We start from the raw sequence: 49,314 nt of genomic DNA on the forward strand, positions 1-49,314 counted from the left end.
GCCTTCGAGATGCTCAAATTGAACCCCTGGTTTCACCAATTAATCAAGATACGAAGCGACCTTGGTACACATCTGTAATTATTGCTAGCAAAACTAGTGGTATTAAAACTTTACAAGATTTACCAGGTAAACGCTTTGCTTTTGTCAGTAAGATATCTGCTTCTGGATATGTTGTCCCAATGGCTAAATTACAAGAATTGGGTATTAATCCTCAACGAGATTTTCACTCAGTTGTTTTCTTGGGTAGCCATCATAAATCTAAGCAAGCTTTAATCAAAGGTGAAGTAGATGCGATCGCAGATGACAAGCGATCGTATACGCAACAAATTAAAGAAGGGAAAATTGATCCCAAAAAATACGCGATTATTTGGGAATCTGTTCCACTGCCTAGCATACCTATTGTTGCTGCTAGTAAAGTCTCTGTTGAACTCAAAGATCATTTGAAAAAGGCTTTGATTGATGCACCTGCAGGTTTAATCGACCCTAGCGGTGCTGTGGGAGTTGGCTATACTCTGGTGCAAGATTCCGATTATGACATTATTAGAGACTTTCAAAAGCGGGTTCCCACTCAATAGAACGACAAAAAATTATGCGAATTACGACCAAGTGTATTGGCTCGTCTTTAATTGTCGGAGGACTGGTTGTTTCTACTCTAGTTGGTGGTGACATCTTCATTAGGGGAGCTGAAACTACAGCCCAAGACACCCAAACCAAAAATGCTCAGGCTTTAACTACTATTTTGCGAATTAATGTTGCCTTAAATAATCAGGTAGCAGCGCTTAAAGATATGATTCTGCTGAGGCGTGATGCGGTAAATCTGCTGAAATACCAAGATGCATTATCGGCATTTATTACTAATTTATCTGAACTAGAAAATTTAAATCCAGGTGTAGCTGCAGAGTTAAATAAAATTCGCGATCGCCATCATCTTTTAGCTGAGGTAGTTACAGAACTCACGAGTCAATCGCAAATCGATAAACCTTTAGAATTAGCTCAATCACAGCAAGATTTTCGCGTAATTAATGCTTTTTCTCGTGATATTGAACTGTATTTAAATGTCTTAACTCAGAAACTTCAACAACAATATGCGCTAGACAAGCAAGAATTTGAGCGTTTCAAACATAATACCCAACTAGCAAGACAAATCATTATCTTGTCTATTTTATTAATTTTTATCGGGCAGTTATTCCTAATTCTCTTACCAGTAATTCGCTCAATTCAACAGCTACAACAGGGAGCAGTAATTCTTGGAAATGGCAATCTAGAATATCGCCTAAAGATTAAGACTCAAGATGAAATTGAAGAATTAGCAGATGCATTTAACCAAATGTCTGCAACTTTAGCTGCATCTTATCGCTCACTGGAATTAAAGAAAGAACTTGCCGATCAAGCAAATCGTGCTAAGAGTGAGTTTTTAGCTAATATGAGCCACGAATTGCGAACTCCGTTGAACGGTATATTAGGTTATGCTCAAATTCTCCAACGAGATATTAGCATCACAACTAAACAACGGGATGGCTTAAGGATTATTCACCAATGTGGCTCACATCTTTTAACATTAATTAACGATATTTTAGATTTATCTAAAATCGAAGCTCAAAAAATGGAACTTTCTTGTCATGATTTCCATTTTCCAGCATTTCTTCAAAGTGTTGTAGAAATTTGCCGCATTCGTGCAGAACAAAAAAGTCTCTCATTTATTTATCAACCTTCTGCCGATTTACCAACAGGTATATCAGCAGATGAAAAAAGGTTACGACAAGTATTAATTAATTTATTGAGTAATGCTATTAAATTCACTGAAACAGGCGGTGTACAGTTCACTGTGACTGTATTAGAAAAATCAACATTAAGTACAAAAATTCGCTGCCAAATTAGTGACACAGGAATTGGCATGAGCCAATCACAAACAGAGAAAATATTTTTACCTTTTGAGCAGGCTGGAGATACTCACAAACAATCTGAAGGTACTGGTTTAGGTTTGGCTATTAGCCAAAAAATTGTCAAATTAATGGGTAGTAAAATTCATGTAAAAAGCGAATTAAATCAAGGTAGTATCTTTTGGATGGATTTGGATTTACAGGAATCATTAGACTGGATGCAATCAGCCAGAATGATAGCCGACGATAAAATTGTGGGCATTGCTAATGGTAAGCGGAAAGTTTTAATTGTCGATGATAAATGGGAAAACCGTTCTGTGATTGTCAATCTGCTCCAAGAAATTGGATTTGAAATTGCAGAAGCAACTAATGGTGAAGAAGCTTTAGAAAAAACTCTTCAATTTTTACCTGATTTAATCATTACAGACTTAGCAATGCCTGTAATGGATGGCTTTGAATTGACACGTCGTCTCCGGAAATTACCTGAGTTTGAAAACTTAACTATTATTGTTTCATCTGCTAGCGTATTTGAATCTGACGAACATAAAAGTATAGGAGTTGGTGCAGATGATTTCCTTCCTAAACCTGTGCAGATCGAAGATTTATTTTTGAAGTTACAGCAGTACTTACAAGTTGAATGGATTTATGAGTCGCTACAGTTAAAAGAAACTGTAGAAGTGATACCTGTGAATCCTCAAATTTCATTCAATGAATTAATTGCAATTCCATCTGAAGAACTTGAGCAGCTTTTTGAATTAGCGATGAGAGGAAATATTAAGGGTATTCGTGAGCAAGCAGAAAAGCTCAAACAATTAGATGAGAAATTTATACCTTTTGCTCAAGAGTTACTGCAACTGGCAAAAAGCTTTCAAATCGACAAAATCAAAGAGTTTATGCAGATATATCGAGGAACACAACAATGAGTTTAGAAATTGTAGAAATAGGGGTAATTTTGATTGTTGATGATAACCCCAATAATTTAGAAGTTTTATCAGAATCCTTGATGGATACAGGCTGGGAAATCTTAGTGGCTGTGAATGGTGAAGGCGCGATCGCTCAAGCTGAATATGCTCACCCTGATATTATTCTCTTAGATGTAATGATGCCAGGTATTGATGGATTTACTACCTGCGATCGCTTAAAATCAAATCCCATAACTGCTGATATTCCCATTATCTTTATGACGGCTCTTTCGGAAACTGTCGATAAAGTTAAAGGCTTAAATTTGGGAGCGGTAGACTATATTACCAAGCCATTCGAGCAACAAGAAGTATTAGCACGTGTGCAAACTCATTTAAAAATTCGTCATCTCACCAAGCAACTGCAAACTCAGAATCAGCAATTGCAACAAGAAGTAGCAGAACGTCTATTAGCAGAAGCGAAATTACAAAGCCTGACTAAAGATTTAGAACAACGGGTAGAAGAGAGAACATCTCAACTTTCTCATGCTTTATCTCATCTTCAGCAAACTCAGGTAAACCTGATACAACGAGAAAAAATGTCTGCTTTAGGTGAATTAGTCGCCGGAATTGCTCATGAAATTAATAATCCTGTCAACTTTATTTTAGGCAATCTTGGTCATGCTTCTGAATATACTCAAAGTTTTATTGAATTATTAAATCTCTATCAAAAATATTATCCCGAACCAGTAGATGAAATAGTCGATAAAATCGATGAAATCGATTTGAATTATTTGATATGCGACTTTCCAGAAATCATTTTATCCATGCATAAAGGCACAAAGCGCATGGCGCAAATGATTCGCGCACTCAGGCATTTTTCTCGCCGCGATGATGCAAGCGCTGAACCGACAAATATTCATGAAGGTATCGACAGTACATTATTAATTTTGCAATATCGTCTCAAAGCTAACCCAGAACGTCCAGCCATTCAAATAATTAAAGATTATGATACTTTACCGCTAGTAGAATGTTTTCCTGGCCCCTTAAACCAAGTTTTTATGAACCTTTTGGCTAATGCTATTGATGCCATTGAGGAATCATTTGTCAAAAGTGATTCTTCATTGGTAGAGTACACAGGAAAAATTACAATTCGTACTAGCGTACTAGAACAGCGCTCAGTAGTAGTGATTCAAATTGCTGACAATGGAATTGGCATGACAGAAGAGGTTAAACAACGTTTAGCTGAACCAATGTTTACCACTAAACCTGTAGGTAAAGGAACCGGATTAGGTTTGTCTATTAGTCGCCAAATTATTGAAGAACAACATCAAGGAGCAATTTCATTTGTGTCTGAACTAGGAAAAGGGACAGAATTTTCCATTGAAATTCCTGTGGTAAAAAATTAGGTATTTGTCATTTGGTAATGGGTAATGGGTAATGGGTAATGGGTAATGGGTAATTGGTAATTGGTAATTGGTAATTGGTAATTGGTAATTGGTAATTGGTAATTGGTAATTGGTAATTGGTAATTGGTGATTGCTGTTTGTGAGAGGGAACGGGAAACAGTGTATTCTTTTGAATTTTGAATTGTTTTGTCTCCCTCATCCCCCTCATCTTCCCCAGTCCCCAGTCCCTTATCCCCATTACCCCTTATCCCCAGAGGGGGCCCCAAGTTCCCCAATCCTGAGGAGTTCTTTAATTTTGAATTTTGAATTTTGAATTTTGAATTGATTTGTCCCCAATCCCTAATCCCCTCACGCTCCTTCAATGGCTGCTACAACACCAAAAATTAAAAATAAGCAGCCGCCAATTAAAGTTATTTGACGTTCTGAGATGCGTCCCGCAATTATTTTGCCACCGATGACTGCGATCGCAGCACAAATGGCGTGTCCTAATACTGCACCTACAGTCACCCCAATGGGATTATTACCTGCTGCTAGGGCAATGGTAGCAATTTGTGTGCGATCGCCCCACTCTGCCATGAATGTTAAGGTAAAGGCTTCGATTAAAATTGCCAGTGGGGTTTTGCGTTTGGGTAGTTGTGAATCTGCTTGCTTTACCGCAGCTTCCGCTTCTTCTACAACTTCCGTATCACAAGCCTTTGACATCTTACTACCTTGATACAGCAGCTTCAGACCAAAGGCAATAAACAAAGCAATTTCGGCATAATGAATATAAATTTTGGGCAACAAAGATATTGTTTGTCCCAGAACTACCGAAAGAATTGTCATTGCAGCTAAAGCAGCTGTCACCCCCAAGAAGACTAAGCGTCGGGGGTGACGCATTGACAAAATTACGGCGATAAAAAATGTTTTATCACCTAACTCGGAAATTGTAATTAGTAATAAACCTGCGGTAAAAGCTGTTAGCACTCTTTCAAGCTCCTGAAAAATCGTTGACTGCGATGGAGCTTGATGAGAACCAAAAGACCTCACCAAGCTCCACCCTTTTGGGTGTGAACTCGGTGAAGGTCTCGCTGCCAAATACTAAATACTTGTCATCTGAACCAGGCTCATCGCCAGTATGTTGACTCAGATGGGCTGGCTTTTCATGCCAGCAGCTACTCCCCTTCTATATCAATCTGAATTGTATATTTGTCTTCGTAAAGAGTCAAGGCAATGTGCGATCGCCTCTTAATGGGGACTAGGAAAAGGCAGGGGGGCAGGGGGCAGGGCATTGGTGTCAACTTAACGTGAAACCCTCTTGGTTGCAAGGTTTCGCCCTCACCCTGTGCCCCTCTCCCACAGGGAGAAGGGAGCAAGAGATTTAGTTCCCCTTCTCCTGCGGGAGAAGGGGTTAGGGGATGAGGGCGCGAGGTATTTGTACAACGCCCGCCCTATATAGCTTTTAGCTTAAGTTGACACAGGTGGGGGCAGGGAGACAAGGGGAGAAATTATTTTACCCATTACCAATGCCCAATGCCCAATGCCCAATGCCCTATTCCACTACTTCATTCACAGGGAATCTATCAATTAACTGCATAGCGCGGTAAGCATTGCGCTGCAATGACTCTGGCAAATTCGGTACATGGGGAATTTGAGATAATAAATCCAAAGTCCGGCGTAATATTCTGACCACATCACCTTCATCTAAGGTCGTATTTCCACATAGTTCTGTCCACTCAATTCCTAACGCCCATTGTTCTACGAGAGCAATTAACTCAAACTCTAACCATATAGGCAGCGCCACGTTATACCGCCGTTGGATTTGAAACATCTGGCGGCGAATTCCTCGCAGTTTTGCTAAAGCATCTACAACTTGATTGCTGATGTCAAACCGCACTTTGCTATCAGGGCGAGGAGTTTCTGTAACTAAAGCTGCAACTGCGGCTGCTAAATGGTGCGGATCTAAATTATTTAATTCACCACTAGCTAATACCAAACCTAGCCACAATTCATTCTCTCCCCGGATAGCAGCAGCAACTTGCCCTAATGCTGTGGGTACTAAGTTATCTAAACAGCCAAAATGCTGCAAAATTTCAATTAAATTGAGAAACTCTTCCCAATGATGTTGGGATTGTTGCTCAACTTGCTCTTGCAATAGTTGCAGTTCGGCTTCTAGTTCTACATAACGTGCCCGACGTTTAAAAATAGCGCCAGCATTACCCGATTGATACACAGGATGAGCTTCTAATTGCTCTTGTACAGCAGTTACACGGCTGAGTTGTTCTGCAACTTCCGGAGCCATATATAAAGATTCCTCTGGTTGCGGAATTCTTTGGGCAATAGCTGCTGTTTGTGCGTCACCACGGTATATCTGTCCTGGTTTAAATAATAGTTCCGGTGGTGGCAAAATCTCTGGTGGGATATCAATTCGTGGTAATTCGGCATACAAATCCACGATATCTTCGGTTGTGCCTACATACCATCGATTATCTCGTCCCAAGCAAACCAAGTAAGGTGTTTGCTCACCAGAAGTTTTACCAATTAACACTGCTGTAATTGGTGTAGGAACTGTAATGTTTTTGCCCTTGATACTCAGCATTGTCCCAGAGACAGCAAAGCCCAACATCATTGCTAATTGCTCTTGTCTGTCTTCCTGTGCTTGCTGTTGCAGAGTTTTTAATAATTGCCGTTCTACTTTCAGGCGTTGGCGCAATTTCTCATACACAGCCAGTTCATTTTCATCAACTGCGGCGATTTGCTCTTGCAGTTGATTTAATTGGGCTTGCAGTTCAGCAATCTCATCGTAATTTGGCTGTAAATGCAGAGTTGCCATGTACTGCCCAAAACTGCGTTCGATCAGTTCTCTAGTTTGGTCTAAGGTATGGGTTTGCAGGAGATTCAGTACCATCCCGTAGCTGGGGGTAAACTGGCTAACTAGAGGATCTGGTTTGGATGTTGCTAAATACGCTGCTTCTTTGGAACCTTCAAAGGGGGTTTGGACTGTAACTACATGACCTTGTAAATCCATGCCACGCCGACCAGCACGTCCTGCCATTTGCAAGAATTCGGAAGCGTTCAACAGGCGATGTCCGGTGTCGGTACGCTTGGAAAGAGTGGAAATTACAGTGGTACGGGCGGGCATATTAATTCCCGCAGCTAGTGTTTCGGTGGCAAATACAACCTTAATTAGCCCCTGCTGGAATAATTCTTCTACTAGCACTTTCCAAGCAGGTAAAATTCCCGCATGGTGAGCCGCAATGCCGCGATAGAGAGGCGCAATTTGTCCCGAACGCCCCGCTTCGGGGTTGCGGCTTAAAAAATCATCTATTTGGCGGCGCAAAATTTGGGATTCATCATTATTTACCAGCCATAAATCACCCACCTCTGCCACAGCTTTATCACATCCCCGCCGACTGAAGATAAAGTAAATGGCGGGTAGCATATCCCGTTGCTGTAGCTGATTCAAGGTATAAATTATGCTGGGCGCTTCTGGCCTACCACCTTTGCCCCTGTCTGCTGGTCGCCTTTTTCCCCTATTAGCTAGGCGGGGGTTAATTTTGTTTTTGCTGTCGTTGAGTAGGGGGAACAATCCTTTGGGATTGCAAAAATGAAATTCTAAAGGTACGGGGCGAAAATCGGAGTAAATCAGGTCAGTGGGCCCGTGAACGCGATTTAGCCAATCGGTGAGCTGATCGCTATTGGCAACCGTTGCCGACAGTGCCACCAATTGCACTTCCCGGGGACAATAGATAATAGATTCTTCCCAAACTGTTCCGCGTTGGCGATCGTTCATGTAGTGGCACTCATCTAGTACCACCGCTTCCACATCTACTAAAGAGATGCCAACTTGCCCTATGGGTGTGCCATAGAGCATATTGCGGAAGATTTCTGTCGTCATCACCAAAATCGGTGCTTCTCTGTTAATGGAAGCATCTCCAGTTAACAGACCGACCTGCTCAAACCCAAATTTTTCGCGGAAATCACGTAACTTTTGATTCGACAGCGCCTTTAAAGGAGTAGTGTAAAATACGCGTTTGCCTCGCGCCAGAGCACGATAAATAGCGTATTCACCCACCAACGTTTTGCCCGAACCTGTAGGCGCACAAACGACTACAGAACGACCAGCATTGAGGGACGCGATCGCATCTTTTTGGAATTGATCTAGATGAAAAGGAAATATTGACTCTAGGTCAACTTCTTGGGACGGTGCGGGATAGTTCACTCAATCAAATTTGCAACCAGACTGTCTACTATATTAACGGCTATTTTGTCAACTTTGGAATGGGGCATGGGGGATTGGGCATAGGGCATGGGGCATAGGGCATGGGGTAATGGGTAATTGGTAATGGGTAATTGCTTTTCTCCCCTGCTCCCTGCTCCCTGCCCCCTGCCCCCTGCTCCCTGCTCCCTGCTCCCTGCTCCCTGCCCCCTTGCCTCTTCCCCCTCACTTCCCCAATTCCTGCGATCGCTCTGTGGCTGCTTTGACTGCTTCAATTAAGGCGGAGCGGAATGCGCCTTTTTCTAGTTGGGCGATGCCGGCAATTGTGGTACCACCGGGGCTGGTAACTCTATCTTTGAGTTCTGCGGGGTGCATTTTGCTCTCGTGTAAGAGTGTGGCGGTTCCGAGGACTGTTTGTAGGGCTAGTTGATTGGCGATCGCTCTGGGTAAACCGGCGGCTACTCCGCCATCTGCGAGTGCTTCTACCATCAAGGCTACGTAAGCCGGGCCGCTTCCGGATAGTCCTGTGACTGCATCCATTAAGTATTCTGAAACCTCTACCACTTCTCCCACTGCGGCAAATATTTGCTGGGCTATTTGGTGATGTTTGGCGTTGGTGTAAGCACCTGAGCAAATTGCTGTCATTCCTGCTCCGACTGTGGCGGGTGTATTGGGCATGGCTCTAATGACTGGCAATCTGGCAAATGCAGCTTCTAGCTGGCTTAAAGGCACACCTGCCAAAATAGAAATTAATAGGGGTGAGTGTTCAGTAATTTTCAGATCGATCATCTCTGCTACTTCTTGAGCGATCGCACTGAACACTTGCGGTTTCACTGCTAATAATACAACTTCCTGAGTTTGCTCTAAAATCAGGCGATTATCGGTAGTTACAGCCACGTTATATTGCTGTTTTAAAAAATTATGGCGCGCAGGTTGAGGTTCGCTAACTATAACTTCTGATGGTTGATAAATTTCACGCGCAATAAGGCGGGATAATAGCGCTTCTCCCATTACCCCGCCACCAATTAAACCAAATTTAATAGTCATTAATTAGTTCAATAACCAATAGTCAATACTTTTATTAGTCCAGAGTCCAGAGTCAAAAGTCAAAAAATTAATTCTTGACCCTTGACCCTTGACCCTTGACCCTTGACTACTTTACCTTTATTGTGCTGCCATCCGGTTAACTTCATTGCCCCATGCTGGAGTAGGAGTTGTTGTCCGAGGACGTGCGGGTGGTTGTGGTACTTCGTGAATAACTCCGCCGTGAGTGCTAACTTGCACACAGCTGGGTGTAAACAAAAAGATACTTTCTCCAATACGTTCTTGATGTCCATCTAATGCGTATGTACCACCTGCTACAAAATCTACCGCCCGTTGTGCTTGGTCGGGGTCCATAATTGTTAAATTTAATACTACTGATTTGCGCTCACGCAAAGCTTGAATGGCTTGAGGCATTTCTTCAAATGTGCGTGGCTCAAGTACTAATACTTCCGAAATTCCGTTAATTGCTCCTGGCATACCTATCACATTCCCCATTGATTTTGACCCTGTCGCTACGTCATTACCCATTGTAGGCATGGGTTCCCGCCAACGTCGATTTGGTGTGGCAGGTTCTTGGGGTGCCGGTTGGGCATTCTCTTCTTGATAGAGATTTTGGTAGCTTTCGGTTTCTGGTTCTTCTTCGTAGTATTCGTATTCTACTTGTTCATTTAGTCCAACAAAGTCTCTAAGTTTAGAAAATATATTGTTCATTGTGTACGCTCCTGGTGCAATTTAGCTTTATTTTTACCTGACTATAAATCAATGTAGCTAGCTTTGATCGCTACATGGATGCCTTATTCAGCAATTTTAGTACTAGCGGTAGTTTCTACTACAGGCTTAGGTGCAGAGCAGATGTTGTTGGTTGCATCTGCATGATTACCTAAACGCGATAATGAGTCAAGATTATATACTAATGTTTCTCCGAATGAAAGTTAATTTCCACCCCATTTTTCGGAGATCAAGCTTGTGGCAAAACTATATCTTTTGTTACTTGTTGCAATATTCTCTTTGAGAAGCCTTCTCAAAAGCGGCTGAAAGCTTCTGATACCAATACCTACAGGTAATTGAATATTATTCTCACATTCTCTGGGTGCGATCGCCAAACAAGATGGTTCCTAACCTTACCATCGTTGCTCCTGCTTGTACGGCTAGGTGATAATCACCAGACATCCCCATCGACAAGTGCTGCATCTCAATGTGCGACCAGTTTTGATCCCTAATGGTTTTCGCTAGGTCGCGAGTAGTATTAAATACATTTAAAATTTCCGCTTCATTTAATCCTAAAGGCGGAATTGTCATTAAACCTTGAATATGTAAATTTTTATATTGATTAATTACGGATAAGTCATTTAAAAGTTGTGTTACATTCCAGCCGCCCTTGTTGGGATCGGGAAGAATTTTGACTTGCAGACAGACATTAGGAGTAACGGCCAATTGTTCTGCTATTTGATCCAAGCGCTGTGCTAACTGCAAATTATCGACAGAGTGAATCCAGGAAAATAGTTCTAGGGCTTTTTTGGCTTTGTTGCTTTGCAAATGCCCAATGAAGTGCCAGGTAATATCGCTTAAATCTTGTAATTCGGCTTGCTTTTTTGCGGCTTCTTGAATCCGGCTTTCGGCAAAATCGCGAATTCCGGCGGCGTATGCAGAGCGCATCATTGCCGCCGGCACTGTTTTGCTAACTGCAATCAAGCGTACTGAAGATGGTAGGGAGGAGCTAATTTTGGCAATGCGTTCGCCAATTGAACTAGTCATACAATTTTAGATTTTAGATCTGAGATTTTGGATTGGGAATTGCTGTCTGGTTGAGACTTGTGTGACTCCATCGCAATCATTTTTTAAATTGGATATCACTTCGCTGCGATCGCAATTCACAATTCACAATCCAAAATTCAAAATTAACGATCCCCTACATTACAGCAGTTTCTAGGTCTAGCAAAGTGCTGGGTTGCACAGACGCGATTCATCGCGAGTTGCAGAGACGCGATTAATCGCGTCTGTACAAGAATGAAGATTAGCTCCCCTGCTCCCTGCTCCTCTGCTTCTTATTGGAATGTGCGTTGAAAAACACCGTGAAGCAGATCGTACTCCTGAGAATGCCCGGTGCGACGCAGAGTACGCAAGCGATTTTCCAACATCATTCTGGCTTCGGTGCGGCCTATGGGCTGAAATTTTATACCTTTGATGTCATTTGTTACCAAAAAAAATAAACGTTGGGCATAAAGTGTAGTGAACAAATCCTGGGTCTCGTCAACCATACAGATTCTGTAAAGGAGACCCCAAGTTGGATGATTAATGTAAGTTTCTGAGTTTTCTGAATTCATTTAGTGGTCAAGGTAAGCGTCTATTTTTTATATCTTTCCGCAGTTTTAGTACAAACATTCAGACGATGATACACCGCTTTCGTGAGAATATTTGTGCAAATTGACGCGAAATACAACAATGTTTGCTGTAGAGTGGTGTTTGCCAAGCCCTTGATCTAGTGTTTTAAAGGCAGTATTGAAGCTAGTAGCGCTACGCGAAACTCAAAATTAAGGCACCAAAAAGTTGATTAAATAAGCTTTTCGCTAATTTTGAGTTGCTAGTTTGGTGTTTGCGCTTGCTGTACTAGTAGGGGACAACAACAAGAGTAATGGCAAGTTCGCCTGGGAAACCTACATTTAGGTGCTATGTAGGGTAAGGCTCAGAAAATATCAGCCATTTTATCTCCTGTGAAGAACGACCAAGGGATACATCATGCAAGGTTTCTCAAGATAAAATTCAGCCCTTAGACTTCTGTGTGCATCAACCTCTTTTAATGCTGCCACAATTTTCGCCTGTCGGCACACAATCGCCAAGGGTACACTATTGATGATTTAGCATATTCAGTGCTACCAATTGTGCCTGAGCTTTGTGCAGAGATTCATACCATTCTCGCTCAGGATCACTATCAGCGACAATACCTGCGCCAACTTGTCCCCAAACGATGTTGAGTTGTGAGTGCTGAGTGGGAGAGACGCGATCAATCGCCTCTGTACAAGAGTTGGGAGTGGGAGAGACGCGATGAATCGCGTCTGTACAAGAGTTGGAAGTGCTGATCCCCTGTTCCCCTGGAGCTGGAGCTAGTAACAGGGTGCGGATTAAAATATTTAAGTCTAAGTTGCCTCGCCAATCTAAATAACCGCAGGAACCGTAGAATAAACTGCGCCGGACTGGTTCTAGTTCTTCAATAATTTCCATGCAACGAACTTTGGGACACCCTGTAATTGTGCCACCAGGGAAGAGGGCGCGAATTAAATCGATGGCGGTGCGATCGCTTTTTAAGTGGCCTTTAACATTACTAACAAGATGCATCACGTGGCTATAGCGCTCAATTGTTAGCAATTCATCAACACACACAGTCCCCCATTCACAAACTCGCCCTAAATCGTTGCGTTCCAAATCCACCAGCATGATGTGTTCGGCGCGTTCTTTGGTGTTACTGAGCAATTCTTGTGCAAGCTGAATGTCTTGTTCTGGCGTGATCCCCCGCGATCGCGTCCCGGCGATTGGTCGAGTTTCGGCTTGGCCGTTTTGCAATAATACTAGCCTTTCTGGGGAACAGCTCATCACTTCTCCCCAAGGTGTTTGCCAATAGCTAGCGAAAGGAGAAGGATTAATTCGTTGCAATGTTTGGTAAATTGACCAACCAGAAGCGGTTGTAGTGGCTTCAAATCGCAATGACAGATTTGCTTGAAAAATGTCTCCCGCCTGAATATATTTTTTCGCCTGGTTAACTGCTGTCTCGTAATCTGATTGCGATGTGTGGAAGCGAGGAGAAATAGGGTAATTTGGAATTTTGCGATTGTTTTCTAAGACTTCCTGATGGAGAATTGCGGCTTTTTTAGCTAATTTTTCCTGTAAATCATCCAATTTACTCTCATCGCTAGCCGCTAGCCAAAGAGTTTGTTCGGCGTGATCCAAAATGGCAAAACAATCTGGTTCATACCAAAAAGCTACAGGAAACGGCAAGCGATCGCATTTATTTTGCGGTAGTTGTTCAATTTCCCAGGCTATGTCATAACCCAACCATCCCAGCCAGCCACCAGTGAAGGGGAGGTGAGGGGGGGATGAGGGGGAAATTATTTGTTGTCCGATTCCTCTGTTTTCTAGTAAATCGGATAAAAAGGGTAGAACTTTTCCTAGTGCGGGTGTCCACATTTGGGGGACACCATTGATAATGCGAGGTGCGCCTGCACAAATAGAATAGCGATTGAGTTGGGGATGGTTTTTTGGAGTGGGGTAGGTGCTTTCTAGTAGGGTGGCGATTTCAGATTGATGAGTGGGGCGAAATAGAGCCGCGAATACTTCGGAACCAGTACGATTTTCTAAAGGAAGCGATCGCCAATACCAAGGGTGGGTCATAATTACTAATTCGTAATTCGTAATTCGTAATTAACAAAGGGTTAGAGGTTGTCGGAGTTGAGATTCCGTCCATCATCGCGGCTGTTTCGCAATCGCTGTCTGAAACATTATCTTGAATTTTGCAAAATTCACAATCTTTAGGGAATTTCAGCAATTCAATTATCCAATTTTGAGAGCTAAGAGAATCTCATAATTTTCTTCCTCTGCTTCCTCTGCTTCCTCTGCTTCCTCTGCTTACACAGCGGAGTATTAAACTTGTATACCAAGTAATAGTCGCACGCCCCAAAATAAGCTTAAAATTGCGATCGCTAGCCAGTCCCACCTTTTTAAGCGTAGGTCATGCCACAATACGCGATGCTCGTTAGGGCTGGTAAAACCGCGCACCGTCATTGCGCTGGCCATTTGTTCGGCACGGAGTAGCAAATTTTCTAATAATCGCTCTGCTATAATCATCCAAACTTTGACTGCGCCTTTGATTCCTAGCTTTTTCCAATTAATCGCCCTAGTCATTACCGATCGCACTAAATTCTGCACTTCTTCTAAGACTAGAGGAATAAATCGCAAAGATAAAGTTAAAGTTAAAGCTACTTCTGTTACAGGTAACTTCAGCCGCCTTAGTGGTTGCATTAAGCTTTCTAAACCTGCTGTGATTTCTTCTGGTGCTGTGGTTAGCAGATACAAGTTAGTACTATAAATTACGGTAAATAAAATCGTACTTAGGCGCACCGCTAAATCTAAAGAACGGCGATTGACTTTGACTGGCCCTTGGTGAAATATCACATATTTATATTCTTTATTGCCAAATTCTGCTTTTTCATCAACATTTGGCGGTTTGGCAGTGGATGGCTGAGTTAAAATTTGCTCGTTGGCTGGGAGGCGGGGCTGATAATTTACGCCTAAACCATCGGGGCTGATCGCGGCAATTAATAACACCAGAACCGACAATAGTAATAACCAGCCCATTTGCTGCTGCCATACTCTTTTAGGAATTCTGGCAGTGAGAGTCACAAAAATCAATACTATGACCAGCAGTACCCGCCATTCGATCGGGGCAAATAAGTAACTGGTGAGTAAACTCATCAACCAAGCAAACTTGACGCGGGGATCAATTCTATGCAGCCAAGTTTGAGGTTCTTCTAAATAAAGTCCCAGAGGTAGCGATCGCAGTAAATCCATGTGGCAATTTTAGATTTTAGATTTGGATTTTGGATTATTAGGTCTGTCGTAGGTATAAGCTTCTGATTGTTAGTTAGTCCACTCCAGTCTAAAGTTCCAAATCCTAAATCTCAAATTTTTAGGGACTTCGAGAAAATAAATTATCCAATTTACTCAAATAATATTCTTCCCCCTGCCCCCTGCCCCTCTGCCAAGACAGCAATAGGCTATTTTTCTAGTTGGAAGCCCCTAAACGCGGGTAGCACGATTGATACTAGCAACTTCTGCATCACGGACTTTCTTACTGCGCCACAATAAACGAATGGGAGTGCCTTTAAATCCTAGTTGTTGGCGGAATTGTCTTTCGATGTAGCGGCGGTAGTTTTCGTTAAAGCGTTTTGCATCGTTAACGAACAGTGCGATCGTGGGTGGTTGGCTACTGACTTGAGTACCGTAATAAATTCTACCTTGTCGCCCACCGCGTGAGGTTGGTGGTGAATGCCAACTTACTGCATCTTCTAAAACTTCGTTAATTACAGATGTGCTGACACGGCGTTTGTGTGATTCCGCCGCTTGATTGACTAATTCTAAAATTTTCTCGACGCGCTGTCCTGTGACGGCACTGACAAATATTGTGTCTGCCCATTCAGTGAAATGCAACCGGGATTGCATAGTCTTTTCATAGTCATAAATGGTGTAGGAATCTTTTTCCACAGCATCCCATTTATTAACTACAACTACACAAGCTCTACCTTCATCAATAATTCGTCCTGCTAATTTTTGGTCTTGTTCGGTAACTCCGTCTAAAGCGTCGATTACCATTAACACTACATCGGCGCGACGAATTGCTTTAAAAGCACGGTTAATACTAAAGAATTCTGTGCCGTATTCGATGCTTTTCTTTTTGCGAATCCCAGCAGTATCAATCAAGCGATAGGTTTGTCCATCCCGCTCAAACATGGTATCAATCGCATCGCGGGTTGTACCAGAAATGGGACTGACGATCGCTCTTTCTTCTCCCACAAAAGCGTTTAATAAACTAGATTTACCAACGTTGGGGCGACCAATAATTGCTACTTTAATTTCATTAGTTTCCGGTACATCTGTCACCTGGGGAACGTGCTTAATTAACTCATCCAGCAATTCGCCTGTACCACTACCATGAATTGCCGAAATTGGGTAAGGTTCACCTAAGCCTAATTGCCAAAATTCTGCAGCTTGGATTAATCCTTGATCGGGGGATTCACATTTATTAACAGCCAACAGTACAGGTACAGGGTGTTGACGTAACCACTCTGCAATTTCTTCATCAGCGTGAGAAGGCCCAGTTTGCCCATCAACCACAAAGATAGCCGCACTCGCTTCGGCTAGAGCTGTCATTGCTTGTTGGCGAATCAGTGGTAAAAATTCCGTGTCATCATTAAAAACCAAGCCACCTGTATCGACAACCAAAAATTCGCGATCGTTCCAATAAGATGGCATATAAGTGCGATCGCGCGTTACTCCTGGTTCATCATGGACTATCGCCGTTTGTTCCCCGGCGAGACGATTAACCAGGGTAGATTTGCCCACATTGGGGCGACCGATAATTGCAACAATTGGCAGTGCCATAAAACCAGGATTAAGTAAGAGACGTAATATATCACGTTTTTACATTTTAGCTACTTTAAGTCTTGATTTAATTGCTTGTGTCAATGATTGCGTAATTTTCTTGTTAATCCACAATTCAGTCTGAAACTCATTAGCTAATAGCAAGGCTTTGATAGCTGGGGATAACTGCGATCGCCAAGAGACGTGAGAAAGAATTTAAATGTAGGGTGTGTTGTCGCGCAGCGCAACGCACCGACGCATTATCAACAACAAGGTGCGTTAGCCTACGGCATAACACACCCTACGAACTATGCTAAAACTATGCCACCGCAAAACCTGTATGTTGCCTGATTTTAGGATGGCGAAAACCCAGAACTATATCTTCTTTAGGAACTCCTGCTGCTAGCAAATCACTAGCTACGCCTTCTTCGGTGTCATCCCATTGAATCCAAATTTTTTCATCAATTAAACTTAAATGTATGGGTGTTGCATGAAGATATTTGTCACCACTCCAACCTATATCTAAAACTAAATATTGTCGCCGTTCATCATCAAATAAAACTTGAGAAGCATATCCATCGCCTAGCGCTGTTCGATAATCGGCATGATTCTGGAGTACGCTTTGAATAATGTTTTGGTATTTTAATTTGGTATCCATTGCACATAAAAGAGCGATCGCCCTGTTTCAATAGCCAGTTGTTGGCAATTGCTTGTCCAGATTATAGCGATCGCTCCCGAAGCCTGTCCACAGCCAAGAGAAACGACGTAGGCGGAGCCTTCCTGCAGGGTAGCAATCGCAAAAACCACGGGATTATGTGATTACCTCGCTGCGCTCGTAATGACAATTTCAGGGGTCTATAACGCCTGAAACCCTTACAGATAGTACTTGTGTGTACACCGTAGCCTTGGAAAGGGGAGGGAACTAGATTTTGGTATTCTACACAAGCAAAGAGGCAAATATTCTCAATTTACCTCTTCGCTGGCTAATGCAAGTAATTGCAAATTTTCAATTATTTTTCTGTAGAGAATGTTGTTTGAACAGCTGGACGTGCTTTCTTTCTATATATCCGGCGCGTTCCACCAGCCATGCCATACTCATCACTAGTTTTGCCATAGCGAGATGCAACACTCAGCAGCATTTGCTCAGAAATCATATTCAACTGACTTTCTGCTTCTATTAATGCAGAGTGTGTTGTCTCCACCATTGTTTTTGCTTGGTTATAGGCGGTTAATTTATCTCGAATTTCCAAAATTTTATTTTGATAACTGGCGATTGATAACCCATTACCAAAGTCTAAGTCAGAATTGATCATCTGCATCCCTTCAATCCGTCGTTCAGCTTTGGTGAGTGCGATGGAATTGCGTCTCTTTTGCGCCATAAAGTTTTCCTGTTGAAATTTTGATATGAAGAACCCTGATAATGCTTGATACTGAGTTCCTTAGATACCTTTAAGATACGCAATAAATAAATGTACTAGCCACAGTGAAGTTACAGAAGTTTGCTAGCAATAGTATGAGCAAAATTAATAAATAAGAGTATATTTCCGGAAATTAGCTGCAAAAGCAAGTTTGCGAGTTGCAAAAGCAAGTTTGCGAGTTGCAAGTGTTAGTTTGCGAGTTGCAAAAGCAAGTTTACGAGTTGCAAATGTTAGTTTACGAGTTGCAAAAGCAAGTTTACGAGTTGCAAGTGTTAGTTTGCGAGTTGCAAAAGCAAGTTTACGAGTTGCAAGTGTTAGTTTGTGAGTTACAAGTGCTAGTTTACAAAGCGATCGCTTATTTATGGGGGATGTGCGATCGCATTTATTTGGTTACCTTCAATATACAGTGTCGCGGGTAGGGGCAAGGCACAGTCCATACGTGTCAACTTAACGTGAAACCCGCTTAGTTCAAGGTTTCGCCCTCACCCCCAGCCCCTCTCCCTCAGGGAGAGGGGAGCAAGAGATTCAATTCCCCTTCTCCTTGAGGGAGAAGGGGTTAGGGGATGAGGGCGAGGGTTTTTTTACAACGCCCGCCCTATATAGCTTTTAGCTTAAGTTGACACCAATGGGCACTGCCTTGCCCTTACAATTATCTGTACCTCACCAACTTGCAATCTGTTGCATTCCAGGAGGAAATTATCCGATGGATTCACTAAAGGCTCAGTATAAGGACATCATTGAAAAAGTACTAAAAGAGTATGCTGATTTTTTAGGTAGCGACGAAGAAGTAGAAGTAGAATTAGTGTTTGATCAACAGCGCGTTGGCGCAGCCTCTCCGTAGGAGACTCGCTATCTTTTAGTAGAAGCTGGGTGGCAAAATGGCTACCGTATCTATGGCACTTTGCTACACATCGACATTATTGATCGTAAACTTTGGATTCAGCAGGATGGTACAGAAGAAGGTGTTGCTGTAGATTTAGTTGCTGCGGGAATTCCTAAAGAGCATATTGTTTTAGGTTTTAGAACTCCTGAACAACGCAAAATTACAGAGTTTGCGGTTTCGTGAGCAGGTTTGTGGTATTGGTATCTGAGTTAGAATGTGCGATCCAATACTTGTTGGTTAAGGAGAAAAAGGGCTGATCGCATCCCGGCGATTTATCTGGTTGCGGCTTGGCTATTCTGCAATCACACTTTATTCAGCCTGAGATTTATAAAAGCGCAGATGCACAATAGTGTTGTTGGTAAAAGAAAATTTCTGTCCTTTTTCATCTAAAAAATAGTAACGTCCACTTTTAATGCCTATAAATTTACTCTGTAAGTTGTAGCCGTTGAGGAACTCAATTTTATATATTTCATTAGTCTTAAGTTCACTAAATTGTACGGGTTCCATCTTTAATAAAAATGTTAACTCCTTTTGGATTGCTAAAATAACGTTAATTTTACGCAAAACAATTTAAAATTTTAAATTAAGTTAGCTCATTATCTAAAATGCCATATTTTGGTATGTTTTTGCTATATATAAATTGATTAAAATATTTAATAATATTTAGATAATTATATGCTTCAGGTAAATATATAGGGAAATAAAATTTAAATGTTTTTTTAAAATTCCATAAATGACAGTCGTTTTGGGCATTTATTAGCTAGCTAAAAGCAGACTGTTGTAATTTGATGTAACTTGATAAAAAACTGGCGCAATCTGCAATTTGTATAGCAACAATGTAGCGTTAATCACTAAAGAAATTAATATTAATTTTATGTAGCAGCTAGGGAAAAAACGATGATAATTATACTTTAATTTATGAAAAAATCTTAGGTTAGGAAACCTGCGTTACGAGTAGCGCTAACGCACCCTACTAAATGATCAGAAAAAATATAAAACGCCAACATTTTTTTACATTTTGTGGAGTTATTACTACCTAATACCAATTCAAATAATGTTTGCGACAGATAAATCCTTTGTCAGGGCACGGCATCCTCAATCTTTTGGCATATCAAATATCTTACTGGTGCCGTGCCCCTACTCATCTGTCGCGTTCTTTTTTCAAAATGGTATAACTATCGCGACTTCTTTTGTTTTGGGCGATCGCACAACCACGCAGCGAGGGTTATGAGGTGCTTATCAAAGTTCCCTGATTCCTGTAGGATTTGATTGCAGACTACCCTGACATAGGCTGACAATCTATCCCATGCAGAAAGTAACTCAATTGTCTATAGCCAGTTATTCCGGAGAAAATAGGCGAAAAATCAAATTTTTCCGCCTGTTTATTTACTTTATTATGGCTTTGCTATGCAGTTTGAGTTCACCAATGATAGCGGTGGTTCCGGGAATTGCTGCTTCATCGCCACCGATTGTCAAAGAAATTGCAAATCCGGCTTCCCTACTGCAACAGGGTAAATTGCTTTACGATGCAGGAAAGTTTAGTGAGGCGGTGCAGGTATTGCAGCAAGCGGTGAAGGAATATCAAACTCAAGGCGATCGCATCAAACAAGCCGCCACTTTGAGTAATCTTTCCCTAGCTTACCAGCAACTCGGCGCTTGGCAAGAAGCACAAAAGGCAATTACAGACAGTTTAAATTTGCTCAAGGTCGAACAAAACAGCCAAAATCTGCAAATATTCGCGCAATCTTTAGATATTCAAGGACGCTTGCAATTAGCCACGGGACAGGCGGAGGCGGCTTTAGCAACTTGGCAACAAGCAGCAAAAATTTATACGCAGCTAAAACAAGAAAATGGCGTAGTGCGGACGCTAATTAATCAAGCGCAGGCTTTAAGAAGCCAAGGCGCTTACTTGCGCTCTGTAGAAATACTAGAAGAAGCGCATCAAAAACTACAATCGCAACCAAATTCTCTAGAAAAAGCCGTAGGATTGCGATCGCTTGGAGATAGCCTGTTAGCCATAGGCGATGGGAAAAAGTCTGAAGCTGTCTTACAGCAAAGTCGAGAAATCGCCAAGAGTTTACCATCAAATGCAGAGCTTGGGGCAATTCTTGTTAGTTTAGGGAACAACGCCCGCACACAGCAGAACAAAGCAGGTGCGATCGCTTATTATCAGGAAGCTGTGCAATTATCCCCCTCGCCTTTAACCAAAGTCCAAGCACAGCTAAATCTTCTCAGCCTACTCATCGAAGATAAACAGCTTTCCACAGCCGAAACCCTATTACCCGCCATCCAATCCCAGCTTGCACAACTCCCCCCCAGCCGTGCAAGTATTTACGCAGCAATTAACTTCGCCCAAAGCCTCAACAAACTCACAACTCCCAACTCCCAACTCCCCACTCTTGTACAGACGCGATTAATCGCGTCTCTGCAACTCACCACCGCTATTCAACAATCTCGCAATTTGGGGGATCAAAAAACAGAAGCTTATGCTTTAGGCAGTTTAGCTAATTTGTACGAGCAAGCCCAAAATTGGCAAGAGGCGCAAAAGCTGACTAAACAAGCATTAGTTTTAGCGCAAACAAACAACGCTCCGGAAATAGCTTATCGCTTAGAGTGGCAATTAGGCAGAATTTTTTGGGCACAAAAAGATTTAAAAAAAGCGATCGCAGCTTATGATGGGGCGGTAGGAACTCTCAATTCTCTGCGCCGGGACTTGGTTGCAATTAATCAGGATGTGCAATTTAGCTTCCGCGATAGTGTGGAACCAGTGTATCGAGAGTCTGTAGAGTTATTGCTGCAATCCCAAGCGGGAAAAGCTGATCACAAAATTTTAGATAAAGCACGCCAGCGCATTGAGGCTTTACAGTTAGCAGAATTAGATAACTTCTTTCGCGAAGCTTGTCTTTTAGGACAGAGTGTAGCTTTAGATCAAGTCGTAGATAAAGATAATCCTAATGCAGCAATTCTTTATCCGATTATTCTCCCGCAAGAAATTCAGGTAATTGTCAAAATTCCTCAAAAACCTCTACAGCATTACAGTACCCAAATTCCCCAAGCGGAAGTTAACAAAGTCTTGGTAGAACTACGAAGAAATTTGGTGAGTCCGACTGCGCTTAACGCCGTTAAAACCCAAGGAAAACAGGTTTACGATTGGCTAATTAAACCTATTGAATCACAATTGCCAGAAAATAAAGTAAATACCCTCGTATTTGTACTCGATGGCGCATTACGCAACTTGCCAATGGCATCTCTCTACGATGGTAAACAATATTTAATCGAGAAATATGCGATCGCACTTAGTGTAGGATTGCAATTACTTAATCCCAAACCTTTAGAAAAACAGCAATTGCGAGCCTTAACTGCTGGGTTAACAGAACCCCCGCCAAGTTTCCCCAACTTCTCACCGTTACCTGCAATTAAATCGGAAGTGGGTTTAATAGCCAAAGCTGGAGTTTCTACAACTAATCTCTTAGATGCAGAATTTACCCAAAAGGCATTAGCAAAAGAAGTTAATCAAGTTCCCTTTAACATTCTACATTTGGCAACTCACGGTCAATTTAGCTCCCGCGCCGAAGACACATTTATCTTAGCTGCTGACGGTGCCATCAATGTCAAGCAATTTGATAACCTACTCCGCACGCGGGATGAAACCAAACCAGAACCAGTGGAACTATTAGTATTGAGTGCTTGTCAAACCGCCGCCGGCGATAACCGCGCCGCACTGGGTTTAGCTGGAGCCGCAATTAGAGCCGGAGCGCGCAGTACTGTAGCATCTTTGTGGCAAATTGACGATCAATCCACAGCCATATTTGTAGGTGATTTCTATCAACAACTGCAAAGCAAGAAAGTTACTAAAGCCCAAGCTCTCCGTCATGCCCAGTTACAATTATTGCAACACTCTAGCTACAAAGCGCCTTCTTATTGGTCGGCTTACGTATTAATTGGGAATTGGTTGTAAAGGGGGATAAGGGGTAATGGGGATTGGGGATTGGGGATTGGGGATTGGGGATTGGGTAATGGGTAATGGGGATTGGGATTGAGGATTTCTTCCCATTGGTGTCAACTTAAGCTAAAAGCGTATAGGGCGGGCGTTGTACAAATACCTCGCTCCCTCATCCCCTAACCCCTTCTCCCGCAGGAGAAGGGGAACTAAATCTCTTGCTCCCTTCTCCCTCTGGGAGAGGGGCTGGGGGTGAGGGCGAAACCTTGCAACCAAACGGGTTTCACGTTAAGTTGACACCAATGATTTCTTCCCCTACCGCTTCTGCTTCCTCTACTCCCTCATCTTTCTTTTTTCCTGTTTTATATCAATTTAGGGAAAAATACTTCTTTAGGAAGAAGACAGCCAAGAAAAAAATTATCGCCATACATGAAAGTGAGAATGGGATTTTGACTCAGCACTTTCAAATGCAGCAAGAAGTCATTAATGCCAATTTGGGATATGTAGTATTATTTGAAAATCCTGTAAAAGCATTGTTTTTAAGGTTTTCAATCTAAAATCCAAAATCTAAAATCCAAAATTTCTGTAAGCTATTCCTAGCTTTGCAGAAATCAAATATGATTCCTATATCATGCTCATGACTAAATAGAAATAGTCGCTTTTAAGGAGTGTTGTAATCGATAATAGATTCATAATTGATAGTTAATAATCAATAATTCACTCCTCATAATTCATTCATAATTGAGCGAAATTATGAAATTTTCATCTTGATCACAAAAATTTAATAATTCAAATTTTTTGGCATAAATTTAGTGAATGCAGTTGATATGTGTATAGCAGCATTGATCACTGGGGACTTAACTCTATGACTTACACCACCTATAACCTAGATAATTTCTCTGTACCCTTGCCGATCGCTCAAGCAGCACGCACAACTGCTCAAAAGTTTGCCAACCAACAACCAACTCCCGAAAAAGCAGCACAAGTGAGGCTAAATACCTTAGCTGTGTTGGTGGTAAATGACTATTTGCAAATGATGGATATTGAAACAAATCTCAGCGCTAGTGATAGTTGGAATCCTGTAATGCGCTTATTTGCAGATATTGCTGACTTAGCTATACCCGGATTCGGTAGTTTGGAATGTCGCCCTGTAGGTGTTTTAGAAAATACTTGTGCTGTTCCCCCAGAAACATGGGAAGAACGCATAGGTTACATAGTTGTGCAAATTGATGAATCCTTACTAGAAGCAAAATTGCTGGGTTTTGTGGACAGTGTGGATACTGAAGAACTGTCTTTGAGTAAATTAAAATCTCCTGAAGCCTTCATTGAGCATTTAGCAAAATTAAAACTATCTTCAGCCAGCAAGCCAGTAAATTTAAGTCAGTGGTTTGCTGGTATATTTGAATCCAGTTGGCAAACTGTCGAAGCTTTGTGGAATTCTCAAGAACCTGAATTAGCTTATGGGTTTCGCGGCCCGGAAACTTTTGAACAAGAAACTTCGCATCGGACAGAAACAATTACTAGGCGGGCAAAATTGATGGATTTTGGCATTCAAATTGCCGATAAACCCCTAATGTTGATTGTGGAACTTTGCCCCCAAGCTAATGAAAAAACCCATATTCGCTTGCAGTTACATCCTACAGGAAAGTTAAATTTTTTACCACCAGGAGTGCAACTTACAGTTTTAGATGATTCAGGCGCAGTATTTTTAGAAGCGCAAGCCAGAAGCGCCGACAATTACATTCAGTTACAGTTTCGCGGTGTGACCAAAGAAATATTTAGCGTCAGAGTAGCATTTAATGATATCAGTATTACAGAACAGTTTGTGATCTAAAGGTGCAGCTACTTTCCCGATTGTCAATAACTGGTAATAGGGATGTAATATTTGAAACACACAGGGCGATTCAAAATTCCAGGCTGACGATTGTGAATTTTGAATTTTCAATGGGAGCGCAGCGACTGTCATGAGTAAGTTAGTGGTTCTGAAGTTTGCATACGGTAGTTTCGAGCAAGGATTTGCTGTTACTCTCCAAATTGGTGAAGAATGCGATCGCCCCACCACAGAAATCATGGGTAAGCTGCCGCCATGTCCGGAAATTCCCCTATATTATAGTCACTGGCAAACTATTTATCGTCGCTTAGGTAATGTTTATCGCCTAGATGCAGATCAAGTACAGATAACGAATGTGTCAATGACACAAGACTGCCTGAATACATCTCATATATTACGGGCACGCTTTAATACTTGGCTGCGATCGGAAGAATTTCGCCCCATCCGGGAAAAATGGCTAGAAAGCCTCTTGCCTACAGACCAAGTGCGGGTAATTTTACAAGCAGAAAATAGCCACTTACAGCGATTACCTTGGCATCTTTGGGACTTACTAGAACGCTACCCCAAAGCCGAAATTGCTTTATCATCTCCAACTTATGAACGCATCCCAAAGTCACGCACCCCCAATAAAGTGGTGAATATTTTGGCGATCGTGGGTAATAGCGAAGGAATTGATACTCATGCTGATTTAGAACTACTACAACAATGTCGCAATGCAGATGTTTGTTTATTAGTAGAACCAGAACGCAAAGAATTAACCGATCATCTTTGGGAAAAAAACTGGGATATTCTATTTTTCGCCGGACATAGTTCTAGTCAAGGTAAAGATGGGACTGGGCGAATATATTTAAATAAAACTGATAGCCTGACAATCGGTGAATTAAAGTATGCGTTGAAAACAGCCATTGAACGCGGCTTACAATTAGCAATTTTCAACTCCTGTGATGGATTGGGATTAGCGCAAGAACTCGCAGATTTGCAAATACCGCAAATGATCGTCATGCGAGAACCTGTCCCCGATCGCGTAGCACAAGAGTTTTTAAAGTATTTAATCGGTAGCTTTGCAGGTGGAGATTTATTATATCAAGCAGTTAGGCAAGCAAGAGAACGCCTACAAGGGCTAGAAGATAGATTTCCTTGTGCAACTTGGTTACCAGTGATTTTTCAAAATCCCTCACAACCGCCCATGACTTGGGATTGTTTGACACGCACCTACAAAAAAGTCAACCCCAGTTTACCTTTAGTAACTAAACCCGGATTTCAAGTAGCATTCTTCTCCAGCGTGGTAATGACTGCGATTGTTTGCGGATTGAGATTTTTGGGAACATTACAAGGTTTAGAATTTCAAGCCTTCGATCAAATGATGCGATCGCGTCCTGATGAAGGGCCAGATTCGCGGTTGCTATTAGTCACCATTGACGATAACGACCTAGCATTTCAACGCCAAAATCGCGAAGAGTTAAAAGGAACTTCGCTCTCAGATAAATCACTCAACCAACTTTTGCTGACACTGCAAAAGTATCAACCCCGGGCCATTGGTTTAGATATTTACCGTGATTTTGCTGCCGAACCCAAAGATTTAATCTCCAGGCTGCAACAAACCAATAACTTAATAGGAGTTTGTAAAGGAAGTGATACCACAGAAAAAACTAAAGGCATTGCCCCACCCCCAGAAATTCCAGTAGAACGCCTAGGATTCAGCGATTTTTTACATGATACAGATGGGGTAGTACGCCGCCAGCTGTTATTCATGACACCAGAAGCAGCATCATTATGTACTACGCACTATGCACTCAGTACCCAACTCGCATTCCGCTATCTCTTACCGCTAGGAATTCAACCAACCTTTACCCCACAAAAACAGTTACAACTAGGCAAAACAGTATTACCCCGGCTTGCGTCCCGTGCGAGTGGCTATCAAAGTATTGATGCTAATGGTGGTCAACTTTTACTCAACTACCGTTCCACCAAAAAAATAGCGGAACAGGTAACCTTCACACAATTAATCTCTGGACAAGTCAACCCCAAAGCCATTAAAGACCGCATTGTTTTGATTGGTGTCTCCGCCAAAGGAGATTTCCCAGACTACTGGGCTACTCCCTACGGTAATAACTTAGACCACCAATTGGCAGGAGTCATAGTACAAGCGCACATGGTGAGCCAAATTCTCAGTGCAGTTTTAGATAATCGTCCCTTATTGCAAGTTTGGTCACCCTGGCAAGAAATCCTCTGGATTTGGATTTGGTCTTTTATGGGCGGACTGCTAACCTGGCGAATCTCTTCCCAATCCTCATTAGTAGTAGCAGTTGGCGTGACCTCAGGCGTACTGTATTTATTCTGCTTTGGTCTATTAATTTGGGGTTTTTGGGTACCTTTCATCCCCTCATCTGCCTCATTAGTAGGCACAGTTGGCGTGATACTCGTCCAAAATTCCAAATTTAAAATTCAAAATTCCAAATTAATCCGGGAAAATATTTAGATTATGGGGCATAGGGCATAGGGCATAGGGCATAGGGCATAGGGCATAGGGCATAGGGCATTTATTATCGTTATTTCCCCATTACCCATTACCAATTACCAATTACCTATTACCCATTACCAATTACCCATTACCCATTCCCAAATTTCATCTTTTATTCCCAGTAAATCCTATGAAATTCATTTCATCACCAATGAAATTGTCTTTAGCACTAGCTGTTAGTTGCACTATTATACTGCTGGGACAGACTTCAATTGTTGCAGGCCCAGGAACCTCTAGACAGCTAATCAATACAAAGTCAAGTAACACTACTATTACAACCGTTAACTTTAATGTACCTACGCCACCACCAGAACCACCGCCAGGGGGTCGGGTTTTGGGAGGAGCCAAACGTGGTACTTGTCCACTGTTTAAACCGGAACTGACAGCTTTAGTACCCTTTATCAAAAAAGCAGACTCAACTGAGGATGTTTGGGGATTAACGACAGCCGCACACCCAACTTTTTGGTTTTATCTACCATTACCAAAAAATTGGAGTAATCAAGTGGAGTTTACTTTACAAGGTGAAGGCGACAAGCAAATTTACCAAACTGCGATCGCTCCACCCAAGCAACCGGGAGTTATCGGCGTTTCTTTACCAAAAAATGTTGCACCATTGGAATTGAACAAACAATATCGCTGGTTTCTCAGTGTCTATTGCGATCCAGAAAAACAATCGCCACCGATTTATGTTGAAGGCGTAATTCAGCGAGTGAATTTGAATCAGGCGATCGCTCAAAAATTAGAAAAAGCTCAACCCCAACAGCAGCTAGAAATTTATGCCCAAAATGGCATTTGGTACGAAACAGTGACAATTTTGGCACAATTGCGTCAAAAGAATCCTAACGATAGCAAGCTGCAAGCCGAATGGCAAAATTTAATTACCAGCATTGGTTTAAGTAACGTAGCAACGCAACCGATTGTCTCACAGTAACTTGCACTAATTCAGGTAGGAGAAAAAACAATTTGTGTAATTAGGGATTTCCAAGAAATAAATTATTCCATCTTGTGGGGCGGGCAAGATGCCCGCCACATAAACTGGGCGGACAAGACTTCGGCGTGAGCGCTCAGTCGAACGCTGTCCACCCCACAATACATACTGGGACAATACTGCTCGGTTAAGAATTTTCAACTCTTAATTTGGTTTGGGGAAAAGGTGAAAGGGTAAGGGCTTCCCTGCGGGACGCTGTTCGCGAACGCCGTGAGCGTCAGCCGAACGGTTAAAGGTTTTTTCTTACCCCTTTTCCCCTTCCCCTTTTGCCCTTAACCGAATTACTGAGTATAATTGCGTATACCCGCGCCTATACATACCAGACAAAGTTAATAATTAGCATTATTGGGTGCGCTTTCTACGGATATACTGCGTCTACATAGCTTGCGATCGCTCATCCATAGAGAACATTGGTTCCTTCACAACCAACCAGATCGGGTTGTCTATCAACGAGCGCTCATCCATAGAGAACATCGGTTCCTTCATAACCAACCAGATCGGGTTGTCTATCAATGAGCGCTCATCCATAGAGAACATCGGTTCCTTCACAACCAACCTGATCGGGTTCTCTATCAATGAGATCTCCTTCACGCACAACCAGATCTCCTTCACGCACAACTAGATCTCCTTCACAACCAACGAGCCAATTTTTCGATTAACTAGCTCTCAATAATTGATAAGAGGCAGGGGGCAGGGGGAACGGGGCNGGGGGAAAGGTACAAACCTTGCCCCTTGTGGGCAAAAGCCCCCTTGCTCCTTTTTCTCACTTGGTTGAAGCCCCAACGCCAGTTCTCTCAAGTCGGCACAGCCGCCCACGAGACTGGCTCCCCCTTGTGGGTGGTTTTTCTCCCCTGCTAAGAGCTCCCTGCTCCCCTGCTTCTTCACGTTTTAGCCTTCCCTAATGCATTGGCTGTGCTGCTAAGATTGAATATCAGCCGCCCGCAACCATACTCTTTTCTTGCCAGAATGCGCGGATGGGTAGGTGTTAGAAAAGTAATCTCACCAAAAACCGTTAAAACTATTTGTATATAAGGCTTCCACCGCTTTATTGCTTCTTAATCACCCGCGCGCCTTACAGGGATTGACTTTCAGCTATTTTGGGTTTGCTGTTTCATTCTTGCTTATGTTATGATTGCACTGTCCGCGCAACCGAACCTTGAAAACTATATATACATTGGCTTTGGGGCTTCCGCAGTTTAAACTTCACTTAATCCCTATTAGGGATTGAAACAAATCTTCCCATGCACGTAATTTGGTAAGAGCTGGTTTAAACTTCACTTAATCCCTATTAGGGATTGAAACATTTGCGTAACTATGATGAGCTTTACAGGTGGGGAGGGGAGTTTAAACTTCACTTAATCCCTATTAGGGATTGAAACCGCGTGGCCCGCGTGGAGATATTGGTATCGGGTTTAAACTTCACTTAATCCCTATTAGGGATTGAAACAACAAGCGCTCAATATTGGCGGTAAAGCCTTACAAGTTTAAACTTCACTTAATCCCTATTAGGGATTGAAACACCACTCTTTTAGATAGGTGCGATTTCGCATTTAGGTTTAAACTTCACTTAATCCCTATTAGGGATTGAAACTTTTATATGCTCATACCCTTAGGGTATGAATATTTTTTAGTTTAAACTTCACTTAATCCCTATTAGGGATTGAAACGATTCGATGTCGCCCGCGAAAAATACATCAACGCCGGTGGTTTAAACTTCACTTAATCCCTATTAGGGATTGAAACGCTTTCAGGGGCGATCGCTACAGAGGGGGCGGCAACGTTTAAACTTCACTTAATCCCTATTAGGGATTGAAACAAGTGGAACTAGTATTTATTTTCCAGTTATTTTTGTTTAAACTTCACTTAATCCCTATTAGGGATTGAAACGATGGCGAACTCCCAGAAGAGTATTTGCATTTTGAAGTTTAAACTTCACTTAATCCCTATTAGGGATTGAAACTTTTGGGCGTTAGCCCTCTGCGCCAAACCAGAGGTTTAAACTTCACTTAATCCCTATTAGGGATTGAAACAGGGTGATTCTTGCGCTTTCATACTGGGTTTTAGTTTAAACTTCACTTAATCCCTATTAGGGATTGAAACAGCCTGGCAATACCTATCAAACGCAGTGTTACGAAGGCGTTTAAACTTCACTTAATCCCTATTAGGGATTGAAACGGATTTTTGAAGAAGACGAGTGCTGGATGATTGGGTTTAAACTTCACTTAATCCCTATTAGGGATTGAAACCTGAAAGAATATGGACTACGCGCATCCTTAAGGGCACCGAGGCCAAGTTTAAACTTCACTTAATCCCTATTAGGGATTGAAACGCGAGGGCTATAAGTGGGCAGAAATTTACAGCTAGGTTTAAACTTCACTTAATCCCTATTAGGGATTGAAACTGATATTTAATTTCTCTGCATATTCCCTAGCCTGGTTGAAATTTCACCTAATACCAATTTAAATAATGTTGGCGACAGATAAAGTCTTTGTAGGGGCACGGCATCCACAATCTTTTGGTATATCAAATTATGTTACTGGTGCCGTGCCCCTACCAACCCATCTGTCGCGTTCTTTTTCAAAATAGTAAAATCCCTATTAAGGATTGAAACTGATATTTAATTTCTCTGCATATTCCCTAGCCTGGTTGAAATTTCACCTAATACCAATTTAAATAATGTTGGCGACAGATAAAGTCTTTGTAGGGGCACGGCATCCACAATCTTTTGGTATATCAAATTATGTTACTGGTGCCGTGCCCCTACCAACCCATCTGTCGCGTTCTTTTTCAAAATAGTAAAATCCCTATTAAGGATTGAAACTGATATTTAATTTCTCTGCATATTCCCTAGCCTGGTTGAAATTTCACCTAATACCAATTTAAATAATGTTGGCGACAGATAAAGTCTTTGTAGGGGCACGGCATCCACAATCTTTTGGTATATCAAATTATGTTACTGGTGCCGTGCCCCTACCAACCCATCTGTCGCGTTCTTTTTCAAAATAGTAAAATCCCTATTAAGGATTGAAACTGATATTTAATTTCTCTGCATATTCCCTAGCCTGGTTGAAATTTCACCTAATACCAATTTAAATAATGTTTGCGACAAATAAAGTCTTTGCAGGGGCACGGCATACACCACCTGTGTCAACTTAAGCTAAAAGCTATATAGGGCGGGCGTTGTACAAATACCTCGCGCCCTCATCCCCTAACCCCTTCTCCCGCAGGAGAAGGGGAACTAAATCTCTTGCTCCCTTCTCCCTGTGGGAGAGGGGCTGGGGGTGAGGGCGAAACCTTGCACAAGAGCGGGTTTCACATTAAGTTGACACCAGTGGGCATACACCACCTGTGTCAACTTAAGCTAAAAGCTATATAGGGCGGGCGTTGTACAAATACCTCGCGCCCTCATCCCCTAACCCCTTCTCCCGCAGGAGAAGGGGAACTAAATCTCTTGCTCCCTTCTCCCTGTGGGAGAGGGGCTGGGGGTGAGGGCGAAACCTTGCACAAGAGCGGGTTTCACGTTAAGTTGACACCAATGGGCATACACAATCTTTTGGTATATCAAATTATCTGACTGGTGCCCCTAAAATCTGTGGCATTCTTTTTTCAAAATGGTAAGCTATTCTGCTTTTAAGTTGCACAATCCCTCATGAGGTCTGTTGACGCTTGACCGTTGACAGTTAACAGTTAACAGCCTTCATGAGTAGTTATGCCATTTAGAGGATGTTTGAAAAGTCTGTAGTAGTGTATCAAATATTTTTTACCCCACCCTAGCCCTGCCCTTAGAAAGGGGAGCCACTGCGTTGCGGGGGTTCCCACGGCAGTCCGCTCAAGTCGGGAAACCCGCCCACGCGGCTGCCTCCCCGTTGTAGCAAGTGGCGTGAGGGAACTGGATTTTCCGGTCTCCCCCCTTGACAAGGGGGGATTAAGGGGGGTAACAGTGCAATTAAAATCACAGGGAAAAACTTTTCAAACAACCTCTTAGGCGCGCATTAGATTATTATGTGTTTTTCACCTGGTTATGTTTAACTAGCCATGCAGCAACAGCAGATTTTAATTTAGCTTTTTCAGTCTCTTGAATACCTTGCGGATCAAAGCGATCGCGGTAATATAATTCCACAATCAATGGCAAATCATCAATTAAATCTGCTGTAGGTAATTCCTCTTTGAGCCTCTGTAGCCAGGTTTTTAAAGACTCGGAAGGATGACGGTGTAATCCTAAATCTTCTAACTTCTGTGAAATTAAATAAAAGTCATCATCCTTTCTTTTTAAATCAGCTTTAGCTAATTTCTCAGTGGCTATCTGTTTTTTAGATAAACGGCGTGCGCTACTTTTAGAATTAAACTTCCACAACCGCAACAACATTAATGGCATAATTAGCCACCAGCCATAATTCAATAGACTTTTAACTAAGTTAGAACGTAACCACCCTGAAAGTTTAAATCTAAAGAATGACCATAAATCAGAGATGAATGCTAATTTTGAAGCATTGGCATTTTCTATATTTGCCCAATCAGCAGGTGTGGTATCAAAGGTTTGCCATTTACCATTTATATAAGCTAATGTCCAAGCATGAGCATGGCGACTACGTACTATATATTGTTTCTCTAATTGGCTAAATTCGCGCACTGAATAGCCTACTGCATAACGAGCGGGTATCCCAGCAGCACGTAAAATTAATGTAGTAGCAGTAGCAAAATATTCACAATGTCCAGCATGAGTTTCTAATAAAAATGCTGATAAAGGTGTTGGTTGATTATTTTTACCTGTCAGTTTTAAAGAATAACGAAAATTCTTGATAAAGAAGCTATCTACAAGCTGTAAAATTTGACGCGGCGATTTTCCAGTAATATTTAGTTTACTAATAACTTGATTGATTGTTTCTTGTTCAGTTGTCGCTATTTGTAAATCATCGGCTGTAGGTGCGCTATCTAAGGAAAGGCGATCATTAAACATGGCTCGGTAAGCGATCGCATCATTTTTACCCTCTACTTTGACTGTGCCATATTTATTTTTTTCCATGCGGCTGACTGGTAAATTGTCAATTTCAAATGTGCCATTAGGCAACCGCAGTAAGCCTTTACCTCTATTCAAATTAGCAGAAATGGTGAGAGTTGAGCCTGTGACTGGTTTATTATCTAAACGCCAATTGTTACCACTAACATCAGATTGTACTGGGGTAAAATTAGGATTAGCGGCTATCCAAACCGCAGATTTATATTTATTATAAGTTGCTTCTTTTAATAATCCAGGAGAAACTTGGGAATTATCAGATTTGACGCGGAAGATAATTTTATCAGATTGCTTTAAAACTCCAATTTCACCAATACTCGTTTGTTTGGTTTTTGAATCTATTAATTGTCCTATACTATTAGCATTACTTAACCATGAAACTACAGCACTTTCTAAATTCTGTTGTAGTTGATAAACTCCCATTTGTCCGATAAAACCTACACTTCCAGCTAGTAGAATTAAACTCAGCCAGATACTTACTGAAAATCGGTGCGATCGCACAAACCATAAAGCAATACCAATTAGGATAAACATCCCAATATAAAAGGAAATCTCCTGACTATTTGCGGCTCCCGCCGATAAAATACAAATACCAAAATAGGGATAGTTTAAATTAATAATGAAGCGTTTTGATTCTACTTGTGTTAATTTCTTCAGGGATACAAAAAGTGTCCGAATATCAAAACTTTCATTTACCGAATATGTTTGAGCAGCTAGCAGAGGAAAAAATACTAATGGCAACCACTGCAACAGAGTGTAGGCTAAGTAAATGGAGCGGTTAGTAGTAATTAAAGAACCAAATACAACCAAGAAAATCATCACACACAACTTAGCAATGCGTTGGAAATCATCATTGGAAAAATCCCACCGGGAATTTATTACGTGATATCCTGCTAAAATTGCAGACATAGGTATAGCAAAAATCCACATTCCTGTCTGCGATCCCCAAAAAATTAAAGCCGCACTCAACAGCAGCACTGGCGCTTTCATAGATGCATTAGTTCCTCTTGTATATTGCCCAAAGTTAAAACATGAAAAGTAGCTAGTTGGTCGTTCATTGAGGCTAAATCAGAGTTATCTAATTCGCCTGCTTGATTGGTAACAACTAAAACTAAAGTATGGATACCCATAGTTTTGAGATAATTAACTAATCTTTTTCTATCTTCATCCCAACAAAGAAAGATACAGATACAGCCACTCAATAAAGATACTTTCTCCAGTACTGCGGGAATAATTGCATCAAAAGATTTATCTCGACAGGCAACAACAGATGCTAAAATTTCCAGCATTTTGTCAGTATGGCTGAGTCCTCTACCAAAGGTAAAACAATAAGCTTCATGACCGACAAACATTAAATCTAATAATGATTCTTGGGTTTGCACTTCACAGGCTAATGAAGCAGCTATTGAGATTGCTGATTCTAAAATTTCGCTATAGTTCACGCTTTGAAATGTATCTAAAATCAACGCGTGTCTGACAAAAAACTCATCCTGTTCTTCTTTAACAATTGGCTTACCAACTTTGGCCCAGCTTTTCCAGTGAATTTTTCGCAGTGGATCTCCCGGACGATAATCACGCAATGACCTAAATTCTTCTGAATCACCTACAGAAGAAGCTAAAGCTACACCACCAGATTGATGTTTTTTTACGCCAGGAAGTTGAATTGGTGGCAGCTGATATAACTTAGGTAAAATTAATAAAGATTGGGGTAAAGAAATAGTTTTACAAGCATTAAATAAACCAAAAGGATCGGGTCTAGCTACTGTCATCCCAGTTAGCTGCATTATCCCTCTGTGAGTAGGGATGATTTCACCAATAATTTCTGTTTTGCTATGAGGTGCTAAGGCTAGTAACTTTATTGGTAGAGCTACACCGCATTGCTGACGAGCAATTAACCACAGCCATCTATCATATCCAAAAGCTTGATTTAAAGACCGTTGACGAATTTTGACTGTTGTTGATGTGGCTATAAAATCATTAAAATTAGGACGAGAATCTGCCCAATTTTCAAATAGTTTTAGTCCCTTTTGAATTTTATCGCTTTTGTTATGAATGACAATTTTGTAATTGAGTTTCACCCCTGCAGTTGCAAATCTAGGTAGATGGCGATGAGCAGTAAAGCGATAGCGAAAAAATAAACTATAAACTATAGCGATAGTGATAATAGATAATAAGAAAGTCACTACTTGATAGTTCATACTTTCATTACTAGAGCCAGTAAAAGCGGCTGCGATCGCTAGCAATAAAATCAACATCCCGCTAACAGTAACTCGTCTAATTAACTTGCGGTGGATGCCATAACTAAAATAGAAAAGACGATAGATAAAAAGTTTCATCTTTCACTGTTGCTATCAAGCTGGAACTTTAACAGATTTGAGAATATCTTCCACAACACTAGTGGCGGTTCTCCCAGAAAAGCGCGCTTGTGGTTCCATAACCAAACGGTGAGCAATTACAGATACTGCTAGTTCTTGGATATGTTCTGGTGTGACAAATTCATAGCCATCAAATAAGGCTAATGCTTGAGCAATTTTCATCAAAGCAATAGAAGCTCTTGGACTAGCACCTAATTGCACCCCTGGAGCCGAGCGAGTAGCATTGACAATATCTACAAGGTAAGTTTTTAATTCTTGAGAAATACGAACTTGTTTGACTTGCTGCTTTAAAGTCATGATGTCTTGCAAATCAACACAAGGTTGAATGGTATCGATAGGGTGTTGTTGAATTTGGTCGGAAAGTAAATTCACCTCATCTTCTGGGGATATATACCCCAAACTAAACTGCAGTGCAAAGCGATCCATTTGCGCTTCTGGGAGGGGGTAAGTACCACGAGATTCAACTGGGTTTTGAGTAGCAATCACAAAAAAGGGGTCTTTCAGTTTTCGTAAGTTCCCATCAATACTGACTTGAAACTCAGCCATAGCTTCTAGTAATGCAGATTGCGTACGCGGTGAAGCGCGGTTAATTTCATCAGCCAAGACAATATGAGCAAAAATCGGCCCTTCGTGGAAATGAAAGGTGCGTTCGTTGGGATCGAGCATGGATAAGCCTAAAATATCCGAAGGCAACAAATCCGGTGTAAATTGAATCCGCTTGAAAGTTACATCTACAGAGTATGCGAGAGCTTTTGCTAAGGTTGTTTTACCTGTTCCCGGATAATCTTCTAACAGTACGTGTCCACCACTAGCAAAGGCTGATAGCAATTTTCTAATTGCAGTTGATTGCCCTTTGATCACCTTTTGGATATTATTAAAAATTCTTTGATAAATTTCTTGGCTTGGCAATTGATGAGTTTGTAGGTTAGGATTATCCATTTTCCTTCATTACACAGAATGTCATGAAGTTAATGTACCCATTTACCACCTGTAACTTTGGGGAATTTCAAAAATAAAATAATCCTAAATTTTTCAAAGAAGAAGATTAGCGAATTATCCCTAAACAAGCCAGAAAATTTCACTCACACTTATTTTCATTGAGTAGGGTATGTAGTTCGCGTAACGCACCGAAAATATCGGATGGTGCGTTAGCCTACGGCGTAACACACCCTACTTTTTTCTTATAGTCAACAACAATATGAACAGACTGCATCATTCTTACGTGTTTACCCTCTTTTTTTCCTGAAGGTGTTGTTAATATAAAAGTCAAATGTGCTACGTTATCCCGAAAAAGATACCGCAGTCAATTATCAGCTTCATCAACTGGGGGACATCTCAAAGATGTTGGCACAATGGAAAGGCTTTAATAGTGGCAAATGGATCGAAGAAATCAACGTCCGCGACTTCATCCAAAATAATTACACTCTTTACAATGGTGATGAATCTTTTTTAGCAGGTACAACTCCAACTACTCAAAAACTCTGGGATCAAGTCAAGGACTTAATGTCAGTTGAACGCGAAAAGGGGATTCTCGATACAGATACAGAGGTTGTCTCGACAATTACCTCCCATCAACCGGGTTATATTAACCGCGAACTGGAACAAGTAGTAGGATTGCAAACTGATAAACCGCTAAAACGCGCAATTATGCCGCTAGGTGGGATTCGTGTGGTTAAAGATGCGCTTAAAGCTTACGGTTACGAACTGAATCCCAAAACTGCAGAGATATTTACCAAATACCGTAAAACTCATAACGATGGCGTATTTGATGCTTATACCCGCGAAATGCGCTTATGTCGTCACTATGGGATCATTACCGGCTTGCCTGATTCTTACGGACGGGGCAGAATTGTCGGAGATTATCGAAGAATAGCTTTGTATGGAGTTGATGCTCTAATTGAAGACAAAAAAGCACAACTGCAATCTTTAGAGTTGGATGTCATCAACGAAGAGACTATTCGCCAGCGCGAGGAAATTTCTGAACAAATCAAAGCTTTGTTTGAACTGAAGACAATGGCTGCAAGCTACGGGTTTGATATTAGTCAACCCGCAGCCACGGCGAAAGCAGCTGTGCAGTGGCTATATTTTGGCTACCTCGCAGCTGTCAAAGAACAAAACGGTGCGGCGATGTCGTTGGGACGAGTTTCTACGTTCTTAGATATCTACTTTGAGCGAGACTTACAACAAGGGACAATCACCGAATCCGAAGTGCAAGAACTCATGGATCATTTCGTAATGAAACTACGAATGGTGAGATTTTTGCGAACACCAGATTACAATCAACTCTTCTCCGGCGATCCCACATGGGTAACGGAATGTGTGGGTGGTGTCAGCGAAGATGGTAAGCCTTTGGTCACGAAAAATAGTTTCCGTATCCTGCATACTTTGTATAATTTGGGTGCAGCGCCAGAACCAAATTTAACCGTGTTGTGGTCAGAAAGCTTACCAGATAACTTTAAACGTTACTGTGCAAAAGTTTCAATTGATACTAGCTCTATTCAGTACGAAAACGACGATTTAATGCGCCTGTACTGGGGAGATGATTATGCGATCGCCTGTTGTGTCTCAGCGATGAGAGTTGGGAAACAGATGCAGTTTTTTGGTGCGCGAGTCAATCTGGCTAAGTGCTTGCTGTACGCCATCAACGGCGGTAGAGATGAAAAATCAGGGGAACAAGTTGCAAGAGCGATCGCACCAATCACATCGGAATATCTAGACTATCAAGAGGTGTGGGATCAGTTAGAAATCATGATGGCGTGGTTGGCAAAAGCTTATATCAATACCCTTAACGTCATCCATTATATGCACGATAAATATTGCTACGAACGCATCGAAATGGCCTTGCACGACAGAGATATTTTACGCACAATGGCTTGCGGGATAGCAGGTTTATCGGTGGTGACTGATGCGTTATCCGCCATCAAATACGCCAAAGTCAAAGTCTTGCGTAATGAAACCGGATTAGCCGTCGATTATGAAATTACTGGCGATTTCCCGAAATATGGCAACAACGATAATCAGGTTGATGAAATCGCCGTGGATTTGGTTACCGCATTCATGACTGAACTGCGTAAACATCCAACTTATCGCCAAGCCACAGCCACACAATCGGTACTGACGATTACCTCCAACGTTGTCTATGGGAAGAAAACAGGGAACACACCCGATGGAAGAAAAGCCGGCGAACCCTTTGCACCTGGTGCAAACCCAATGCACGGACGGGATAGTAAAGGCGCAGTAGCTTCTCTAGAATCAGTTGCTAAACTTCCCTACGAATACGCGCAAGATGGTATTTCCAATACCTTCTCGGTTGTACCATCTGCTTTAGGTAAGTTAGAAGTCGATCAAATTAGCAACCTTGTAGGAATGCTTGATGGGTACTTCCATGATGGCGGACATCAAATCAACGTTAACGTCTTGCAACGAGAAATGTTGATGGATGCTATGGAACATCCAGAGTTATATCCGCAATTAACTATTCGAGTTTCTGGTTATGCAGTGAACTTTATTAAATTGTCCCGCGAACAGCAACTTGATGTGATTCAGCGGACATTCCACGAACGATTTTAAGGTTCAGCAGTCTGAAAAACTAGCTATTTAGATGCGATTTTACTCCCATAAAAAGCGTATTGTTGCGTCTAAACACTTACAAAAAACAGATAATAATATCCCCGAATTTTATTAAAAGTCGGGGATATTGTTTTTGCAATCCAATACAACATTAAATTTAAAATTGCTACCCATAAAACATATCTCATGTGCAGATGAAATGCTATCAAACTCTTGTGGGGTAAGCATTTTTATGCCCTTGTCTCCTTTTTCAATAAATTCAAATATCATGATTCCTTAACTTATACTTAACCTTAAGTTTCCCTATTTTGATGCATATCGAATGGGGATCATACAAAAGCAAATTTATTTTCTGAAATTAATTGTGGACACAAAAATATCCCCACAACTTCCTCACATTTGTTACCTATAACTCAAAGTAAGAGTGAAAAGCCAGGTCGATGGCTGATTTTAAATAAGGTAGAACTTATGCACAATCTCAAATTCCCCAATTGTTCAAATGAAAATCACACAATAGAAAATAATCAAAGATTGCCAGAAATAATTACTTCCGGCTATATCCATTCCATAGAAAGTTGTGCAGCAGTTGACGGGCCTGGTATTCGATTCTTAATTTTCACATCTGGTTGTCCTCTGCGCTGCCTTTATTGCAGCAATGTTGATTCCCGCTATCTAGAAAATGGTAAGCAAGTCAGCGTTGACGAACTAGTAATAGAAATTCAGAAATATACATCTTATATGAGATATTCTCATGGAGGTGTGACTATCAGTGGTGGAGAACCATTGATGCAAGCTGGATTTGTCAGAGAAATATTTAAACGTTGCCAAGAATTAGGTATTCACACAGCGTTAAATACTTCAGGATTTTGTAATTTAGCATCAGCTAAATCTGTATTAGAATTTGTAGATTTAGTTTTGCTGGATATGAAATCATTTGACCCAGCAACTTACACTAGAGTTACAGGTGGTAACATTGAACCAACCTTAGCATTTGCTCAATATCTGAATGAAATTAATAAGCCTACTTGGATGCGATTTGTTCTAGTCCCAGGTTTAACTGATAATAGAGAAAATATGACCAGACTAGCAGATTTTATTGCTCCCTTCAATAATGTTGAAAGGTTAGAAGTCTTGCCATTTCATAAAATGGGAGAATATAAATGGCAAGAATTAGGATACGAATACCTTTTAACGAATACTTCCCCACCATCTCCAGAACAAATACAAGCAGCATTAGATATATTTCGCAGTAGAGAAATTTTTGCGATTTAAGTAGTTGTCTGGAAAGAAGTTTGATTAGTTGCAACCGAACGAGTGCAATCTCTGTAGAAAATTCTGCCAAAGGAAGAAATATGCAAATCACTAATATTGAAGAATTAGAAGTACTTGTGCAACGTGTGAAAGCCGCACAAGCTAAATATGCAAATTACTCTCAAGAACAAGTAGATTTAATCTTTAAAAAAGCAGCCTTAGCTGCTAACGCAGAACGGATTCGTCTCGCGAAAATGGCAGTTGCAGAAACAGGTATGGGAATTGTAGAAGATAAGGTGATTAAAAATCACTTTGCATCAGAATTTATCTACAACAAATATAAACATGAAAAAACCTGCGGAATTGTAGAAGAAGACCATACATTTGGGATTCAAAAAATTTCTGAGCCTGTAGGGATTGTTGCTGGAATTGTCCCTGTAACTAACCCAACTGCGACAACAATTTTTAAAGCGTTAATTGCTTTAAAAACTCGTAATGCCATTATCTTTTCGCCTCATCCTAAATCGAAAAAATGCACTGTTGAAGCAGCGAAAATTATCCTCAAAGCTGCAATTGCGGCAGGTGCGCCAGAAGATATTATTGGTTGGATTGATGAGCCAACGGTGGAGTTATCCAAAGCTTTAATGCAGCATCCAGAAATTAAATTAATTCTAGCCACTGGCGGGCCAGGAATGGTGCGTGCTGCTTATTCTTCTGGTAACCCATCGTTAGGTGTTGGTGCAGGTAATACTCCAGCCGTAATTGATAGTAGCGCCCACATTCAAACTGCTGTTAGTTCAATTTTATTAAGTAAAACCTTCGACAACGGCATGATTTGTGCTTCGGAACAATCAGTTGTTGTGGTTGATGATGTTTACGAAAAAGTCAAACAGGAATTTATCAGCCGGGGTGCATATTTCCTTAATGAAGAGGAAAAACAAAAGCTGGGCAATGTAATTTTAAAAGATGGCAGATTAAACCCAGCAATTGTAGGACAATCAGTACAGACTTTAGCGAATTTAGCTGGAATTACTCTGCCAAGTGATGATGACAGTGAGAATAACTATTTTCAAACACCGAAGATTTATAAAGTCTTGATTGGCGAAGTTGATACAGTGGGAGCAAGTGAAGCCTTCGCTTACGAAAAATTGTCACCAATCTTGGCTATGTATCGTGCCTCGAATTTCCATGAAGCTGTAGATAAAGCCGAACAATTGATAGAGTTTGGTGGACTAGGACATACATCAGTACTATATACAAACCCCGCAAATTTGGATGACATTGCTTATTTTGAGAATAAGATGAAAACCGGGCGTGTCCTGATTAATACGCCATCTTCTCAAGGTGCAATTGGCGATTTATATAACTTTAAGCTAGACCCATCTTTAACTTTAGGTTGTGGTACTTGGGGAGGTAATACAGTTTCCGATAACGTCACACCGCATCACCTGGTAAATATTAAGACGGTATCGCAACGTCGGCAAAATATGTTGTGGTTCCGAATTCCACCGAAAGTCTATTTCAAATATGGTTGTTTACCTATAGCTTTACGAGATTTAGTAGGTAAACAACGCGCCTTTATCATTACAGATAAACCGTTATTTGATTTAGGAATAGTCGATAAAGTTACCCAGGTGTTAGACGAAATTGGCGTGAGACATGACGTATTTCACGATGTTGAACCTGACCCTACATTATCGAATGTCAATAAAGGTTTAGCCTTACTCAGAAGTTATCAACCAGATGTAATTATTGCCATTGGTGGCGGTTCGCCAATGGACGCAGCTAAAGTCATGTGGTTGATGTATGAACATCCCGATGTGGAGTTTGAAGGCTTGGCGATGCGGTTTATGGATATCCGCAAGCGGGTTTATGAATTACCGCCTTTGGGACAAAAAGCCATCATGGTGGCGATTCCCACAACTTCGGGTACTGGTTCAGAAGTAACACCCTTTGCTGTGGTCACAGATGACAGAGTCGGCGTGAAATACCCCTTAGCAGATTATGCCCTGACTCCGAATATTGCGATCGCAGACCCGGAACTGACGTTAGATATGCCCAAAAAACTGACGGCATACGGTGGTATTGATGCGTTAACTCATGCCTTAGAAGCCTACGTATCAGTAATGGCAACTGAATTTACAGATGGTTTGGCACTACAAGCCATCAGGCTATTGTTCAAATATTTACCAAGCGCTTACAAAAATGGTGCGAACGACCCGAAAGCACGGGAAAAAGTACATTACGCCGCCACAATTGCAGGTATGGCCTTTGCGAATGCCTTCTTGGGTATTTGTCACTCAATGGCACACAAACTCGGTTCTACCTTCCATGTTCCCCACGGACTCGCTAACGCCTTGATGATTTCCCACGTCATCCGCTACAACGCTACGGATATTCCCTTTAAACAAGCAATATTCCCGCAATACAAATATCCTAATGCCAAGGACAGATATGCTCAAATAGCCGACCACTTGCGTTTAGGTGGCAATACAGCCGATGAAAAAGTGGAATTATTGGTTAGGGAAATCGAGAATCTTAAACGTCAAATTGATATTCCTGCCACGATTAAACAAGCTTTAGGCGATGAAGATCAAGAATTCTATGCCAAGCTGGAAGAAATGGCAGAACAAGCATTTGACGACCAATGCACAGGCGCAAACCCACGCTATCCGCTGATGAACGACCTGAAAGAATTATATGTTCTAGCCTATCAAGGTTGTCGTATCGATGCCGCACTCTATCACAGCACCCCGGACTTTTTCGATGGTGATGTCGGATTTCACAAGGTAGAGGTGTAATACCAATTCAAAATAGTCAGGTCTAGATAATTGTAGGGGCACAGTATTTTGTGCCCCTACCCTTGTAATAGGATTTACGTTAAATATACTGTACTCTACGGAAGGGTAAGCGATCGCTATCATTGCTCAACCACACTTCTGTATATCTGCATCAAATTAGCAATTTTATCCGTGGTGATATAGTTCGATACAGGAAATTCAGTAAAAGCAGGTGTATTGATCCTTAAATTCTAGAGCGATCGCCATGAAGGATTATATTTCTGCCACAACTGCAATTACAATTATCAAAACCCCTACCCTCAAGCAGATTCAAACTGTTAGTGATTGGTTGGTAAACTTACCGATCGACAATCCCAATTTAGAAATTGCCCTCAATTATCTGATTGAACATCAGATTATCCCTCACCAAAGAGGAGGACTGGTTGCAATTGCTTATAACTCTTCTACGGCTAACTCCTTTGATATCGAGAATATCCAAGGGATTGTCATGGCAAAACCTGGTAATACAAATCTGTTGATTGAAAGTTGTAATTATAGTATAGCTAAATCTCTATTAGCCATTGCAACTGCACAAGGTTGTCCTCAAAAAGTATGTACTTCTGGAACGGTAAAAAACTGGATTCGTCCCCTATTATTGCAGCAATATTCATCCGCACGTGAATACGATCAACTTGTGATGGTTTGTAATCAAACCCCACCTGGCGCTGAAGGACGCTGGGCAATTCCCCAGGATAAACTAGCCCTACAAGCCTATGCAGAAGCATATCTCAAAGAACGTGGTAGTGGTAGTTTAAATCACGACTGGGATAATTTGATCGAAAAAAGAGCGATCGCAGTTTTGGAATATGAAAACCAAATTGTCTCTGTAGTTCGCTATATTACAACCAAACGTGATGCTCTCGTTATTGCCCCTTTTACTTTCGCAAAATTCCGCAGACATGGATTTGCCCGAAAGTTATTAGCATTTTTAATTGAGGAATTATTGCACATATACCCAAGAGTCAGGTTGTGGGTAGATGAAGATAATATTGAGGCAATTAGGCTGTATCAATCCTTGGATTTTCATGTTATTGGCAAATGCTACTCCGGCTATTGGAAAGAGGTAATTTAAACTAAATTCTTACGCGAGTAATCTCAGATGAGATTTAACCAATTATCTTGGGCTTAATATCTTTGGGCAAGATTTGCAATGCATGAACTCAAATTAATTTTTAATAGGTTACTTATTCAAATAATGTCTGTGACAGATTAATTCTATGTAGGGGCACGGCACCAGTAAGATAATTGAATCTACCAAAAAATTGTAGATGCCGTGCCCGGCTCATCTGTTACTTTAGCGAGATTTAGATCCCCGAATTTTTCAAAAAGTCGGGCTTAGATGAGGTTGAGTAAAAGATATTGACAAATTAGTTAGGAATCTACCAGAAATTAATCATGTAATTATTTTTACTTAATTACATAAACCATCACCACGGCTCCAAAGCAGTGAATTTTAGCGGTGAAAATATCTTTTAAGAATGGATAAAGTCTCATAAAGGTAACTTCATATTTCCAATTCAGTATTTTAATGCATATATGCATTGTTGTGTCAACCCCGTGTATGCCAGATGAATATGTGTTTAATTTATCCAAAAACTAGTTGATATATGGTAAAAGGATATTTATACAGCATTTCTACTAAAAGAGATGAATCTTCTATCTGAGTGCATCCAACAAAATACGCAAGACTTACAGTATTTAACTGGCTTAAATTTCTGCAAGGCTGAAAAATCAATATTCAACCTCTTAAATGCTTATACAAAAAGCATTTAAGCGTTTATTTTCTAGCAAGATATCAAAAATAACATTTCTCTGCTAAAGCTCCTACTGTGCGAGACTTATAGACGATTTTGTCTGTAATTAATTAAAAATGCTAATTATTTTGGATTTCCAGCTTCTATAGGTTTTTTTGAGTTAGGGTAAAGAACTAAATCATCAGGTACAAAAAGTTATCTGATGATTTCGAGTCTCTAAAGACGAATTGGGTTAAATGCATCTAAATATTGTGAGGCAAATATGACAATTGGTGGAATTGTAACTGCAAAATTGCAGCTTTGATGTTTACAGGATTCAATCTTTGAAATTGCTAAGGCTGAGTAATCATCTGCCTGCAATCAATTTTTTCTTTTGATCATCAGTCAATATCTTAAAACTTGCATTCTCTTAAAAGAATGTGCTGAATTTGCTATAAATGTCAACGCATTCTTAGAGCTAATTAAAATATTGCTTGGTTCTTTGGCAGAGATGCTTATTTTGAATACAGGTATCAACCTTGAGATGGAATAGAAAAGATACCCTATCAAAATAATTTATCTTGCACATCAACTCATAAAGAGGTTTTTTGAGAAATATCTAGCACAAACTTTACGGAATTGGTAAAGATTGCTTGTATATCTTCAATTAAGTTCCCTATTAAGTTTTGGCATATTTAGGACTAGTTGACTGAGACAAACTAGGATTTTTCCAACTTTATAATTCTGGGATGCATCATCTATGCATATATTGCCATTGGCGAGAGATAGCTTGCCTATAGTTTGCTGTCTTGAGATTTTTTACTATCTATATTTCTTTCATGATGGGCAATCAGCATCAGTTGTGCGATTGTTTCCGCTACCTATGTACTCTCTGATCCTTGGGAATGGAGAGTTTGAAATCTATTACACGTGAGGAGGAAATCAATGATTCATAGAGTTTCTGTTGCACTATCTCATCTGTTGTTGCTCTTGGTGACGCAATCTGCATTCGCCGGAGAACCTTGTTTGCCAAAACCAAATCCCCAACATAAGCCGCAACCTAATCCCGAAGCACATCCCAAACCTAATCCCCAACCCAAACCGCAACCCAATCCTGAAGCACACCCCAAACCTAATCCCCAACCCAAGCCGCAACCTAATCCCGAATCACATCCAAAACCCAAGCCGCAACCTAATCCTGAATCACATCCCAAACCAAACCCACAACCTAACCCTAACCCCCAGCCAAACCCCAACCCACAACCGAACCCCGAATCAAATCCGCAACCCAATCCTAACCCCCAGCCAAATCCCAATCCCCAACCGAACCCCGAATCAAATCCGCAACCCAATCCTAATCCACAACCAAATCCCAATAATCCCCAACCGAACCCTGAAGCAAACCCGCAACCCAATCCTAATCCGCAACCAAACCCCAATCCACAACCGAACCCTGAAGGAAATCCACAACCCAATCCCAATAATCCGCAACCAAATTCCAATCCTCAAAACAATCCACCAGGTAATGCCAATTCTCAACCCCAACCAAACCCTCAATCTAGTCCCAGCACCCAACCTAATGTCCAACCCAATGGTGATTCTCAACCAGAACCTAAAAAGAAAAGCAAAGTAGTTGGAAACCTTGTTCCTATCTCTTCTATGCCACTTGCTGGTGCGAGAAGGGTAAAAGTTGGTCATACAGACATTTCTGGTTCCGTGTTTGCAGGCGGTGGTACCTTCCCCACAGCTGGAATTGAAGGCACTGTTAGCCATCGTTTGGCTAAAAATACATTCCTCTTTGGACAAGCTACATACAATCCTGCGGCTCCATCAGATGCAATTGGAGCAGGAGGTGTAACTGCTGGAGTTGTATTGAATGCACCAGGTGCTTCTCTTCGTCACAACAGCTATGTCGGAGTTTATAGCAACGTCGTTGGTGTTGGAAATACTGGTGGAGATGAGGTTTCTCAAACTGCCTTTGGCAACGTAGGAATCATTGGAGGAGTGCAGCGCCCTGTGGGAGAAAAAGTATCTGTATTTGCTCAAGCAGAAGCAGCTCAAAGGTTGTACTCTTTTGCAAAGACAGCACAAGGTCAAGCCGCAAGAATTTCTGGCGGTATGTCTGTAGCTCTATCTTGTACATCTGGAGCCGCCCTAGTTGGAGACTATACCGTTGGATCTAACCAATACTCAGAATGGGGTGTAAGAGGGGTTGTTAACTTTGACTTTGTAGGAACTCCTTGTGGTATTAAACAAGCTAGCGCCTCTTCTAACGTCGTAAAAGTTACTAAATACCTTGTAACTCTCATCGGAGCTAATCCCACTGCTCAAGAGGTAAGGAAGGCTGGGCTAACTCCTCCTAATGCAAATCCTGAAGCATATCGCCTCCAATCTGAACGTTGGGTAGGGGAGAAATCCCAGGTTGAGGAAAAGTTAGTTGTTAGTGCTGTTGAGGTAGAGAGTACACCTGACAAGATCCTCTTGGTAAGAAATTCTATATCTCCTCAAACTTTTGACAAAGCCGAAAAACTTGCAGCCGATCGCGAACCACAAAAAGCATTTGAAGAGATTCGCAACTTGCTCCAAGCTGAGGAACAAGACAAGAACTTCAACCTTGAGGAAGAAGTAAAAAGGATTGCACAGGAAAAAGGAATGGCTCTGGCTTCAGTGCAACAGCTTGGTTTTGCCTTCACTTACCAAAACCGCCTGATTGGTGTAGTAGATAGCGACTTATCCCAGCCTTTGGTTGGTAAAGCTCGCGAGGTTTCTCCTGCTGAGTTGATGGTTGTCAAAGAAGTTGTCAACAAACAAGGGAATACCATTTTGCCTGCTCTAGCAACAGGTTACACCACAAGAGGAACAACCCTCGGAGGAAACAGCATTGTCAATGGTAAGGTGCTGACACCTGGAACCAGAGTTCAAGTACCTAAGAAAAACGACGTGATCCTTCCAGTATCTAGTAATGCTGCAGTTGAATCTCCTCAGATCCAATGGACTAGGGTTGAGAATAAGTAACCACTATGAACTGAGTAACCGGATGGAAAAGGCTTAGAGAATAAGGACTAGACGTTAAATAATATTTTTGACTAAGGATTCAGCATTTTTAACTTACACCAATATTGAGCAGAGGGGGAAGCAAAGCGGAGGTTCTAAAGAAGAGCTTTCTGCAAATTTCCTCCTCTGTTCGCTTGCTTTATCTATCCAGCAAAGAAGATGCGATCGCTATTCCTATTGAGCGATGTATACTTGCATACAAAGTTCAAACAGCTTTTGCTTGCAGCAGTTTGTATTACTGGCAACGATCGGACAGTTCGTCTCTCAAGGTATGATTGCCAGTAACCGTGTTGTTCACGGCTCAATTAGGATTGCGATATGCTAATTCTGCTCCGCTTTTCCCAGAATCATCTGGAACTATTCACCAGTAACGATGTCAACTCGATACTGGAAAGGATTAGTAGCTTTGAAAATATCTGGTTGCGTTGTATTCGCTTCCGCGATCGCACTGCTATTGCTAAAATTATCAACCACTTCGGACTTCTGCCATCTCGCGTTGATATGGTTTTTAATCACTTTCCTCTAGGGATTGATGAAGACATAGAGGATTGTTTATTTGATAACTATGAAATTATGACTAATCAAATAAAAAATCGCGAGTTTGAGATAGTGCGTGGCAGTATTGTGGTAGGCAGTAATTTTATCCTCACATTTGAAACTACTGAAATCAGAATTTTAACTATTCTAACCAATAATATACAAAAGGGAATTATCAATCTCCAAAATCAGAATGTAGATTATCTCATATATCTTATTTATAGAGATATATTAAATAATTACTATACTGTATTTGACTATATTTCTAGACAACTGGATGATTTAGAAGATGCAGTTCTGGATAATTCTGGTGATGAATCTACCTACCAAAAAATTGCCACAATGAGGCAATCTACTCGCTGCGGCAGGCGTAATTTTCAAAGCATCAAGTCTTTACTAGCTATGATAGATTATGAAGATTTTCAATGGTTAAGTCCGCCAGTTAAAGAACTGTTTCATCAAGAATTAGCCCATCAAGTCGATAAACTATGGCAAGAATACCAAGCTTTAAGAATATGGATGTCAGAATTACTCGAAATTCAACGAGATAATACTGCTAGCAAAACGAGTGAACGAATTAATCGCTTGACTATCCTTTCTACAGTATTTTTACCTCTCACTTTCATTACTGGATTTTATGGCATGAACTTCAAACATATGCCTGAATTAGAACACCCTTTGGCTTATCCTATGGTGATTTGTGTGATGGTATGTATTGTGCTTGGCAGTATTATGTATGCTAAAAAACAAAGTTGGCTTTAAGTAAATCGGTGCAATTAAAGATTCCTCGCCTTGGAACAC

Annotated in this window: 32 protein-coding genes, 1 pseudogene and 1 CRISPR repeat array (1 of these 34 cut by a window edge); of the genes and pseudogenes, 16 read left to right on the forward strand and 17 right to left on the reverse strand. The window is 41.3% G+C overall.

The window, feature by feature from the left end:
• The 3 genes in view from phnD to AACU25_RS24000 are tightly spaced (at most 14 nt apart) and all read left to right on the forward strand, a layout consistent with a single transcriptional unit that may run on beyond the window.
• Nucleotides 1-575, forward strand: the 3' portion of a protein-coding gene (gene phnD / locus AACU25_RS23990; RefSeq protein WP_096579957.1) for a phosphate/phosphite/phosphonate ABC transporter substrate-binding protein. It extends 388 nt beyond the left edge of the window; 575 of the gene's 963 nt are visible here — the last part of the coding sequence; its start codon lies off the left edge, out of view; the stop codon is at nucleotides 573-575.
• Between the two features lie 14 nt (nucleotides 576-589).
• Nucleotides 590-2,803 (forward strand): ATP-binding protein, encoded by a 2,214-nt coding sequence (locus AACU25_RS23995; RefSeq protein ID WP_096579959.1) that lies wholly within the window; start codon nucleotides 590-592, stop codon nucleotides 2,801-2,803.
• The gene (locus tag AACU25_RS24000; protein ID WP_096579961.1) at nucleotides 2,800-4,188 is read left to right on the forward strand and encodes a hybrid sensor histidine kinase/response regulator; all 1,389 of its coding nucleotides are present in this window, start codon (nucleotides 2,800-2,802) and stop codon (nucleotides 4,186-4,188) included. Before AACU25_RS23995 ends, AACU25_RS24000 begins: the two co-directional genes overlap by 4 nt.
• A 7-nt stretch (nucleotides 4,189-4,195) precedes the next feature.
• Here the strand turns inward: AACU25_RS24000 and AACU25_RS24005 are convergent, their stop codons facing one another.
• The 13 genes from AACU25_RS24005 to AACU25_RS24065 all read right to left on the reverse strand — a co-directional run bounded on the left by AACU25_RS24005 (nucleotide 4,196) and on the right by AACU25_RS24065 (nucleotide 17,937).
• The gene (locus AACU25_RS24005) at nucleotides 4,196-4,387 is read right to left on the reverse strand and encodes a hypothetical protein (protein ID WP_190446063.1); all 192 of its coding nucleotides are present in this window, start codon (nucleotides 4,385-4,387) and stop codon (nucleotides 4,196-4,198) included.
• A 149-nt stretch (nucleotides 4,388-4,536) separates the two neighbouring features.
• Complete coding sequence (locus AACU25_RS24010) at nucleotides 4,537-5,154, reverse strand: TMEM165/GDT1 family protein (protein WP_096579963.1); 618 nt, start codon at nucleotides 5,152-5,154, stop codon at nucleotides 4,537-4,539.
• Between the two features lie 565 nt (nucleotides 5,155-5,719).
• On the reverse strand, nucleotides 5,720-8,389 hold the full coding sequence (locus tag AACU25_RS24015; RefSeq protein ID WP_096579965.1) for a DEAD/DEAH box helicase: 2,670 nt from the start codon (nucleotides 8,387-8,389) through the stop codon (nucleotides 5,720-5,722).
• Nucleotides 8,390-8,611: 222 nt separating this feature from the next.
• Nucleotides 8,612-9,433: a pyrroline-5-carboxylate reductase gene (proC, locus tag AACU25_RS24020; protein ID WP_096579969.1), complete on the reverse strand. Its 822-nt coding sequence runs from the start codon at nucleotides 9,431-9,433 to the stop codon at nucleotides 8,612-8,614.
• Nucleotides 9,434-9,550: 117 nt separating this feature from the next.
• Nucleotides 9,551-10,141 carry a cell division protein SepF gene (locus tag AACU25_RS24025; RefSeq protein WP_096579971.1) on the reverse strand — a complete coding sequence of 197 codons (591 nt, stop codon included), beginning with the start codon at nucleotides 10,139-10,141 and terminating at the stop codon, nucleotides 9,551-9,553.
• A gap of 366 nt (nucleotides 10,142-10,507) precedes the next feature.
• Nucleotides 10,508-11,185 carry a YggS family pyridoxal phosphate-dependent enzyme gene (locus tag AACU25_RS24030; protein WP_096579973.1) on the reverse strand — a complete coding sequence of 226 codons (678 nt, stop codon included), beginning with the start codon at nucleotides 11,183-11,185 and terminating at the stop codon, nucleotides 10,508-10,510.
• A gap of 290 nt (nucleotides 11,186-11,475) precedes the next feature.
• The gene (gene pipX / locus AACU25_RS24035) at nucleotides 11,476-11,754 is read right to left on the reverse strand and encodes a transcriptional coactivator PipX (protein WP_045873103.1); all 279 of its coding nucleotides are present in this window, start codon (nucleotides 11,752-11,754) and stop codon (nucleotides 11,476-11,478) included.
• Between the two features lie 520 nt (nucleotides 11,755-12,274).
• On the reverse strand, nucleotides 12,275-13,813 hold the full coding sequence (locus AACU25_RS24040) for an anthranilate synthase component I (protein WP_096579976.1): 1,539 nt from the start codon (nucleotides 13,811-13,813) through the stop codon (nucleotides 12,275-12,277).
• Between the two features lie 249 nt (nucleotides 13,814-14,062).
• Nucleotides 14,063-14,989 carry an energy-coupling factor transporter transmembrane component T family protein gene (locus tag AACU25_RS24045; RefSeq protein WP_096579978.1) on the reverse strand — a complete coding sequence of 309 codons (927 nt, stop codon included), beginning with the start codon at nucleotides 14,987-14,989 and terminating at the stop codon, nucleotides 14,063-14,065.
• Between the two features lie 228 nt (nucleotides 14,990-15,217).
• Nucleotides 15,218-16,579, reverse strand: a complete 1,362-nt coding sequence (der, locus tag AACU25_RS24050; protein WP_096579979.1) for a ribosome biogenesis GTPase Der — start codon at nucleotides 16,577-16,579, stop codon at nucleotides 15,218-15,220.
• Between the two features lie 298 nt (nucleotides 16,580-16,877).
• A complete protein-coding gene (locus AACU25_RS24055) occupies nucleotides 16,878-17,216 on the reverse strand; it encodes a XisI protein (RefSeq protein WP_096579981.1) in 339 nt (112 codons plus the stop codon).
• A complete protein-coding gene (locus tag AACU25_RS24060; RefSeq protein ID WP_190445884.1) occupies nucleotides 17,201-17,365 on the reverse strand; it encodes a hypothetical protein in 165 nt (54 codons plus the stop codon). The genes AACU25_RS24055 and AACU25_RS24060 overlap by 16 nt, the downstream gene beginning before the upstream one ends.
• Nucleotides 17,366-17,568: 203 nt before the next feature.
• Nucleotides 17,569-17,937: a hypothetical protein gene (locus tag AACU25_RS24065; protein WP_096579983.1), complete on the reverse strand. Its 369-nt coding sequence runs from the start codon at nucleotides 17,935-17,937 to the stop codon at nucleotides 17,569-17,571.
• Nucleotides 17,938-18,134: 197 nt separating this feature from the next.
• Here AACU25_RS24065 and AACU25_RS24070 point away from each other — a divergent pair, with 197 nt between their 5' ends.
• Nucleotides 18,135-18,395, forward strand: coding sequence for a hypothetical protein (locus AACU25_RS24070; RefSeq protein ID WP_096579984.1), 261 nt, complete (start codon nucleotides 18,135-18,137; stop codon nucleotides 18,393-18,395).
• A gap of 284 nt (nucleotides 18,396-18,679) precedes the next feature.
• A pseudogene (locus AACU25_RS37000) lies at nucleotides 18,680-19,042 on the forward strand (element excision factor XisI family protein).
• A gap of 126 nt (nucleotides 19,043-19,168) precedes the next feature.
• Here AACU25_RS37000 and AACU25_RS24085 read toward each other — a convergent pair.
• On the reverse strand, nucleotides 19,169-19,366 hold the full coding sequence (locus AACU25_RS24085) for a hypothetical protein (RefSeq protein ID WP_096579986.1): 198 nt from the start codon (nucleotides 19,364-19,366) through the stop codon (nucleotides 19,169-19,171).
• A 799-nt stretch (nucleotides 19,367-20,165) separates the two neighbouring features.
• On the opposite strand from AACU25_RS24085, the gene AACU25_RS24090 reads away from it, so the two are divergent.
• The 5 genes from AACU25_RS24090 to AACU25_RS24110 all read left to right on the forward strand — a co-directional run bounded on the left by AACU25_RS24090 (nucleotide 20,166) and on the right by AACU25_RS24110 (nucleotide 28,082).
• A complete protein-coding gene (locus AACU25_RS24090) occupies nucleotides 20,166-22,817 on the forward strand; it encodes a CHAT domain-containing protein (protein WP_096579988.1) in 2,652 nt (883 codons plus the stop codon).
• A gap of 284 nt (nucleotides 22,818-23,101) precedes the next feature.
• Entirely contained in the window at nucleotides 23,102-23,356 is a 255-nt protein-coding gene (locus AACU25_RS24095; protein WP_190445885.1) for a hypothetical protein, read from the forward strand.
• Nucleotides 23,357-23,664: 308 nt separating this feature from the next.
• Nucleotides 23,665-24,633, forward strand: coding sequence for a DUF1822 family protein (locus tag AACU25_RS24100; protein ID WP_096579992.1), 969 nt, complete (start codon nucleotides 23,665-23,667; stop codon nucleotides 24,631-24,633).
• A gap of 130 nt (nucleotides 24,634-24,763) precedes the next feature.
• On the forward strand, nucleotides 24,764-27,109 hold the full coding sequence (locus AACU25_RS24105) for a CHASE2 domain-containing protein (RefSeq protein ID WP_096579994.1): 2,346 nt from the start codon (nucleotides 24,764-24,766) through the stop codon (nucleotides 27,107-27,109).
• Nucleotides 27,110-27,281: 172 nt separating this feature from the next.
• On the forward strand, nucleotides 27,282-28,082 hold the full coding sequence (locus AACU25_RS24110) for a DUF928 domain-containing protein (protein WP_321206800.1): 801 nt from the start codon (nucleotides 27,282-27,284) through the stop codon (nucleotides 28,080-28,082).
• Between the two features lie 1,251 nt (nucleotides 28,083-29,333).
• Nucleotides 29,334-30,540: direct repeats of the CRISPR family, unit length 37 nt; unit sequence GTTTAAACTTCACTTAATCCCTATTAGGGATTGAAAC.
• Between the two features lie 1,599 nt (nucleotides 30,541-32,139).
• On the opposite strand, the gene AACU25_RS24115 is transcribed toward AACU25_RS24110, so the two are convergent.
• Genes AACU25_RS24115 through AACU25_RS24125 form a run of 3 tightly spaced genes read right to left on the reverse strand, consistent with a single transcriptional unit; the run spans nucleotide 32,140 to nucleotide 36,467 of the window.
• Nucleotides 32,140-34,143: a transglutaminase domain-containing protein gene (locus AACU25_RS24115; protein ID WP_096580004.1), complete on the reverse strand. Its 2,004-nt coding sequence runs from the start codon at nucleotides 34,141-34,143 to the stop codon at nucleotides 32,140-32,142.
• Nucleotides 34,140-35,489 carry a DUF58 domain-containing protein gene (locus tag AACU25_RS24120; protein WP_096580006.1) on the reverse strand — a complete coding sequence of 450 codons (1,350 nt, stop codon included), beginning with the start codon at nucleotides 35,487-35,489 and terminating at the stop codon, nucleotides 34,140-34,142. The genes AACU25_RS24115 and AACU25_RS24120 overlap by 4 nt, the downstream gene beginning before the upstream one ends.
• Nucleotides 35,490-35,504: 15 nt before the next feature.
• Nucleotides 35,505-36,467: an AAA family ATPase gene (locus tag AACU25_RS24125; RefSeq protein WP_096580008.1), complete on the reverse strand. Its 963-nt coding sequence runs from the start codon at nucleotides 36,465-36,467 to the stop codon at nucleotides 35,505-35,507.
• Between the two features lie 333 nt (nucleotides 36,468-36,800).
• On the opposite strand from AACU25_RS24125, the gene pflB reads away from it, so the two are divergent.
• From pflB to AACU25_RS24155, 6 genes are all read left to right on the forward strand, one after another.
• Complete coding sequence (gene pflB / locus AACU25_RS24130) at nucleotides 36,801-39,098, forward strand: formate C-acetyltransferase (protein WP_321206783.1); 2,298 nt, start codon at nucleotides 36,801-36,803, stop codon at nucleotides 39,096-39,098.
• A 468-nt stretch (nucleotides 39,099-39,566) separates the two neighbouring features.
• Nucleotides 39,567-40,370 carry a pyruvate formate-lyase-activating protein gene (pflA, locus tag AACU25_RS24135; RefSeq protein ID WP_096580012.1) on the forward strand — a complete coding sequence of 268 codons (804 nt, stop codon included), beginning with the start codon at nucleotides 39,567-39,569 and terminating at the stop codon, nucleotides 40,368-40,370.
• A gap of 80 nt (nucleotides 40,371-40,450) precedes the next feature.
• Nucleotides 40,451-43,150, forward strand: coding sequence for a bifunctional acetaldehyde-CoA/alcohol dehydrogenase (gene adhE, locus AACU25_RS24140; protein ID WP_096580014.1), 2,700 nt, complete (start codon nucleotides 40,451-40,453; stop codon nucleotides 43,148-43,150).
• A 244-nt stretch (nucleotides 43,151-43,394) separates the two neighbouring features.
• Nucleotides 43,395-44,261, forward strand: coding sequence for a GNAT family N-acetyltransferase (locus AACU25_RS24145; protein WP_096580016.1), 867 nt, complete (start codon nucleotides 43,395-43,397; stop codon nucleotides 44,259-44,261).
• A gap of 1,606 nt (nucleotides 44,262-45,867) precedes the next feature.
• Complete coding sequence (locus AACU25_RS24150; RefSeq protein ID WP_096580018.1) at nucleotides 45,868-47,937, forward strand: hypothetical protein; 2,070 nt, start codon at nucleotides 45,868-45,870, stop codon at nucleotides 47,935-47,937.
• A gap of 357 nt (nucleotides 47,938-48,294) precedes the next feature.
• Nucleotides 48,295-49,275 (forward strand): magnesium transporter CorA family protein, encoded by a 981-nt coding sequence (locus AACU25_RS24155; RefSeq protein ID WP_096580020.1) that lies wholly within the window; start codon nucleotides 48,295-48,297, stop codon nucleotides 49,273-49,275.
• The last annotated feature ends 39 nt before the right edge of the window (nucleotides 49,276-49,314 follow it).

The sequence above is a fragment of the Tolypothrix tenuis PCC 7101 genome (assembly GCF_963874875.1).
GTDB classification, from domain to species: domain Bacteria; phylum Cyanobacteriota; class Cyanobacteriia; order Cyanobacteriales; family Nostocaceae; genus Aulosira; species Aulosira tenue.

Coding starts and splice junctions, on each gene's coding strand:
- AACU25_RS23995 (WP_096579959.1), top strand. CDS start 590: ATGCGAATTACGACCAAGTGTATTGGCTCGTCTTTAATTGTCGGAGGA.
- AACU25_RS24000 (WP_096579961.1), top strand. CDS start 2,800: ATGAGTTTAGAAATTGTAGAAATAGGGGTAATTTTGATTGTTGATGAT.
- AACU25_RS24005 (WP_190446063.1), bottom strand. CDS start 4,387: ATGAGGGAGACAAAACAATTCAAAATTCAAAAGAATACACTGTTTCCC.
- proC (WP_096579969.1), bottom strand. CDS start 9,433: ATGACTATTAAATTTGGTTTAATTGGTGGCGGGGTAATGGGAGAAGCG.
- AACU25_RS24025 (WP_096579971.1), bottom strand. CDS start 10,141: ATGAACAATATATTTTCTAAACTTAGAGACTTTGTTGGACTAAATGAA.
- AACU25_RS24030 (WP_096579973.1), bottom strand. CDS start 11,185: ATGACTAGTTCAATTGGCGAACGCATTGCCAAAATTAGCTCCTCCCTA.
- pipX (WP_045873103.1), bottom strand. CDS start 11,754: ATGAATTCAGAAAACTCAGAAACTTACATTAATCATCCAACTTGGGGT.
- AACU25_RS24040 (WP_096579976.1), bottom strand. CDS start 13,813: ATGACCCACCCTTGGTATTGGCGATCGCTTCCTTTAGAAAATCGTACT.
- AACU25_RS24045 (WP_096579978.1), bottom strand. CDS start 14,989: ATGGATTTACTGCGATCGCTACCTCTGGGACTTTATTTAGAAGAACCT.
- der (WP_096579979.1), bottom strand. CDS start 16,579: ATGGCACTGCCAATTGTTGCAATTATCGGTCGCCCCAATGTGGGCAAA.
- AACU25_RS24055 (WP_096579981.1), bottom strand. CDS start 17,216: ATGGATACCAAATTAAAATACCAAAACATTATTCAAAGCGTACTCCAG.
- AACU25_RS24065 (WP_096579983.1), bottom strand. CDS start 17,937: ATGGCGCAAAAGAGACGCAATTCCATCGCACTCACCAAAGCTGAACGA.
- AACU25_RS24085 (WP_096579986.1), bottom strand. CDS start 19,366: ATGGAACCCGTACAATTTAGTGAACTTAAGACTAATGAAATATATAAA.
- AACU25_RS24090 (WP_096579988.1), top strand. CDS start 20,166: ATGCAGAAAGTAACTCAATTGTCTATAGCCAGTTATTCCGGAGAAAAT.
- AACU25_RS24095 (WP_190445885.1), top strand. CDS start 23,102: ATGATTTCTTCCCCTACCGCTTCTGCTTCCTCTACTCCCTCATCTTTC.
- AACU25_RS24100 (WP_096579992.1), top strand. CDS start 23,665: ATGACTTACACCACCTATAACCTAGATAATTTCTCTGTACCCTTGCCG.
- AACU25_RS24105 (WP_096579994.1), top strand. CDS start 24,764: ATGAGTAAGTTAGTGGTTCTGAAGTTTGCATACGGTAGTTTCGAGCAA.
- AACU25_RS24110 (WP_321206800.1), top strand. CDS start 27,282: ATGAAATTCATTTCATCACCAATGAAATTGTCTTTAGCACTAGCTGTT.
- AACU25_RS24115 (WP_096580004.1), bottom strand. CDS start 34,143: ATGAAAGCGCCAGTGCTGCTGTTGAGTGCGGCTTTAATTTTTTGGGGA.
- AACU25_RS24120 (WP_096580006.1), bottom strand. CDS start 35,489: ATGAAACTTTTTATCTATCGTCTTTTCTATTTTAGTTATGGCATCCAC.
- AACU25_RS24125 (WP_096580008.1), bottom strand. CDS start 36,467: ATGGATAATCCTAACCTACAAACTCATCAATTGCCAAGCCAAGAAATT.
- pflA (WP_096580012.1), top strand. CDS start 39,567: ATGCACAATCTCAAATTCCCCAATTGTTCAAATGAAAATCACACAATA.
- adhE (WP_096580014.1), top strand. CDS start 40,451: ATGCAAATCACTAATATTGAAGAATTAGAAGTACTTGTGCAACGTGTG.
- AACU25_RS24145 (WP_096580016.1), top strand. CDS start 43,395: ATGAAGGATTATATTTCTGCCACAACTGCAATTACAATTATCAAAACC.
- AACU25_RS24150 (WP_096580018.1), top strand. CDS start 45,868: ATGATTCATAGAGTTTCTGTTGCACTATCTCATCTGTTGTTGCTCTTG.
- AACU25_RS24155 (WP_096580020.1), top strand. CDS start 48,295: ATGCTAATTCTGCTCCGCTTTTCCCAGAATCATCTGGAACTATTCACC.